Raw genomic sequence first — 57,671 nt, 5'->3', positions numbered from 1 at the left:
CGGAATCCTGGCGAATCGCAGATCACGCAGCGGACGTGATTTCCGTTCTTCAATCGGAAGGGTTTGGTGTCGCGATTGCTTCGAATTTCGATCGACGGCTGCACACGGCATTGGACGGGAATCCAATCTTATGCGACATTGATGTCCGTTTGATTTCGTCCGAAATCGGATGGCGAAAGCCAAGCTTGGAGTTCTACAACGCACTCGTCGAACGGTGTCAGTGTGCTCCCGAAGAGATCCTCATGGTCGGAGACGACTTCGCGAATGACTATACTGGCGCCCGAAATGCAGGGCTCCGGGCTGTTCATCTTGGAGCGGAGCGAAGTGACATCGATCCGGAGTTTCAAATCGCTTCCCTTGCGGACGTTCTTCCACTCAGTCGATGCGGTTTATGAATCAGCAGCGTGAAAAATCGATGGGCCGCAAGTGGAAGATGTGGGTTTCGCTTGGCTGGATCGGAATGGCAATATTTACGTTGCTGTCGATCGTTATTCGTCTCACTGTGCAAGATTCGTACTGGGGTGCTTCCGCGTATTTCTATGCGACGCCGCTACCTGTTGTCGCTGTCAGCAGCGGGCTCCTTTTCTACAATTCAGCATGGCAGCGGAGTTACCGGTCGGCGGTCTTTTGGGCTCTTTGTTGTGTGATGCTCTGCGGAAGTTGGGTGAATCGTGAATGGAGATTCGACACCCCCAGCGTCGTCAAAGACGATGCTGTGACGGTGATGTTCGCCAATCTTTCGCGAAAGCAGGAGTGTGACTCGTTTCTGGAGAAGGTGCGATTTCATCAACCGGATGTCATTGGGCTGGTCGAAATCGGTCAACATCCGGAAGAAGAAACTGCCCGTTGGAATCGGTTGCTGCCGGACTATCAGTTTTCGTTTCTCTACAAGGGGCTGGGGTTGTTGAGCCGGAAGCCAGAGGGACGTAGCTTCGTGCACTGGTTGGGGCATGGGTCGGTGGGATGCGAACAATCGATCGAAGTCGACGGACGTGAACTCACGTGCATCGTCGTTGACATGACTGCCAATCCTCTTGTGATGCGTCGTCCGATTCTCGATGAACTCGCGTATGTGGCGACCACTTTCAAAGATCGACATCTGTTGATTATGGGAGACTTCAATACACCGGCGGAATCGCATGCGTTTGATGCCCTTCGGGAGCGTCATCAGAATCTGTTTGACGCCGTTGGTCAGGGCTACCGCGGATCGTGGCCACTCCCGTTTCCGGTGCTGGCACTCGATCAAATCTGGATCAATCAGAACCTGATTCCAGTGGAGTGCGTTTATGACTCAAGCGACGAGTCAGATCACCGAGTTGTGATCGGTCGATTTCAATTTCGTGAAAGGGACGAGGAAACAGGGGAAAGAGTTTCCTCTGTACTGGACTCTCGCTAATATCGATCTGGATGAGATCCCGAAACTTATCTGGAATTGACGAATAGTGCTTCTGAAGTTTGCCAATCGAGTGGTCTCTAGAGCGCGTTGCTCTTTCTTGTGCATTCGCTTGGACTGTTTGCGATCGTTGTCGTTCTGTTTGCTCGCGCGAAATTGCAAAGACTCTTTCGCCAAGTGCTTTCAAACATTCACAATGTTACAGACAGCTTCTGGATGCGTTTTCGTCTCCTCGAGCGCCCGAACGATTTTCTGTTTTGGGGTTTCTTTGAGAATGACCTTCCTCAACCCTCCTCGCATCTTCCAAGAGAGATAGCAGCATGTCGAATTCGTCGAATGACACAACACGACGCTCCTTCCTGAAGTCAACCGCAGAAGCGGGTACTGCAATGGCTTTGATGAGCGGATTTTCCGGTAAGGCCGGGCTGTACGCAGCTGGTGATGAAAAGATCCGAGTCGGTCTCGTCGGATGTGGCGGACGCGGGTCCGGCGCAGCGAATCAAGCGTTGAACGCAGATCCCAATGCTGTGCTGGTCGCGATGGGCGATGCGTTTCCTGAAAAGATTGAAAGCTCAATCAAGTCATTGAAAGCCCAGAAAGCAATCGCTGACCGAGTTCAGGTGGACGAAGATCACCAGTTCTCCGGTTTGGATGCCTTCCGGTATGTGATTGATTCGTGTGACGTTGTCATTCTCGCAACGCCTCCGGGATTCCGTCCGGAACAGTTCGAATACGCTGTCGAAAAAGGGAAGCACATCTTCACCGAGAAGCCGATGGCGACCGATGCTCCGGGAGTTCGCCGCGTCATGGCAGCGGTCAAGCGAGCGCAAGAAAAGAATCTGGCTGTCGTCGCTGGCTTCTGTTGGCGTTATGACTCTGCGAAGCGAGCTTTCTTCGAGAAAGTTCTCGCTGGCGATATCGGCGACGTTCTCTGTTCATACGGGACATATCTCACGAATCCAGTCAAGACGATGCCCGATGAATCGACTCGTCCGGAAGGCATGAGCGATCTCGAGTGGATGGTCCGCAACTGGTACAACTTCACGTGGTTGTCCGGCGATGGGCTCGTTGAGCAGGCATGTCATACTGTCGACTGGATTGCCTGGTCCAAAGGAGACAAGCCGCCTGTCAGTTGTACCGCTGTGGGTGGGCGTCAGGTTCCGGCCAAGGGGGGGAACATCTTCGATCACATCGAAGTGAACTACCTTTGGGAGGACGACACTCGTGCGTTCATGGCTCAACGGCAGATTTCCGGATGTCACAACGAGAACAACTTCTATGTTCTCGGTTCGAAAGGAAAAGGAACGATCACTCGCCGGGGAGCTTCGATCTCTGGTGCGGAAGATTGGCGCTACAAGGGGCCAACTCCGAACATGTATCAAGTCGAACATAACGAGATGTTCAAATCGATCCGTGAAGGCAATCCGATTGACAATGGCGAGCGAATGGTCACGAGCACCATGATGGCCATCATGGGACGCATGGCTGGGTACACCGGGAAAGAGGTGACCTGGGACATGGCCTGGAACTCGGAAGAGAAGCTCGTCCCTGAAATCGGCAACTGGGACACACCCGTTGATTTACGGCCGATGGCGATTCCGGGAGCGACCTTGTTTGAGTAACATGTCTTGATGCATTCTCAGGACAGGCCGTCGACTGAGAAGTCGGCGGCTTCTTTTATATGAAAACTCAGCCATGTCGTACCCGCGTGTCTCCACTCTCAAAACAGCGAACGATTTCCGCGCCTATCTTGATTCGTTGAACGTTGATCTCCCGTTTGATGAAAACGTGGAATCGGGAAAGCAGTCCGCACTCGGCCAGTCGTTTCAATACTCCAGTCAAACGATCGGGAACCGGTTCTGTATTCTTCCGATGGAAGGCTGGGATGGAACCCGCGACGGAAAGCCGACCGATCTGACTCGTCGGAGGTGGCAAAATTTTGGCCTCAGCGGAGCCAAACTGATCTGGGGCGGCGAAGCGGTGGCGGTTCGACAGGATGGTCGGGCGAACCCCAATCAATTGATGTGTACCGAAGAGAATCTCGGCGAACTCGTCGCACTGCGTGAGCTTCTTGAGCAAACACATCTCGAGTATTTTGGAACGACGGACGACTTATTGGTCGGGCTTCAGCTGACTCATTCCGGTCGATTTGCACGACCCAATGAGAAGTCACGACTCGAACCTCGCATCGCGTATCGCCATCCGGTTCTGGATCAAAAGTTTGCGATCAGCAGCGACGAAGCGATTCTAAGCGATGATGACTTGTCGAAACTGATCGACGATTTTGTGATTGCATCCGTTCGGGCCCAGAAGGCTGGGTACAAGTTCGTCGACATCAAACATTGTCATGGTTATCTCGGCCATGAAATTCTCTCCGGCTATGATCGACCGGGCCGATTCGGTGGCAGCTTGGAGAATCGTACTCGTTTTCTCCGCGAGATCGTTTCAGGGATTCGAGCAGAAGCACCGGGACTTGAGATCGGAACGCGAGTCAGCATCTTCGACTTCTCCCCCTTCGAACCCGGAGAAGACCGGATCGGTGTTCCGTCGACCAATGGGGACTACAAGTTCGCCTTCGGTGGAGACGAGACCGGAACCGGAATTGATTTGACGGAACCTCAACAGTTCATGCAGATCTTGCGCGAGCTGGAAGTCAAACTGGTTTGTATCAGTTGTGGAAGTCCGTACTACAACCCCCACATGCAGCGTCCGGCAATCTTCCCGCCATCGGACGGATATCTTCCTCCTGAAGATCCACTGGTTGGTGTGGCTCGACAGATCAATGTCACGCGTCAGATCAAGGAAGCGAATCCTGACATGGTCCTGGTTGGATCTGGCTACTCGTATTTGCAGGAATGGCTTCCGAATGTCGGGCAGCATGCCGTCAAGAACGGACATGTCGACTTTGTGGGGCTCGGGCGAATGGTGTTGTCGTACCCTGAATTGCCCGCTGATGTCATTGCGGGAGAGGTCATGAAGCGAAAGAAAATCTGCCGGACTTTCAGCGACTGCACGACAGCTCCTCGAAACGGAATCGTTTCCGGATGCTATCCACTCGATCCGTTTTACAAGTCGATGCCAGAACGTCAGGAGCTTTTGGAGATCAAAAAAGAAATCTCCTGACGGAATAGACGGGGCGCTGCAGAAAGAAAGTTTCGCTCAGTCGACACGATGAAACGTGTGCCAGCGAACTCCTGCCGGGAGTTGCTCATGTGCTGCGAACTCCAAATGCAGAATGCGCCGGTGGTCTTGGCATTCCGGCTTCGATCGCCCACTGGCATGAACCAGAAGAGGGCGCATTAAGAGGACATCTCCTGGCCGAGAATGAATTGATTTCATCGGATAACCGTCGATGATCAACTCTTTTCCCGACTGATGTGATCCCGAGAGGACTCGCAGGCATCCGTTCGTTTCGGTCGTTGGATCGAGATGAATTCTGACAGTGAGCATAGACTGTAGTACTTCGATGGGTGGTTCAGTGTGCAGCACACCAGCACGAAGTCGAGGACGTGAGTAGTTTTCCGCTTTTGGACTTCCGGACTCGATGGCGATGAGGAGGTCTTTGTGCCATGGAAGTGCCCAAGTCTGCTGGGGTGGTTTGTCAAAGTAGAGTGCTCTGACCAATCCACAACGGGGGCCAAGCACGTCTTTCAGACGTTGCACAATCACTCGAGCGGGCCAAAGCTCGGGAAGGTTGGGGACAAGCTGTAAGACGTTGCGGGCGGCGTAGACTGCTCCGTCACTTTGACGAACAGCGGAGTCCTGAAGATTGACGATTCGCTCGAGGGATTCTGAAATTCGTGAAAGATGCTCCGGACCATACGCACCGGGAATCAATTCCCAGCCACTCTCATCGATAACATTCTGAGGGTTTCTCTGCACTCGAGTCGACCGTCAATAGGAAGAGTCTGGAGTCGTTGCGCGATGAGTTTTCATCTTTGAAATGGACGTGAGCGAGATTCGACGAGTTATTAGCTGACCGAATCGGTTTCGTCAGCGGGTTTCTCGTCGGTGGATTCTTCAGTGGTTTCATCGGCGTCTGCTTCGTCCGACGCTTCAGGTTGAGTCGGTGTGTCGGTCGCGGCCGGTTCAGCCGGTTCCGCTTCGTTTGTGGTCGCAGGTGGGTCGGCTGGCTCTGGTTCGTTCGGTTCATCGACCGGAACCGGATTGTAATCTTGATCAGCAACTGCCAGCTGCGTCATCATCACCAGCGGTTGTTCGAAGTTGAGTTGATACAGCCCGCCGTTTCTTCGCACTTTGATGTAGTCCGGGCCGATTTCAGCGACAGTCATATCGAAATCAGAGATTCGGAACTGATCCCCTTCGTGCAAAGTGGTCCGGGTGTTGGTTGCGCGGTCGAAAATCCAGGCTTCCTTCATCACCTGATCTTCCCCGTTTGAGCGAGTAAAACTTGCTGTGAGGTAGGCGAATCGTGCAGAGTCTTCTTCAACAGAAATCGGAATTGTGACGGTTGTCGATGCGCGGTGTTCTTCGTCCGGATCGGCATCTGTGGCGGTCACTTGAACAGACGAAGCTTCTGTTTCCATTGATTCCGGCGGCTTCCAGCGAATCGTGCCTGTTCTGGAATCGATGGTCATTCCCTGTGGACCGTTTGCGATGGAGTACGTGAGCAGGCTGCTGTCGGCGTCCGGATCGTGTGCGGAAACGGGCACAACAGATTCTCGGCCGAGGTAAAACGTGAGTGACTTCGGGCCATCAATCACGGGGGCCTCGTTCGGGTCCCGGACTTTCAGATTGAGTGTGTCGGTGAAGCCAGCTTCTTTGCTTGCAGAACCCCAAACGGCCGCTTCAATCATCAGGTCTCCAGTTTCGACGGAGGTGCTGACGGGCCAGCTGATCGTCCCGGAACGTTCATCGATGTCCAATCCTTCGGGACCATTGATGAGCGTGTAGCGTGGTTGTCCGAACGCTGGATTCCATCCGGTGACCTTCAGTTGATGTTCGAACTTGCGTCCTCGAATGGCTGTGGGAGTTTCTCGATCGGCGAGCTGCGGTTCGTATTCGACGGAAGGAGCCGGCTTCGTAAAGAAGGACTGACTCCACATGTTCTGAACAGCCCGCTGGTCGGATCCTTTCTTCGTCGAGATTGGAAAGAGCTCGATTGATGTTCCGGCAGGATGATCATTGGCAAATGTCTTTGCGACCCCTCGCTGCAGAGTCCATTCATTGTCGACCATTTCGGTGACGTTGCAGAATTCGTCGCCGATCCGAATTCGAAATGGAACCGTTGTGGGGAAGTCTTCGGGGGTGTTTAAGAGAGTGAGCCGTGTCTGTTCTTTTCCGAGCTCTTCTTCGAGGGGAACTTGCGGAAACAGTTCGTTGCGATCTTCGGCAGACTGAATGGACAGGCCTTCAGCTGTGAGAGTCACTTTCAGCTTGGGGTTTCCCTCAGAAACCGGGCTGGTCACATCGCACTTGGAAATCCTCTGCAGGAGATCCACTGACTCGAAGCGATCGAGAAACTGAGCGACCTCCTGAAGAGTCGCTTCGGCTTCAATTTTGACCGGAATGCGAACGTAGGTGTCATCTTTTTGTGACCGGTTCTCGAGTGTGAATCGAGGGTTTGTGAATCCCGACATCAGTGCGATATCTGTCAACCAATCCTGATAAAGACGGTGAGCATCCGTCGGTTTTGGCGGCAGACTGATCCGTTTCCAGTCTTCGAGAGCTTTGCCCTGTTTTGCAAGTTCGATCTGTTGAGCCATTTTCGTCCGAGACTCTTGCATCCGGGTGCTCTCTTGAGCTTCCAGTTGATTCAGAGGTTCGACGAAATAGCCCTTGAAGATCGGCATGCCGAACCAAAAGAGGACCACTCCACCCAAAAGAATTGCCAGTATTTTTTCACGCTGCTGCATGATATGAACTCAATTGAAAGACTGTGACGTCATGAAAGTTTTGCGTGTGATCAAGCTGTCGTTCTTCAGGACTTCGACGGGCTCGCTGCGTCTGCTTCTGACTGAGCCGTTTCGACGGCCTCTTCTTCCTTGGACGGAGGCAATGTGATCACACGGATCTGTTTCACATCCATATCGAATGTGAATGGATAGTCTGGGTCAATCCCGCTGTTTCGGGGTGTTGTCGGAATCACTTCGAAGCCATTTCGAACCAGCAAGTCTGCGAGTTGTTCGATGTCCGATCGCTGCTTGGCGAATCCAATTCCCTTGAACTGGGCGCTGAATGCAGGATCACTGAGTGGTGAGAACCGGAGTTCGCTCAGATAGACTCGATCGGTGCCGGGAAATGAATTTCGCAACGAGTTCCACGAGTCGATCGGAGGGGCATCTCCAAGTTGCCACTGATCGATATTGCTGAACGCATTCATCGTTGGTTTGCCCGCCTCCAGGACCTTGTTGATCTGGAAGATCTTTGAATCAATGTCTACGATACTCGCTTCGAGATTGAGTTTCTGCGAGCGAAAGACAAAGTATCCCAAGAGCAGGGCGGAAGCTGCGAGCACTCCGCCGACAGTCCAATAGAGCCGGCTTCGGTCTGGTTTCTCGATTCTCTTTCGAGGATGAATCAAGTCGACGGAGAGGTCTTGTTCCGGCGGAGGAATGGCCGCTCCGATGAGCGGTTCGAATCCGGCGATGTCGTGGCTGCGGCTATGAGCTTCGTCGATTGAGACATGCTGGACGTTTCCACGAAAGCGTTGTTCGAGGAACGTGCGAATCGAGTCGTCAGTGTGGCTGCCGACGAGAAAACATCGATCGATGGAGACGTTCGGATGAGTTTGATTGAGTGCGACAATCGAACGGGTGAGCGCGCTCTCAAGTGGTTTCAGGTGATCGGTGTCAGGCAGATTGATGCTGTGACTGAAGACGAGAGATCGGCGATCGAAAATCGAGATTTCGAGATCAAGGCCTCGCTGGTAGATGACCATTTCTGGTTCATCGCTGCCGAGGCTTGCATTCGAAAATTGATGGACCACATTCGCGATGGCGAGGGGAGAAACGGTGACCCGCTCAACTTCGATACCGATCGACCGGAGGACGTTCTGGATTCGCGTGAGCTGTCGTTTTTCGGTCGAGATCGTCAAGACAGCATGACTGTCGTGGCTGGAATCTCCATGCACAGGTAAGTAGTCGAAGGCGAGGTCGTCGATCGGCATGGCTGACTTGGCAGCTGCCTGAAAACGGACGAGATCGGGAATTTCTTCCGGAGGAGCTTGCGGGAGCTGTAACAAGCGAGCCACGACAGACTCTCGTGGCAGAAGCAGAGTCGCAGGTCCGGCGGTGACTCCCGAACTCTTCATCCAGGAGGAGAGCGAGTCGGCGATTTCGTCCGCCGGTGTCGTCATGTCGTTCAGCTGATCGTGCGAAAACTCTGCAACATGAGAGACACGGCCTGACGTGTCAGCCTGCAAAAATCTTGTTGCATAGCGGGACCATTCGACAATGAGTTTTGTGGACATGGAATTCGGTCTCAGGTTGACGTCTGGCAGTCAGATGGCAATGAAAATAGATGGCAGTGGAAATTGTTCGAACCCGATTCCGGGTCGTCAAATTTCGAAAGTGTTCATACGAAGGTCTTTGATATCGTTACGGATTGGCATCCTGCCCGAACGCCGGCAATTGGTCTCTTCGGTAACCTGGCCCCAGTTCGGTCAGGACACGTTGTGAGATCACTTGAGGGATTTCCTGGCTGGCATCGACGACCGCTTCAATCCGCGTGATTGGACCTCCGCGATCGGCGTAACCGATGACTTGCATACTCATGACATCACCGCGCGTGGTGATAAATCCGTCAAGAAGGCGCATTGTTTCCAGGTCAACAAGTCCCCGCGTCAGGAGCCAGCCGGACGTGGCCAGCTGACTGGAATCGTTGGCGAGTCGTTCTCTCGTCGCGACGATGAGTCCGGGAAGATCCTCCGGAATCCCGGGAATTCCCATGAGAACTTCGGGACGTGCCTGATTGATGTTCAGCCGTCCGATGATTTCACTTTGAGTCGTAACCGTCAGCGAGTCCATTAAATCAGGGAGTGATTCTTGTAACAGCCCGGGATCGCTTGTCCACGGGCTGGTGAGAGTGGTTTCCCGACCTTCGATTTCGACGACAACTTCTGCATCGATCAATTCAAAGAGTGAGTTGATTTCCGTGCTCGCTCCTTCGGTGAGATCCATGCCCCCGCGAGTTACAGCTCCGCCATCACCTGAGAAGAGAGCATCAGCGACGCCTTCCGCAGCATCGGCAAGTGCTTCATCAGTGGCGAGATCACCAGTCGACTCAGAGTCACCGAAACCAATGAGCGGGTTTTCATCCGGAACGAGCACTTCCATCGCGATGTCGTCGAGGTCGACTCCAAGTGTCTCATCCGTTGCCGGTCCTTTGAGACGATACGCAGTTATGAACGTTGCGATGTCGGTTCCGTATTCTTCTTCGAGCAAATCATAAAGATCGGTTAGAAGGGGCTCGTTGACGTTTAAGCGTTCCTCGCCAAACCGGTCGTAGGCGTGCCGGAAGTTCCCTTCTTTACTCGACACGGTGAGATGTGCGGACCAGCCCAGATCAAGAACTCCGTCTGCATTGTCGTAGGGGAGTGACTGATCGGCATCGTCCTCATTGGGATCAAGAACGCCGTTGCGGTTCCCGTCTTCTCCATACATTAAGAACGGATCGACACCCATCACCAGGAGCAATTCTTCGAGCGAACTGATGGGACCGTTCCGGGGAATGACCAGTGAATAGCTGTCCGCTTCTGCTCCGAACTCGCGAGGCTCATCGTCTTCGTCGATCCAGTCGAGAATGGCGTCGGCCACATCTTCTGTCATATTGGGAAGCCCAAGCAGCAAGTCTCGACCGAAGCCCGATTCCGGATCGAATTTGGCGAGAACGTTGACATTCAATTTTGCACATTCATCCACAAGACCAAAGCGAAGGCCCGAACTTGTTGTCTGACCGGTCGCGGCTGTGGAAGTATAGTTTTCCAACGGCGCGACGATCGCAAACCCGCCGTCTGAGTCCATCGCCATGTGGAACAGCGATGAGTTGTCGTACAGGTTGTTGTCGAATCCGCCCCCGTCGGGAGTGAGAAGAGTTGTGACGTATTCGACACCCGATTCGGCCCAGAGTTGCGCTCGAACCTGCCGCCCGTAAGTGTCGGCCGCTTGATACTCGGTGATCATTAACTCAGAGAATGTATATGCACCGAGGCTGAGCATCACGATGACCACCAGAACAACGATGAGCGCACTTCCCTCGCGGTTTGTGGTTCGCTGCTCAAATTGGTGAAGTGATTTCATCATGTTGTTTCTGAACGTGTTATTATTTTGACGAGTTAAAACTCGCAGGGTTCCATAAACGTTTTCTATTCAAAGATCGGAATTGACATGGGAAGATGGAACAGGTGTTCGACCGGAAAGACTGATCCTTCTGCTTGAGAAGTACCGCGAGAAGACGAACTGGTCGTTGGGGTCTGCCAGAGTCCGTATGTGACGAGGATTGCACGAGGGAGCGAACCAAGCGTGCGGCTGTCCCATGAGTCGACCCAGGCGACTCCGTCGAAGTAGCTGAATTGTACCTCAGTGATTTCCGGAGCGAGGATGTCGTACTCCGTGAGAGTATCTGTCGCGGAATCAAAGGCGTAAAAATCGATGACGCGGCGTCCGAGCCCGGTCAGTGGACGACGGTCGAGTGCGTCGTTTGCTTCGTTGCTGTGTCCGGGCTGAGTTGGGTCGATCAGGAATGCGGGATCGATCGGACCCGTTCCCCAGGTCACGGTCGCGAGATCCGTCGTTCTGCCGTTCTCGGTGACTCCGGTGGCAAGACTTTCGTAAGTCAATTCTCGAATCGGTTTGCTGACACACAGGTGAACGTATTCCGAGGTGCCAACCAGCCCGAATGGGAGCGGAATCGTTTCCGAGCTGAGAGAATCGAGAGTGGTGTCAGTGGTTGTTTCTTCCGAAGTCGAGTCGTCGGTTTCTGTGGTCGCGCTTTCTTCCTCTTCGATGGTAAAGGCCAGCGCAGCGATGTCGCTGTCGAATTTTCGGACCAGTGCCCGGATGAGTTGGGCTCGATGAATTTGATCTCGGCCTGCGACCTGAAACCGGAGATGGAGTCCCACTGCTGAGTAAACTGCGCTGAGCAGCAATACCGTCAGTGCAAGTGCGATGAGGACTTCGATCAGCGAAAAGCCAGCGCGGGGCGAGTTGTTTCGGATTGATGGTCGGAGGAGTTTCATAGTTCCTCCTCAGATGCAAGAGCTGCTTCTTCGAAAACGAGTGGATCGCGCAAGAGCCGGTTCAGGCGATAGGAAGCAGCGATTTCTCCCTGCGAATTCGTCTGCTCAACGATCATCTCCAGTTCGAGCAGATATGGAATCCCGGTTTCGGTGACGTTTAGGGTCCAGGACCAGTTCGGGTCATCGTCGAACGATGCCCCTTGAACGGACTGAGCGGGCAACACACCTGAAGAAACTTCGTTCAGCCGTCGTTCGCAGCGAAGAACAGCTTCGGAGACGAGTTGAGATCGAATCGCGGCGGTGCTTCCGTTCTTCAGAATTTGAGTGATAACCGCTGTGGCACCCAGAAAAATCGCGAGTGCGAGAACGACTTCGAAGAGCGAAATCCCGGATCTCAGCGCGTTGGTGTTCGAGACGCTGCGAGTGAGTGCAGAATCTTCACGTCGCTGTTCGCAGAATAGAATTCGATTCAGAGATGTCCGGTTAACGCATCGCACCATAGGTCTCCGGAAGGACAGCAAGGCGAGACGTCACAACAGTTCCGGTTAACCCTCTGACAGAGAGAGTGATGACGCGACGATCTTCATCGATGATCGTCACGCTGCCATCCGTTGCAGATCCATCTGGGGAATAAATGATGGGAGGTGCCCAGGAGACATCCCGCAGCATGACTCCATCGGCCAGCATTTCGAGCCAGGGATCGGGGAGTCGTTCCGTCAGCGTGATTTCACCGGTGCTCAGGGAATTCTCCATGTAAAACGAACAGTCTTCTGAGAGTTCGTGAACAGAGGGAAGACGTTTCCCGCTGCCTGATGAAGACGTCTGTGAAGCGGTGGCGGACGAAGTGCCCGACTGCTCTTCGCTGACTTGCAGGTCATACGGAAGCAAAACAAATTTTCGTCCGTTGGGTTCAAACCGGAACTGGTAAGTGATTCCGTCTTCAACAGCTTGAACCCGAGCATGATCGAGCATTTGTCGAACCTGCTCGACGTTTCCGAGCAAGCTCTCGCTTTGCAGAAAGCTTGTGATTCGCGGCCAGGCCATCCCCGCCAAAGCAACAATCACCACGAGCACCAGGGTCAGCTCCAGAAGTGTGAACGCTGACCGTGAGGAGTCGTGTTGGGATCCTGCTTGGGGCGAGGTGGATTTCCTGTGCGGACAAATCATTTCGCAATGTCATCCCAGTTATTGATGTCATCGCCTGAACCGTTTTCGTTCTGGCGGTTCTTGCCTGACGACCAGATTGCGGGGCGATCTGTATCTGCTTTGGTGTTGGGGTACTCGTAATTCAGCGGTTCTCCCCAGGCATCGACGGGAAGTTTATCGAGGACCGCAGACGCTCCCGACTCCTGATCTTTGGTCATCATCATCTGAATGGCATCCTGTCCACCGGCGGGTGGCTCGAAGCCATTGTTCACGGCATAGAGTTCAGCTGCCTGTTCCAGGTTGAGAATCGCCGAACGTGTTTGGCGTTCGTTCGCGACATTGGCCTGACCGAGCAATTGAGGAACAGCCATGGCTGCGATGACTCCGATGATTGCGAGCACAATCAGGACTTCGAGAAGCGTAAATCCTGAGCGGCGCTGACGAGTCTTCAGGAGCGGTTTTCGGTTGTAGGTACGCATAGGGGGAATCCTCCGGGTTGATCACAGTTCGTACTCAATCAGGGATCAAGCACAGTCGGCTTTATGTTGGCTTTATTATTAACGTTTAGGGTCAAGGGGACTTGAGCAGGATGCACTTCCCGGTCCGCTCACTCAAAAGGGACAGGGGTTTCGCTACAGGGACAAGGCTTTCGCGATGTTGTCGTATTCCGCCGCTCGAATCCACGATCGGGGCTTCCCAGAGCACCCGGTTGGAGTTTGAATGCGATCGGAACGGTGCATCGGCTCTTACTTGATTGTATGCGTTTTCACCATCGAATTGCTGGGTCGAATGGTCTCTGCGGATTGTTTTTTCGTTTTCCGAATTCTCTCACTTTCAGTGCTCACTTGATGGGAACGGTTCCGATTCGAAGAACGATGGGATGTGCCCTTCGTCTTAAATTCTGGGAACGATGTTCGAAATGTGAACAGCTCCTTCTTTAAACAATGCTGGAGCTCTGAAGGATCGGTAACAATAGGGCGACGACGACAAAAAGTACGATCACTGCCAGAAATAACAAAAGTACCGGTTCGAGGAGCCGAACCAGCATTTCGATCTGACGACCGGTTTGTCGTTCGAGGTTGTCGGAGATGTCGATGAGAACGTTCTCCAGATTGTTGGCTTCCTCGCCCACCGCGATCATCTCGACAATCTGTTCAGGAAAGTGACCACTCGCTCCCAGTGGTCGAGCGAGCGATTTTCCTTCGGAAATGTTGTCAGCTGCGGATTCAATCGCTTCGCTCAGAACGACATTTCCGGTGGCGTCTTTCGAGATGTTCATCGACGTCAACACGGGAACTCCGTTGTGAAGCAGTGTTCCGAGGACGCGACAAAACCGTGCAATTGCCAGGCTTCGCACAATCCCGCCCAGACCAATGGCCTTCAGCCGAAACTGGTCCACTTGCCGCCGACCGTTCTCGGATTTCAGCCACTGCCCGAGAAAAATCCCTCCGACAATTGTGCCGATTAATGCGATCGCCCAGTACCGTTGAGTCCATCCGCTGATTGCGAGAAGAGTGGTCGTCGCCCACGGAAGTTCTCCTCGCTGGGCCATGTTTTCGAAGATGGGTTCAAATTTTGGAACAAGCCAGACCATCATCACGGTGACAACCATGCCGCCCACACCCAGCAGGAAGATTGGATAGACCATCGCTCCGATGACGCGACCCTTGAGTTCTTCCTGGTGATCTGTAAACGCAGCGATTCTCTTTAGAACGTCTTCAAGAAAGCCTCCCTCTTCTCCGGCACGAACCATACTCACCATTAACGGGGAGAATGCCTTGGGATGGGCTTTCATCGAGTCGTACAGTCGATTTCCCTCTGCAACATTATCTCGCACCTCAGACAGAACGACTTTCAATGCGGGGTGCGTCGATTGTTTGGAAAGAAGTTCAAGCGATCGCAACAGGGGAACGCCCGACTTCAAAAGGTCCGCGAGCTGCGAGTAAAAGATCGACAGGTATTTTGGAGGGACGCGCCGTCCGACCTGTTTGGCTGCTTTCTTACTGGAATCCGCAAGTCCCACGCGAATCGGAAAGAGTTGCTGCGAGACCAGAGAGGCGAGCGCCTCTTTCTCGGTGGCAGCTGTCAGGACACCCTCGACCTGCTGGCCCGACATTTCTCTCGCAGTGTACTGAAATTCTGGCATGGCAGGAGACAAATCCGGAAACAGAGAGACAAAAATCGCCCGACCCATCCGGCCGAATTGGCGAAGACAGCCACGTCATTTCAGTGACGTGTGGGGGGATCTTCAGTCAAACGGCCAAGTGGATGGGCGAGCCCTTGAATTGGGATGTTAATAAGGTTCGCTTTGAGTTAAGTACGTTGTCGATATCTACAGACCTGCCGGGGCAGTGTCGAGAAGTTGTTCTGGAAAACTGCTTATGTCGCATTTACCTGAACGAAGTAAGCGATGAATGACTCTCGCTCCAGGGGTTGATTAATGTCAATACCTGCTTGGATGAACAGTGGTTTCAGCTTGCTCGATCGCGCCCATTCTTCCGCATCAATCATCCCGTTTCGATTCTGGTCTAACAACCGGAACGTATTCGCGCCCCGTCGAGCTTCCACGCTGTCCATGTCGACGTCGGGAACTGGCGTCGATACGGGTTGGGTGTTTGCCTGGGGTGTCGCTGCAACGGAATCAGACGTTGTTGTTGTCGTTGGGCGTTGTTGAGTCGCAGCGAGGGTCATCACCTGAATCTGCTGGAGATCGGCAGGGCCTCGTTGGAGTTCCTTGGGCGTCAAGAATCCGTCTCGATTGTGGTCATACGTGTCGAATTCCGCGAGGGCGTCTCGTTTCCACTGCTTCCACTCGTAGAGCCCAATCTGTCCGTCCTGATCGAGATCTCCGTCAACAAAACTCGATGGAAGATCGACTGTCACGCGTTCTTTGGGACGCATTGAGAAGCTTGTTCGACTCCGGGAATCCCGACGGTCGTCATCACGGCTTCGATCATCGTCTCTTCGTCGGTCGTCATCGCGACGTCTGTCATCGTCCCGGCGTCTGTCATCACCGTCGTCACCCTCTCGTCGGCGTCGTTCATATTCTTCCCGCCGACGTTGATATTCTTCGGCGCGAGATCGATCGGAATCGCTGCCGCCTCGGTCACTTCCCGGAGGACCACGAAATCCACCGCGATCTCCGCTTCCGCGTGATCCACGGTCGCCACCGAATCCTCGTTCACCTCCCGGTGAAGGGCCACGGAATCCGCCACGGTCTCCTCCCGAAGAGCGAGCTTGTTCGAAGCTTTTCATGAGGCTTTGCTGATCAACGCCCCGGCGAAAGTCGAGTCCGCTGCTTTCCAGGCGTTCGCGAAATGGGCCAGGGAGTCGGCCGATTTCCGATTGATCGATTCGGCCATCCCCGTTGCTGTCCAGACGACTGAACATCTGGTCGGGGGAACCACCGCGTTGCGCGAGCGCTTCCGACGACGTTAAAACAAGGCAGCCTAAGAACAGGAATATCCCGAACTTCTGTAATTTGTGAGTTTTCGGCATCGTTCACGGTCCGAAATGGAAACTACGGGGTTGAAAGACTCGGTGAATGGATTTCACCATAACTACTGAAACACCGCAAATGTTTAATCGGACCGCATGACTCCCAGAACTCTGGCGAAACTTTGCAGTCCGGTGAACAGGTAAAACTCCTATAGAAGGATTTTCAACCTGGTATTCTTTGCCTGGCATTCGTTATCAAAGTAACTCAACGCCAAAATGGTGGACGAATGTGAGTGGGTAGGGCGAGCCAGGTTTCAGACATTTGGGGTGTGAATCGACTGTTCTGAGAGCAGTTGTCAGTGTTTTGGTGGGGTAACTGCCAACGAATACTGAGTTTACGAAGATCCGGGTTGAAGGAGCGAAGGGTTTTCTCAAAGTTTCCAGATTTTATTTCTATAAATATTCGCGTTGTTGGTTCAGCGAGCCAATCTGCTTCGCTCAGTGACACGATTTGGAGCGTCTGATGAGTTCCGTCCCGAAAATCTTCGTCATGGTTGTCCTGGCGCTGTCGCTTGTGGCTGATGTCGACAAGTACGTTCAGGCTCAGGAAGGCCGCGATCGGCGAGATGATAATGGATCCCGCCGCGAGGATGGTGGCGGTCGTGGTGGATTTGGCGGTCCTGGGGGCGGCCGTGGCGGATTCGGTGGCCCCGAAGGTGGTCGCGGTGGTCCTGGCGGAGGACGAGCAGGCCGTGGCGGTCGCGGAGGTCGCGGCGGCGGTGGAGTTTTGGGAGAAGTCCAGAATGAAGCGACTCGCGTCGAGATTAACCTGACTGACGAGCAGCTTCAACAGCTTCAGGAAATTTCAGAGTCCGGTGGCGGCCGTGATCAACTTGGCGACCTCTTCGGGAGGATGCAAAACGCCGAGTCTGAAGATGAACGAAATAAAATTCGCGACGAAATGCGCCAGGCAATGGAAGCAGCCCGCGAAGAGCAACAGGAACAAATGAAAAAGGTTCTTTCGGAGGAACAGTACAGTCGATTGAATCAGATTGTTCTGCATCGCGAAGGAATTCAGGCCCTCGGTCGAGAGGATGTGCAGGGTGATCTCGAATTCAGCGATGCACAGAAAGAACAGATGGAGCAACTCAGCGACGAGTACCGTGACGCTCGCCGCGGACTTGGATTCAATGCGTCTCCTGAAGATCGTGAGCAGCTGCAGAAAGATTTCGAAGCGAAAGTTCAGAACCTTCTTACCGATCAACAGAAGAAGCAGTGGGAGCAAAAGCTCGGACCGCCTCCTTCAGATGCAAACAGCGATCGACCTTCCTTTTCTCGCGGATCGCCTCAAACTCCTCAATTTCGGCCACGGCCAGCAATCATTGAAGAAGCTCCGGAAGGTGCTTTGGCTGTCGCATCGTTCGGAGGAAGCACTTCTGAAGACGAATCGCCAGCAACGGAAGATTCCGCAGCAAATGCTGAGCAGAACGAAACTCTCCTCTCCTTCAACTTCCGGTACGCTCCGTGGGTTGATGTGCTGAAGCTGTTCGCTCAGGAGTCTGGATTGTCTCTCGATCTAATGGATGTTCCGCCGGGAACGTTCAATTACTTCGATCAGGGAAAATACACCCCTCGTGAAGCACTCGATGTTCTCAACGGTTACCTTCTTCCGAAAGGCTATGTCCTCGTCTATCGTGACGACTTCCTGGTCTGCCTGAACATCGATGGAACGATTCCTCCGAATCTGATTCCCAATGTGGCTCCAGAAGAACTCGACACCCGAGGACGGAATGAACTTCTGACAGTTCTCTTCCGGCTTGAAGGGGTTGACGTCAATCAGATCGCTGCTGAAGTGAACGAAATCAAAGGTCCTCAGGGATCCGTCGTCGGCTTGCCGAGTACGAATTCGGTTCTGGTTACGGACATTGGGAGCAACTTGATTCGGATCCGCAAAATGTTGGACGACGTCTCAGCAAGTGGAGGTCCGGATGCGATGTCGTTCAAGTCGTATCAGATCACCAACATTGCTGCGTCCGAGGCGGATCAGCTGTTGAGAGGTGTTCTGGGATTGTCGACGGGAGTAACGAACATCAGTGAGTCGCGCTCACGCAACAGTTCACAGCGACCTGCCACAGAAGGACCAATCACGATTGCTGTCGATAATCGTCAAAACCTGTTGATGATTACTGCCACTGTGCGTCAGCATCAAATGATCGACGAAGCGTTGAAGACCATCGACAATGCGACAGACCCGAGTAAGTTCTCTTTCGAAAGCAACAAACCCTTCCTGCGAGTTTACACAGTCGACAATGCCAATGCTCAAGAGGTTGTCAAAACCCTCGACGTGCTCGTGCCTGGAGTTGTCGTCAACGAAGATGGACGTAATGACAAAATTCATATCGTCGCCACACCGGAGCAACATCAGCAGGTCGAAAACCTGATCCGCCAGATGGACGGCACCGGAGTCGCTTCGCAACAGATGGTTGTCTATCCGCTCGTCAAAATGGACCCTCTGACCGCAGCGGCAACGTTGCGGGCCATGTTCCTGAAAGACGGAGAATTCGCTCCGACGATTGAGCCGGATGTTTATGGTCGCCAACTGATGATTCGTGGCGATCAGGATCAGATGATGCAGGTCAAGAATTTGCTCGTACAGCTTGGAGAAGACGGAATCGGCACGCGAGAACGTTCAAGCACCGACCGGGTTCGAACATATTCACTCAGCGGGCGGGATCCTCAAGAGATTCTCCCATTGATCGAACAAATGTGGAACCGGCGAACAGATTCGCGGATTCGTGTTGTTAATCCGCAGCAGCGATCGATTCGAGACATTCGAACTCCTTCGGAACCAGAACCTGTTCGTGAATCAAGGCAAGACGACACTCCGTCGGCTCGACAACCGTCACCACGCGAGCAAGAAGAATCACGGGACTCTGTTCGTCTCACAGAACCTCTCGATCCGCAGGACGTTCAACCGTCAACTTCAAGTTCATCGGACTTGATCGTCGCTCAGCTTCCCGAAGCTTCGTCGGAGCAGAATTCCTCAGAGGAGTATGACGAAGAACTGTTGGACCTGTTCGACAGCTATCTCGATGCTCTTGAGGAAGAGACACAGCTCATTGAAGAGCCTCAACCGAACGAAAACGCAGGGGAATCAAATCGGGAACCCTCGAGGAATGTTGGCGCCGATTCGAATGATCCTCCAGCACAACCAACCCAGTCACAACGACCTGCAGCGGCGAATACGCAGCCACCGGCGGATGTGAATGTGACGGTGAATGGCGATCAGTTGTTGCTCTATTCTTCAGATCCAGAAGCACTTGATGAACTCGAGGAGTTGCTGGAGTCGACAATCAATGCCATTCCGCCACGGACTACGTGGACGGTTTTCACCTTGCAGTCCGCCGATGCCACCGAAACAGCGATGATGCTCGAAGAGCTTCTTCCTTACAGCAGCGTGAGTGCTTCGTACTCCTCGTCCGGCATGATGGGCGGGATCACGGATAGTGTCTCCGCACTGGGTGGAGGTCTGGCCAACATGACCGGATTGAGTTCCATCGCCAGCGCGGGACAGACTCTCAGAATCATTCCCGATGTCCGATTGAATGCGTTGTTTGTTTCCGGGCCATCCGGACAGGTGCGAGAAGTTGAAGAGATGCTTCAGGTCCTCGATGCGACTGAATGGCCGGACAGTATGCGGGACAAGCTGACACGCCTGATTCCTGTCGAACATGCTAATGCTCAGGATGTCATGTCGATTGTGACAGACGTTTACAAAGTTTATATCGATCCGCCGAGACAACAGGGCGGGGGAAACAATCCCTTCGCTGCGATGATGGGTGGCGGCGGACGCGGTGGTGGAGGGCGAGGTGACTCTCGTGACGGCGAGGAAGTGGCTCCCGAATTGGCTGTGAGCGTCGACACGAATACGAACCAACTGGCCGTCTGGGCGGATGAAGCACTCTTTCAGGAAGTGAAAACTCTCGTTGAATCGATTGATGAATCGGCTCGCGTTGCGAACCGAACCGTCCGGGTTGTGCCGCTCCAGAACACAAGTTCCGCAGTCGTTCAGACAGCTCTTGGAACATTGATGCCTCGCGTGAATGTGAGCAGTACTGGATCGAGACGACCTTCGAGTTCATCCAACTCCGGTTCGAGTTCATCCAACTCCGGACCAACGCAGGAACAGCGAGATCGAATTCGAGCGTTCATGGAGTCTCGAGGCGGCGGGTCACCATTCGGTGGAGGACGTCCCTCATTCGGCGGTGGTGGTGGCGGTGGGCGACCGTCATTCGGCGGAGGTGGTGGTGATCGCGGTGGTGACTCAGGCGGCCGGGGAGGACGAACCGGCGGAGGTCGCGGGGGACGATAGTCTCGGGATTTCTCATTAGGATTCGGAAGAGAAGACGAATACTGGCGAGGTTCGACTTACGGAATCCGCGTACACCCGGCACCACTTCAGATGGTGCCTCTTGACCCTCGTCCTGGTTTGCCCGACGATAATCACTATGAATATTGGTTCTCTACTTGTCGATCACGGTCTCGTTACAGACCAGCAGCTTCAATTGGCTCATGACCATGACGCCAAACGGCGTGTCGATCGTGTTCTGATCGAAATGGGGATCATCCGCGAAGACGAAACGCTGCAGCTTCTTGCCGATCAGCTCGGAATGGAGTTTATGGACTTGAAAGAGTATTCCGTCGATCGGGATCTCTTGAACTCTTTCCCGACGACGGCCATCTTTCGTCATGAAGCGATGCCGTTGGCACGCGAGAATGGGCATGTTCAAGTCGCTGTCAGCGATCCATTCAATCTGGAATCGATTGACGAATTGAGTGCGCTGGGCCGCTGCCGGATTGAACCGGTGCTGGCGTGTCGAGATGAGATTCTTGAGTTGATCAAGAGAAATCTCGGGGTCGGTGGTGACACCATCAATCAGATGGTCGCGCAAAGAAACGAGTCGGAAGTGGATCTCCTCGATGAGATTCCCGAAGGAATGGGGGAGTTGGCGGAGTCCGCGCAAGCTCCTTCCGTGATCCGGCTCGTGAATGAACTGCTGATTGAAGCTCTGGAACAGAGGGCGAGTGATGTTCACCTCGAACCGCATGAAGGTGGGCTGACGATCCGCTTCCGTGTCGATGGAATGCTTCGGATTGAACCTGTTCCGCCGGAAATCAATCACTTTGCTTCTGCGATTGTGACTCGACTGAAAATTATGTCGCGGTTGAATATCGCGGAGAAGCGACTTCCTCAGGACGGTCGAATCAATGTCCGTATTCAAGGCAGAGAGGTCGACGTTCGTGTTTCGATCATTCCGATGCTCCACGGTGAAGGCGTGGTCTTGCGTTTGCTCGACAAGGAACGCATGGTCTTCAATCTGCGTGGCGTGGGGATGCCCGAAAACGTCTACGAGCAGTTTCACGAGTTGATTTCGCTGCCGCACGGAATCATTTTGGTGACCGGGCCGACGGGTAGCGGAAAAACGACGACGCTCTACAGTGCGCTGAATGAGATCAAAAGTCCCAGCACGAAAATCATCACTGTCGAAGACCCGGTGGAATATCAGCTTCCGGGGATCAGTCAGATTCAGGTTCACGGTAAGATTGGTTTAACGTTTGCCGCCGGACTGCGAAGTATTTTGCGACACGACCCCGATGTCGTGCTGATCGGGGAAATTCGAGACGGGGAAACAGCGACCAGTGCCATTCAGGCATCTCTGACTGGTCACCTCGTGTTCAGCACGCTGCACACGAATGACGCTCCAAGTTCGTTTACGCGACTTGTCGATATGGGTGTCGAACCGTATCTCGTCGCCAGTACAGTCGAAGGAATTCTCGCTCAGCGGCTTGTTCGTAAACTCTGTTCTCGTTGCAAACGGCCGTTCAAACCTGATCCCGGTATGCTGCCCGAGGACTTCCCGCAACCAGATATCGAAACGTTGTACGAACCTGTCGGCTGTCGAGACTGTCGAGACATTGGGTTCACTGGTCGAAGCGGCGTTTACGAGCTGTTGAAAAACGATTCGAAAATCAAGCAACTCTGCATCGACCAGGCAAGTTCGGGAGTTGTTCGGGAATACGGATTGAAACACGGGATGCTGACGCTTCGGCAGTCCGGTTATCAACGAATGATTGATGGAGTGACAACTCTCGAAGAAGTCGTTCGAATCACTCGAGGCGATCACTAACGCATCGTGCTTTCTCGTTTGCAGAGATGCCGACGAGCAAATTCACAATGCAGCTGCGCAAGAGAATCAGCCGGGTGCAGGGGTGTCGGGAAATCGGCCAGCGTCGATCAGTTCTCGACGGGGCCAAGTCCAACGGTTGTCACCTGCCCGATCGGATACTGATTCAGAAGCTTTCGAATGTCATCGAGAGTTAAGTCTTGAATGTCCTTCAGGTCATCTTTAACGCTTCGGTACTCTCCCCGGTAGAGCCAGTTTCCGCCGAGTGAAACGAGACGTCCCATCGGGCGTTCGCTGGACAGGACGATTCGGGAAGCGACTTTATTGCGTGCCTGTTCTAACTCATCCGGAGTGGGCCCATGCTCGTTGATGTCTGTGATCGTCTGAAGAATTCGATCGAGATTCGATCGTGTCTGATCCGGTTCACAGCAAAGGTAAATCGCCCAGGCTCCACTTCCGTCGTAGTCGTTGTACGAGAGTTCAGCTGTCTCTGCCAAACCGGTTTCGACAAGATCCCAGTACAACCGACCGGACGACTCATCACCGACAATTGTCGAGATAATTTCTGCGGCGAATCGCAGGCTGCTGTCCGCCGGTGGAGCCGGGGACATCTGCATGACATGCTCTTGATTCATTCCCGGTTTGGGAATCCATTGGACCTGTGTTTCCGGCTTGGCTTCAACGACGGTCCGTCCGGGCGTTCCCGGTTGCCAGTCACGGCAGTACTGATCGACGAGGCTTGTGAATTGTGTCCAGTCGAGATTCCCTGTCGCTGCCAGAATCAGATTGGCGGCTCCGTATCGCTGCTCATGATAGTTTCGCATCTGTTCCACAGTGAGATTGGTGATGCTCTCACTGGAACCGAGAATGCTTTGTCCGAGTGGGTGTCCCGAAAAATGAGATGACATCGACTGATCGTAGACAGCGAATCCGGGGAGATCTTCGTACATTCCGATCTCTTCCAGGATGACTTGCTTCTCCATATCGAAGTCGTCTTCTCGCAAACTGGGCCGCATCAGACGTGCGAGGAGGTCGAAAGTTCGATCCAGATATTCTGGTAAGATCGCTGCGTAGTAAAAGGTGAGTTCTTCACTGGTCGACGCGTTGTAACTTGCTCCCACTTCGTCAAAGATTCGATTCACATCTTCTGCGGAATACTGTGAATCGCCTTTGAAAGCCATGTGTTCCAGAAAATGGCTGACGCCGGAGTCTGCGATCTGTTCATCTCGTGCTCCAGTTTTGACGAGAAAGCCAACCGCTGCGCTTTGCGCATCAGGGTTGATTTCAGCGATGATCTGCAGGCCGTTGGGTAGCGTCTTACTGTGAAATTTCATCAGGTTCAGATTCAGTTCAATTCCGTGAGTGAAAACAAGGCTCTGACACGATATCAGAGCCTTGGAGAGTGATTCAGCGAGATTGGGGAACACTTCCGGGAGTGTTCCCCAGATTTCGATGAAGGCATGGTTTCTCGACACTTCATTCAGTCGAGAACATTTTGATGAGAAGTGTTAGAAATCGCCAACGACTTCGCCGCCTCGAATTGTCGAGATCGCTTCCATCACATCAGGATCAATCTCTTCGCTGATAAATCTTACGGCGCCGTCAGCAAAGAGGAATTGGGCTCCGCCGTTGAAGCGGCTTCCGAATCCGTTTCCTCCGTTGATGTATGGCTGACGAGTTAACGGACGAATCGTGGAGTAGCCACCCGCAGCCCAAGGTTCAGTGTCAGTTGTTTCTCCGACGGCGACGGTGTTGGACGTACCGTCAAGGATTTCTCGCATCCGTGTTTGTCGATTGTAGGCGAAGATGCCGGCTCGCGGGCTGGTTGCTGGGAGCGTTGGAGCGTCTTCTCCGACTCCCGCCATTCCGACGTAGGAGGTTGTTCCGTAGCCGTAAGCCCATCCCTCTGCGCCAGGCATGGTGTAGGCTTCAATCGGTAAGTCGACAAGAAACTCGTTTTCCTCGGAATCCCATTTCGCTTCGAGATCAAAGCCTTCGTAGAATTCTAATTCATCGATGAAAGGCAGGATCGAAACAAGCCAGCTCAGACGGTCTTCGACTTCAAGGTCGTCGTTTGGAATCGTGCCTTGTGGGAACCCGCCATGTGTGTCGTGGTAATTGTGCATCGCCAGTCCAATCTGTTTCAGATTGTTTGCCGACTGAGCTCGTCTGGCTGCTTCACGAGCCTGTTGGACAGCTGGAAGAAGAAGTGCAACGAGCACAGCTGAGGTCGCGACCGTTGTTCCCGTGTTTCCGCCGCCAAGGAATGGAATTCCGGGCATTGATTCGCGAACGTAGCCTTGCCAGCCGGTTGTGTTGACTGTGGTCACGCTCACATTGGGGAAGAGGCTGTCGAGCAACACTTCACTTGGAGGAATGTCTGCTGGTGAAATCGGAAGCTGGAATTCGGGATCAAAAGCTCCCGACTCTCGGATGCCGAATTCAGCAAGTCCCACGAGCATCGGAGCGAAGCCCATGATCAATCGATAAGTGTCGCGCGGGTCGATGATGCTGACTGATGTGAATTCGGAAGGAACTTCGGCCAGTGCGGAAGCTTGTTCGTCGGAGCGGGACCAGCTGGGAAGGTCCCCATCAATTCGCATTAAAAACGATTCCACCGCTTGGGGGACAAGACCGATCGCGACCCAGTCTTCGTCGATACAGAACGATGGGGTCACAAATGGGGCTTCGTTGAACCTGAGGATTGTGAGTGTTCGCCCGCGTTTCTCGACATCAATGGTCGTGAATTGTCCGCGAGACTCATCGATCGCTCTTTCGGTCAACGTTTCGAGACACTCTCGCAATTGCGGAGCATCGTTCACGCCCATCACAACAGCCCCGCCCAGCCCGAACAGACCTTGATTGGCATCTGAATAGAGACAGTGAAGGTGGCCGATGGAAGCCAGGAGATCTCGAATCTCAAAGCCCAGTTCTTGTTCAAGCTCTGCGTAGTCTTCGTAGAAGCGATCCATTTCCCCCGGAGGAGCGATCTCGGCAACTTTGTCGATCATTGTCCAGGCAGTGTCGTAAGCGTCAGCCAGATCGAAGCTCGCTGCGACCATGCTCGTTTGCCCGACTGGAATGGGAGGCAGATCTTCGAGAGTGAATGGCTTCTGCATCAGAAGCTTCAGCAGTCCAGACGGTTCTCCGGAGATCTCGACGTGTTGTTCACTCCACATCGCTTCACCCTTGTAACCGCTGTGAGCGACGGAGTGTTCGAAGTTGTGGAGTCCCAGGATTTCGAGCACAGCATTGACGGTCAATCGCTGGTCCGGAACAGGGACGGGCATCTGTCCGAACTGTTCACGAAGAGGTTCGAAATCGAACCATCCGACTGATGTCGTCGTGAAGTCTTGATCGGAACTGAGGTACTTTTCGTAAAGCGGATTCGTCACGATGTTCGGTTGTTCTCCGTCGGCGACCGCAATTGCAGATCGAATGGCGTCGAGACCGATGGCGAACATGAGATGCCCCTGTTCTTCCCACCATCCCAGTTCGACGGGGGTGTCGGGGATCATGGCCATCGTGATGGATCGACCGCCCTGTTCAACTTGTTGAAAGTCGAGTTCCGCATCGGGGATCAGTTCGATGAACTGCGAAAGGACCGACGCACCTTCTGCCCAGTCATGAACGACAACAACTCCCCAGGGCTGCATTGTCGGGCCGACAGTGATTCCCAATGAAAAGCCGTTTTCTTCAATGTGAGTGATGGCTTCGTCGAGTTGTTCTTCGTTGGGCATCGTCCCAGGCAGGGAGTCGAATGCTTCTTCGATCTTGTCCATCAGACCAGTTTCGAAGAACGCTTTGTAACAGGCGGTCTGTTTAAAGCCTTCGCTCGTAAGCGCTGATCCGTTCGCCCGGGCGAAGATGATTGATTGATAAGGAAGGAGGTTTTCTGGTGGAGTGCTTCCTCCTGCCCGCTGTGCATAGGTCCATCCGACTGCGATACCCATCGCACAGACGGCAAGAACCAGCCCGTTCAGCTTCTGTTGACGTGACAATGACATCCCGAAGTCCTTTCGTACATTGGAGTTTATTTCGTAGCGTTCCTTCACTCTTCCCGGAGCGTCTTCACCGCGAACGGCCCTCGCTCCGGGAATTATCTTCCAATTTCCGGTTCAGCCTTGCAAGAGTCCCGCTGAATGTCACGGCTTGAGCGATGGCCGGCGAACAGCTCATCCTACAATTTGTGACGGTGTGTCAGTGATTGCCACAAAAATTTGAAGCATGAAGTGAACCTGCTGTTCAATTCGACTCTCTCTCTGAGAGTGCCCGACCTGTTCGAGGATTTTGACGATCTGCTTCTCCGCTTCCGTTTCCGTTTCGATCAAAACCGTTGTCGGTGAGTCGATCCAGAAGTCGGTGCTCGCGAGAGTGATTACGGATGACGGATCGTTGGCAGGGACGAGTTCGATTTTCTTTTTGTCGGTCAACTGATCGAGCAATTCGATGACTGCAGAATCACACGATATTCCAATTTTGACGGGACGCGGCTTCAGTCGGTCTCGAAGTTCCCGGGCAGTCAGTCCAATCACGGGATGGCGCCAGTCGGGAGCAACATCGACGACGGGATCGAGAACGAATCTTCGGTAAAAACAGGCTGGATGAGGCACTGTGAGACGTTCTGTCGAGATGCATTGATCTCCATAAGCGATGACGTCGAGATCCAGAGTTCGTGGACCCCATCGGACTTCTCTCTTGCGGTGACAGCGAGTTTCGGTTTCTTGAAGAGCTGTGAGAAATTCTTCGGGGGCCAGCGACGTCTCGAGTGTGGCGGCCGCGTTGACGTATCCCGATCCTGCATTCGATCCGACGGGAGTCGTTGTATAGAGAGGGCTCACTTGAAGGAGCTTGATTTCACGATGCTCGTCGAGATGATTCATCGCGAATTCGAAGGTTTCCGCGACATTCCCCAGATTCCCTCCCAATCCGACGATTGTGGTGACACGTGGTTGTTGAGAAGATACGGATCGGGAAGACATCGGGATTTCTTGTCGAAGGTGAAGTTGAACGAGAGCGATCATACGAAACATGGAAGACCGCTTGAAACGAATTGGGCAGAGTCGCGCAGCTTCCCCGCCATTTCGCATAATATTTGCTTCAACCTAACGAATGATAAGTGAAGAACTGCCAGTATTGGCGTCCGTTCGTTTTCGATTTCTGTTTCATGAAACTGAAACATCATTTTTCTCCGGGAAGGGTATTGGAATGAGAGTTCAGATGTTGTTCGTGGCTGCGATGGCTTTGTGTGTCTTGGCATCGAGTGTGGTGTCCGCTCAGGATGAAGTTTTGCCTGCAGGTGCGGACACAACCCAAACCACTCCGGAAACCACACCGGATGAAAAATCGACACCGGAACCTGTTCCGGGAGATCAACCAGCAGATCAACCTGCGGAACCTGCGAAGGATGAGTTTGTCGATAAGACTCTCGATCGCGCAAAGGAAACGGTTTCGGAGTTGTCTGAGAAGATTGATGAAGACGAACGAGCGCAAGAGTTTTCGGCGGGAGTTCTCAAGCCGATTTACACAGTCGCGGAAGCACTGGCGTTTCCCGCATTTCACTGGTTGGCGTTCGCTTTGATGGCGACAGGAGTGGTTTCATTCGCTTTGCAGCTTGTCCTTGGGAAACTTGTCGTTCTGGCAAATATGGGGTTCAGCCTGAAAGAAATCCTGGCTGACGCGCTGGGGCTGGCGATTAGCGTGATCGGACTCGTGTTGACGACTCAAGCTGCGGCTGAAAACTCCACTTTCACAGCGAGTGCTGCAGCGGTTCTCTCAGCGACGATTACTGGAATTGTCCTCGGCTTCGTTTTCTATCTTTGGGGTCAAAGTCAGGAAGTCGAAGCGGCTCGTGGTCGCAGTGCACTTCAGCAAGCGGAATCGAAGAAGAAGTAATTCCGCTGTCTGAGATCGTCTGATCGGGCGAGTGGATCCCGCAAAGCTGTGAGTTACGAAGCAGTGAACATTCGATGAATGACGCACTCGCTCCTTGAATCGCAGTGATGGGTCCATTCGCCTGAGCAATTTCTGGATTTGTGGAAAAGCACTTCTCCGCAGAGCCCAGAGAATCCGTGAAATTGGCCGTTGGGCGTGGGTTGCGCGGAATCTGGGTGTCAGAGAATTGCTCCCGGTTGACGAGTTCGCAACACTTCCCTAGAACGCGCACATAGAATCAAGGTGATTTCCGCCACCCCTCGTATCGGTGGCCATTTTGATTTGAGAACGACGAAGTCGCCTCAAGCGGCTTCTCAACATAGAAATGATCCATGCCCAGAATTCAGCTTCCCGACGGGACGATTCAAGACATCGCAGACGGATCTTCAGCTCTGGATGTCGCTCGTGGGATTGGCGAGCGCCTCGCGAACGCAACCGTGGCTGCCGAAATTGACGGTGTCATTGTCGATGCAGCCCGACCGTTGAACGAGGTCAGCGACGCTGATCCGATCCCTTTGAAGCTCTTGACCACACGGGATGCGGAAGCGGTCGGCGTCCTGCGGCACTCCTGCGCTCACGTCATGGCGCGGGCTGTGATGAGATTGTTCGACGGCGTCGGTTTGGCATTCGGGCCGACCACGGGCAACGGCTTCTACTACGATTTCGACTTGGAGACTCCGATCAGCGAGGAAGATTTTCCGCGAATCGAAGCTGAGATGCAGTCGATCATCAAAGACTCCGAGCCATTTGAGCGATTTCATCTCGATCGCGATGAAGCGATTGAACTCGTTTCGGGGCTCAATCAGGAGTTGAAAGCTGAGCATATTCAGACCGGGTTGGCCGATCACGATTCACTGAGCTTCTATCGGCAGGGAGAGTTCGTCGATCTCTGCCGCGGTCCACATATTCCGGATGCTGGACGCATCAAGGCATTTAAGCTTGTCAGCATTGCGGGGTCGTACTGGAAAGGCGATTCGAAGAACAAACGGCTTCAACGTTTGTACGGGACAGCCTTTTTCGACAAGAAGGACATGAAGGCCTATCTCGAACAGGTCGACGAAGCGAAACGTCGCGACCATCGAGTGCTCGGCAAACAGCATGGTCTGTTCTCGATTTCTTCCGAAGTCGGCTCGGGCTTGTGTCTGTGGTTGCCGAAAGGGGCGACCGTCCGCGCGCTGCTTGAAGACTTCATTAAACAGGAACTTCTGAAGCGGGGGTATCAACCCGTTTACTCGCCGCACATCGGGCGAGCGGAGCTTTACGAAACAAGCGGGCACTTCCCGTATTATCGCGACTCGCAGTTTGCACCGATCTTCGGGCATCCCGCAGGTCAACTCGTCGACTACTGGAAGCAGTGTCTGACTGCGAACGAGATCGACGAGAAGGTCGAAAATGACTTTCTGGAAGCAGCCAAAGACATTGGATGTCCATTCGAAGACTTTCCGAAAGAGGCTGGGAACGAAGAGAAACTCGCTTATCTCAGCAAGTGGGAAAAGCAGCAGGAGAGATATCTTCTCAAGCCGATGAACTGCCCGCATCACGTGCAGATGTATCAGGCACAGCCTCGTTCCTACCGAGACTTGCCCGTTCGCCTCGCCGAGTTCGGAACAGTCTATCGCCACGAGCAATCGGGCGAACTGAACGGAATGCTTCGGGTGCGTGGATTGACTCAGGACGATGCGCATCTCTTCTGTACTCCCGAACAAGTCGAACAAGAATTCAAGGAAACTCTCGACCTCGTGAAGTTCGTTCTTGCGAGCGTTGGGTTGGAAAACTATCGCGTTCAACTGTCGCTGCGCGATCCGGATTCGGACAAGTATGTCGGGTCGGAAGATCTGTGGGACCGTGCTGAAGGAACGCTTCGGAAAGTGCTTCAGGAATCGGGATTGGAGTTCACGGAGTGTGCTGGCGAAGCGGCATTTTATGGACCGAAAGCAGACTTCATGGTCAGCGATGCAATCGGTCGAGAATGGCAGCTTGGCACCGTTCAGTTGGACTACAATCTCCCTGAACGGTTTAAGCTCGAATACGTTGGCTCCGACAATCAGACGCACCGTCCGGTCATGATTCATCGTGCACCGTTTGGGTCGATGGAACGATTTGTCGGCATGCTGATCGAACACTTTGCAGCAGCGTTTCCATTGTGGCTGGCACCGGAGCAGATTCGCATTCTCAATCTGAATGACGAAATGCTTCCGTTCTGCGAGGAGGTTCAACAGACATTCCGTCAGGCGGGATTCCGAACTTCGATCGATCGACAATCAGCGAATGTCAAGAAGAAGATTCGCGACGCCCAGTTGGATCTGGTCCCTTATATGTTGGTCGTCGGCCCGAAGGACAAAGAGAAGGGCGGAGTTTCCGTGCGGGACCGAATCGAAGGCGATCTCGGTTTCATGTCGCTGGATGACGCTGTGGCGAAACTGGTTCAGGAACGCGACGAAAGAACGATCCGGCAGGTCATTAAGTCCGAGGTGAAAGTCTTCTCTGGTGGAGGAAGTGAAGCTGAGAACGAATATTGATTCTTCAGTTCAAACTTCTCAGCGGGAAAGTAGATTTGTCGGCGAACGCATCTGAACAGCAGGTGCCTGGGACATCGAAATGCAATCGCTCAATTTGATGATTGAAACCGGTGCGCGATTGCATTTTGGTCCCCTTTCGTACCGTCCTGAAATCGGTCGGCACTTCGGCGGAATCGGACTCATGATCCGCGAACCGGGAGTGTCACTCAGGTTTTCTGCGGACGCTGACCGGAACGAATCCAACCGCTCCGAAGAGTCTTTCTCTATATCAGATAGGTCCAGCCGAGCGTATGCGATTGCGAACGCGATTCGGAAAGCTCGCCCGGACTGGGATCGGCCGATTGATCTCGACGTTGTCTCGGAAATTCCCTCGCATCAGGGACTCGGGTCCGGAACTCAACTGTCGATGGCCGTCGCCGAAGGATTGGCATCACTGCACGGTGTCAATGACTTGAGCCTTCGTGAATTGGCCTCGTTGGGCGGGCGCGGAGGGCGGTCTACGGTTGGACTTCATGGTTATCAGACAGGTGGCTTTCTCGTCGATGCTGGTCATGCTTCCGGTGCAACGATGGGGGATCTTGCATGCCGCATCGAGTTCCCCGATGACTGGCCCGTGATTCTCGTGACTCCCCCTCAGTCTTCAGGACTTTCTGGAGAAGGGGAAGCGGAGGCCTTCGCGGAGTTATCGCCAATGTCACAGGCGACGACAGGAGAATTGTGTCGGTTGGTGTTGACCGGGATTCTTCCGGGAATTCAATCGCGGGTTTTCTCTGAGTTTTGCATCGCACTGCAACGGTACGGAGATTTGGTGGGAGAGTTCTTTCAGGAAGTTCAGGGAGGACGTTATTCCCATCCGGAGATGGAAAATCTCGCCGAGCGGGTCGCGCAATTGACTGATCCGGTCTGTCTGGTTCAATCTTCATGGGGCCCGACTGTCGCTGTGTTTGTCGAGGACGACCAGTCGGCTCAGCGGCTGATTGAGTCACTCGATGCAGACTTCGTGAAGAAAGACTGGAAAGTCGTCCGAACCTCCGCGTTCAATGCAGGCCGGCGACTGTCGTTGGGGTAATCGCAATCTTCCCCCGAGGAAGTTGCGCAATCTTCGCGGGGCCTTCGCTCCATTAAGGCGATCTGAACGCCGTTCATGCTTTGAGAGAGTCTTCGGTGTGGGAGTATGCCGCACATTCGCCAATTCACATCATGTCATGAGTGGTTTCTGTGACCCTGACCGATGTGATCGTCAGAAATGGCCGACTTCCAGCCTCTTGGTCCAGAGATTTCTCCGCCTGGCGGATTGCCGGTCGCATAATTGGCTCAGGAACTCAGCTTCTCGCAGGTCGTGAATGCCTTTGGTGATTCTTCATCAGAAGTTCACTCGCGAGCGAATATTGCTGATTGGAACATGATCTTGTGCAGGATAGAGCACGATGATGAAGATGTCGCGAACAGAGAGATTGCGGCTTGAACGGTTGATCGAAGTGGATGCTTGTAGCAATGACAGCATCAAGCAAAATCGACGCTCGTCGAATCGGGTTCCAGTTCGTCTGATTGCGACGCTGCTGTTAAAGCACGAACACACGCGAGAGTGTCGATCGGTGACGCTGGGAGGTCGAGTTCTCAATCTCTCCAAAGGCGGGGCGATGATTGCGATGGATCGGGTCATTGCAACCGAGACGGTCTTCATCCGCTTTCTGTCGGAAGCAGCCGGTCCCAATGTGATTCAGTCTCGCCTCGTTCACTCATCGATGGATCGCAAGAGTGATCATCTGCATATCTACGGAGTGGAGTTTCAGAAGCTTCTGACTGATCATCAATTTGCTGAATTGCTCCGATCGCAGAGTGCCGTCGACGAAGACGATTCCATCTCTCCGGCCTCTTAGGTTTCTGTCACGCTTTCGCGTCATTTCTGCTCCAAGCTTGAAGATCGCAGCGACGAGCTTTACTCGCTGAAATTGTGCGACAGCGCAAACAAAAAAACTCCGCAGGGAACAAGTCGCCTGCGGAGTTTAGAATTTTGTCACTGGTGTGCGTGCTTGAAGATCATCGACCGAACAGGCTTCCAGGGTTTTTGCTTCCACCGCCACCGTTGCCGAAGCCTCCTTGGTTGCCTGGCTTCTGGTTGAAGTTGTTGAATGGGTTTCCGCCCGGTTTGCCTTTGGGAGGATTGCTGGATCCCTTCTTGAACATGTTTCGAGCACCCGGTTTTTCTGATTCCAGTTTGAATTGTGCTCCGTATTGCTTCACGCCAGAAGAGCTGACTGCTGCCGGGCCCATCAGAGGGGTGAATTCGACCCATGCATACTGGACACCGTATCCCGGTCGGAAGAACTCAATAGCTGCTTCACGATTCGGTCCGATTGCCGACTTGGCCATTTCGAGTTCGCGGAGTGAGCGAAGGTTGTAAATCACCTGACCGTCAGCTGTGGCACGCATGAGGATGTCACCAGGATGCAGTCGTCCGACTGCCGAGTAACCTGGGATCGTGCTTGTCACATACATTCCCTGATTGACCGCCTGAACGTACACACCGAGGAGCAAACCGGATTGTGTTTGAATTCCCTGAGCTTGTGCTTGAACATTCAGAGTTGAGACGAGCAGGAGTGTGGCAGCTGCGGTGGTGAAGAGTTTCATCGGTCAGTCTTTCGTCTTGAGAGAAGGTTGTGAGTCATTTGTTGGTGGTCGTTGTTGTGACCAGTGTTGATGACTCTTCTCTTTGCAGACCCCGGACCAAAAGTTGAATGATTCTCGTTGAGTTTTCTTAAGTGGCTTTCGGGAAAGGCTTTGCGATTTTGTGGAGAGAGGTGGCCAATTCCGAAGCGAGACGAGAGTGTCGTCAGGCGGATTTTTTTGGTGTCTCGCGTGAAGTCGTAATGACTACGGTTTTGCAAAGAGTTCAAGCGAAAGTTGGGAGGATAGGGCAGGCATCGGCATTGTCGGCCGGTTGCTCTGGCAGATTCTGCGTCATCGAGTGCGTGGACGGTTCGAGGCTCGCTCGTAGACAGCTCGGATCGCCAGTACGAAAAGAATTCCCAGCCCGACAGTGAAACCGCGTGAGATCGCGTGCTCTGTGGCTGTCACGGCGTAGAGCACACCAGCAATTAACGACAGGATTCCGACATTCATTAAGCCCAACCAGCCGGGGAAGAATTGCTTCGAGCGGCCTCCTTCAAAACGAAGGGTGTTGACCGCCACAGCCAGAACAACGAGGACACCGACGACCAGGCCTTCGATTCGGTCGGAATTCGTCACTGCCAGCTTTTGCACAGAGTCAATGACAAGGCGGAGGAACAAGGCACCGAGCATCACTCCCGGAATCGTTCCAATGCCCCCAGCGAGGCTGCATCCCCCGACAACAGCTGAGGCGATTGCGTTGAGTTCATAGCCGAGTCCCGCATTGGCAGCACTCACCGAACCGACGTAGGCCGCGTACAGGATTCCGGAAATCGCGGCTGTGACACTCCCGATGCAGTAGGCCAGCCACTTCAGGCGGTCTGTTTGAATTCCCGAGAGCTTCGCGGCAGTTTCGTTTCCGCCCATGGCGTATAGATGACGACCGATGATCGTTCGGTTCATCAAGATCCAGAAGGCGATCGCCAGAACAATCCACAATGCCACCGGAATCCACCAGGCTTCTGACCCGATTGACTGGAGCCGTTCGTCATTCACGGTGATTTGCTCGCTGCCGGTCATTCGCGCGGACAGGAGACGTGCGAGGCTTCGAAGCCCGACAAGTGAAGCGAGTGTTGCAACGAAGGGCGGAAGTTCAATGATATTGATCAACCAGGCGTGAAACGTACCGATCAGGACAGCGCAGAAGAGTGTCGCGAGTCCGGAAACGACAAGAATCCACGTAGCGACATCGCCCGTCATGGGCTGTCCGCGGTCGGTTTTGGGGACAAGCAGAACAATCAGGCCAAAGAAGAGAGTGCCACTGAACGCAATGACCGACCCACTGGAAAGATCGATTCCGCCAGCAATGATCACGATCGCTGCGCCGAATGCAAAGACGCCAAGCATGGCTGCATGACGCATGATCGACTGAGCGTTATCGACCGGTTGCTGCTGATAAGATGGACTGAGCCACGTCGTCACAAGCGTCACGACAGCGATGGCGAGAACGAGACCGAATTCGTTTCGGTGTTTCTTTAACAGTTCCATCAGTGTGGGTTGCTTTCCAGGAGTTTGATTCGATCAGCGCTCTGCAGGTGTTTTGGGCCAGGTGCGGGGTCAAACAGTTGTTTACGAACTGACAAGAGACCGCTCAGCCAGCCAGGCTTTGAACTCGTCATACGTCATGAAGACGGTTTCCGGTTCAAGCAGGTCTTTGGTGATCGGACTTCCGTCGGGAACAACAACTCGGAGATCGGTTCGATGAAGATCTCCTTCACCTTCCTGGCTGTAGTTGGGATAAAACTTGTCAACGGTTTCCTGATCGTCTTCTGTGAGAGCCAGCAGGAGTTCCACGCTTTCGGCACCAATTTGATATGGGTTTTGCACCACCATGACGTCAACGTTTCCGTCGCCCATTTCTTTGATGCTGGCTTCGGCAGCGTCGAAGCAGAGGACGCGGGTCGACTCCCGGATCTTTTTGTCTTTGACCACCTGAACGATGATCGGAGTGTTGTAGGCCCAGATTCCCACCAGCATGTTCAAGTCGGAGTTCCGATCGAGAGCTCCTTCGACGTTGTTCCGGTTTTTGATTTTGTCTGCGCCATCGGCCAGTCGTTCAATTTCTGTTCCGGTCCCTTCCATACCTTCCACGAAGCCATCCATGCGGGCGACGGCGTTCGCAGCGCTCGTGCTTCCGACGAAGAACGAATACTTGGCGTTTTCGGGAGCGATTGCTTTCGCAGCTCGTCCCAGTTCGCGTCCTCCGACAAGATTGTCTGTGCCCAGGTAAGCGAAGCGAGCGTCTCGGAACTGCTCCCGATCGATGTCTCCGTCAAAGGTGATGACTTTGACTCCTTTGTCCCGGAGCTTCTTCATTTCACGGGCGATTGCCGCGCTTTCCGGGTTGTAAACCGAAATTCCGACGGCAGCGATGTCCGATTGCAGGTTGTACTGTTTCAGTTTGTCGAGTTGCCCCTTGTCGGTGAAATCTCCACGTTCGTAGGAGAGCGTGTAGCCTTTGTCTGCGAGTCCAAGTTCTTCAGCCGCAGCGACGGCGCCCGCTTCGCAGGTGTCCCAGAAGGGATCGGGGCCGTTGGTCAGCAGGACGATTCGTTTGGTACCATTGGCAACGCCCGGGCCAGCTTGTGGCGTTTCGCTGGGGCATCCCGAAATGAAACCGCAGAGCAGAAAGAGGCTCAGGAGTTTTGCAAGTGGTTGAACGGGCTGGCGCATGAGTTGTTCCTAGAGCACGTTTCGAAAATGTCTTCGTGAATTTGCACAAGCAAACAGGACAAAAATCATGTCAAACAGTCCAAGCGAGTGAACAGGCAAGAGCAGCAAGCTCTCATCAAGCACAGGCTTCTGGATTGATCATATCAGTGATTTTGGTTGCGAAATGAAGATAGGTACTGCAGTTGCGCAAGTCAACGAGGAGTCCTCGGAGAGGATTGGCAAACGTTGATGTCGAAGCGATCGTGTGAGCGGCGCCGAAAATTAGCCTTGCGATGTTCATGGCGGCCAAACGATATTTCAGACGGAAGCAGAATGACGGACCTTCAAGAACGTGGGGAACGATTGTGATTCGAAAATTCGTCCGGAAAGTTCGACCGAAGAGACAGGTCTTTCGTCGTCGTACTCCGATTGCATCTCCGCCGGGAACAGTTCGGTCGGACACGAAGAATCTGGATGTGAAGTTGCGGCAAATTCGGTTTTCGAAAGAACATCTCGAAGATCAACGGATTGAAATGCATCCCAAGCTTCATACTCAGCTTCAAGATCACTCCGCTGAAGAGGCAGTGCTTTGGCTCGACGTGGTGGGGGTTGGCAATGGAGATGCTGTCGGTCAGATTGGTCAGAAGTTTGGCCTGCATTCGTTGGCGCTTGAAGATGTCGTTCATACCCATCAGCGTTCGAAGTATGACGATTACGAAGACCACATTTTCTTCGTGGCACGGATGCTGAAATCGACTGATACGATCGAAAGTGAACAGGTCAGCCTTTTTCTCGGTTCAGGGTTTGTGATCTCTTTTCAGGAACTCGACGGGGATTGTTTCGAGCCGATTCGGGAGCGAATTCGACAGCATACGCGCATTCGAGGTCAGCAGGCGGACTATCTGTTTTACACGATGATCGATGCCATCATCGATGGTTATTTTCCGAGGCTGGAGGCGATCGGGGCCAGGCTTGAGGACATCGAAGAAAAGATCCTCAATCTGCAGGACGAAATTGCAGAAGTCTACGATCTGCGTCGAGAGTTGATGTGGATTCGAAAGAACGTGTGGCAACTCCGTGAAGCTCTGCAATCAATGATGACTCATGAGCATCCATTGATTTCGAGTGGAACGCGAACGTACATGCGCGACTGTCATGACCACACGGTGCAGCTGATCGAAGTGGTCGAAGTGTTCCGCGATCAATGTGCGAATCTGCGTGACTTGTCTCTGGCGATGTCCGACGTCAAAGCGAATGAGGTGATGAAAACTTTGACCATCTTCGCGACGATCTTCATGCCGATGAGCTTCGTCGCTGGCGTTTATGGAATGAATTTTGACAACAAGGTGTCGGCTTGGAATATGCCGGAATTGGAGTGGACGTATGGGTATCCGTACGCACTCGGGCTGATGGCCGCAATTGGCATCGCCCTGTTGATCTACTTCTGGAAGAAGGGCTGGCTCAAGGATTGAATCTTCTGCGAAGATGCGCTTCTCGCTGAGCCGCGATTCAGATGCGCGTGAGAATTGGTTTAGTCCCACCTCATTCCGAGGCGAGCTTTCACGTTAATAATCTCTTCGTCTCTGAGCAGTTCCAGCGAGACAGATTTTCCCGGTGGTTCTTCTCCGATGAGATCTCTCAACTGCTCGAAAGATCGGATGCGTCGATTTTCGAAGGTGAGTAGAATATCGCCCTGTTCGACACCGGCCCGGTCGGCAGGTTCTCCAGCGAGGACATCAGTGATCATCAGCCCCGTTCCGGATGGGTTCACTTTTCCGACAATTCCAAGATATGCGCCGCTATGGGTTCGGAAGTCTTCGCCCGCGACGAAACGTTCCCAGCCGTCTGCGTAGGCGCTGGCGGGAACATGGAAGTTCAGGTCGGTGCTTTCGCCAATTCGAGTGTTGATGCCAATCAGTTTTCCGTCGATTCCGAAGAGTGGTCCGCCCGAGTCGCCGCCGACCAGTTCGCAGTCTGATTGGATCAACCAGCGGTTTTGAAGGATCACCCGCCCCAGTCGAAGGACCTGTCCGCGAGCCACTTGATAGCCGCCGGGATGAGCGAGGACGAGGCACCAGTCACCCGGGCTTGCAGCTTGTTCGGCAAGCTCGCAATAAGGCCAGTCATCTCGCGTTGAGGTGATTTGCACCATTGAAGCGTCGAGGATCACATTGCGCCCGAGCGTCTTTCCGCGATAAGTCTTTCCGTCGTTGGTGACGATCGAAACGGGCCGTCCGGGAGGACCGGTCACATGGGCTGCGGAGAGAATGAGTCCTTTGGGATCGACGATGACCCCGCTGCCCTGGGCTCCTCCCACGCTGAGATTGACCGTGCACTCCTTGAGCAATGGAACAAGTGTCGACAGGTGGTCCTGCATCTGACGCAGGTCCCCGACTGACGTTGGAGCAGGCTTCGTGAATGCGTCAGGGACGCGGTCAATCGCGACCGGCCATCGCTGCTCGTCCTGTCCAATGGCAGTATGAGCAATGAAGATGAGGAAGACGAAAGTCGATGGGATGAGTCGGCGATTCATATTCAAGAGTACAACAGACAGTGAGAGGATGCTGAATCGGAAGTCTCTTTATCATACGCAAAGCACAGACCATCGGACCAGTAAAACCACGGAAGCGGGGCTATTAGCGATCCAGCGCTGAGGCTTTAAGCCTCTTTCCATGCGAAGCTTTGCCCGGTCAATTGCTCGTAGGCGTCGATATATTTGCTTCGCGTTTGGGTGACGATCTCACGTGGGAGTTCAGGCGGAGGGCTGTTCTTGTCCCAGTCGGTCGATTCCAGCCATTCGCGGACGAACTGCTTGTCGAACGAAAGCTGCGCGTGTCCCGGTTCGTAGGTGTCTTTCGCCCAGAAGCGTGAACTGTCCGGTGTGAGAACTTCGTCAATGAGAATGACTTCGCTGCCGATGAGTCCGAATTCGAATTTGGTGTCAGCGATGATGAGTCCACATTGTTCGGCTCGATTCACAGCTGTGCGATAGATCTCGAGGCTTTTCTTTCTCAAGTCTTCGGCGAGGTTGGTGCCGAGCAGATTGCACATCTGTTGGAATGAAATGTTTTCGTCGTGCCCTTGTTCTGCCTTTGTGGCTGGCGTGAAAATTGGTTCCGGTAGCTGGCTTCCCTGAAGCAATCCCGGTGGGAGTGGCTCTCCGCAGACGGTTTGTGACTTCTGGTATTCCTTCCAGCCTGAGCCTTCCAGATATCCCCGGACGACACATTCGACCGGAATGACTTTGGTTTTTCGAACGACCATGGAGCGGCCTTCGAGTTCTTCAAGATTCACTCCGTCCGGAATCGGTAATTCGCCCGGGTCGAGAGAGAGGAGGTGGTGAGGGAGCGTGATCTGAGAGAACCAGAATGCGCTGATTTGCGTTAGAACCCGTCCTTTGTCGGCGATGGCTGTCGGAAGGATCCAGTCGAATGCGCTGATCCGGTCTGTGGCGATGAGGAGCAGGCGATCTCCGAAATCGTAGATGTCCCGGACTTTTCCGCGTTGAACCGGAACTTCAGGAATGGACGTCGAGACGACCGGAGGGTGGGGCATTGAAGAACGCTTTCAAGTCAAATTTCGAAAACTGAGAGAGGTTCCCGGTCTGTTGAACTGTGGTCAGGCAGGCGGTGAACTGAGGAGACCTCGGAATCAGGAGGGCATGACCTGTTGAGCGGCAGCCCAACGAGCGGATGCTGAAGCGGCCATGCAGGACTTCAGAATAGCGCAAACTTCCTCCATGTCGAGAGTAGAAGGCTTCGGCGAGGGAGGAAAGCGAGTCCCAAAGAATGGTGAGCCCACAAAAAAAGGTGTTCGCAACGGAGGGTTGCGAACACCTGATTGAGCTTGAATCTGAAGATCAGTTCCCGGAATGCACTCGATCATTTCGGGTGTGGGGAAGCTGTGAAAATGATCTAGTTCAAGATGGTCTCAGTCTTTGCGACAAGAGCTTTGATTTTGTCGTTGGAGAGATCAGAAGCTTTCAGTTCTTCGTTGACTTTCAGCTTTCCGTCGACCCACATCATCACTGTGATTTCTGCGTCTTTTGAGATTTTGTAAGCGGGAGGACCGGTTGGGCCGTCGAACACAGTCAGAGGTGTCTTTGAAATCGAATTTGATTTCGCAACATCTTTCAGCTGTGATTCCTGAGCTTCTGGCTGGTCGGTGAGAAGAACGACGAACGCTGCCATTTTCTTCGATTCGTTTTCGCCAACAGTTGCGTCAACGCTCTTCACGAGAGACGCGACATTGTCGTTCATTTCGCGTGCGAAGATGCTGACGACAGGTCGGTTGCGATACTGGCAGCGATAGCACAGTTTTTCGCCTGCTGATGGACCAGTGACGTCTTTCACGTAGAACGCACCGACGCCTTCACCGACTTCAAGTCCCCCAGCCATTGCGACTGAAGAAACAACGAGCAACGCTGCCACTGCACTTAGAATTTTCATTTCGTACACTCTCCTTTAGGGATAAACTCGCTTTGAGCGTTCCTGACTTCACGTGTTTCAAATCGCCTTGAATTCCCTCTGCGTTAATCATTGATTCCGGGCAGGGGAGTGACTCTCTTTCTGATCATTCAAACTCACTTGTCATGAAAAAGTTCCGTAACAAGTTAACTCTTGGCATCAGTTGCCGAATTTGGTGATCCTGTGTCAGAGCTTCAAGGTGGGATTTCGGAGGCACAGCGTCGTTCGAATTGAATCGCGAAGGTCTACTCGAAGTTGACCAAACTCAAATCATCGCTTCTCAGCGAGCTCTCTTCAGCGTAATGCCTGAGTTCGGCAATTGGGCTCCGCGATTCTTTCCTCACGACGAGGTGAGAAGTGTTGATTGAGGATGGACACACGGACCGATCAACAATCAACGCATCTGATCTGGATTGTATGTTCTCTCAATTCAGAATTTCAACGAGGAAACAGGAAATTAGGGAAACAACGTTGTTATTCCGGATTGGGAGGTGGAACCCAGTCTCCCCATCCTTCCAGGTAGTGAGCAATCGCCTGATCGTTGTCGCGCTGATCTTCAAGCCACGCTTTCGTCTCTGCGACAATGGTCCCTTCGTCTTCAAGCGAGAGGAGTCCGAGTAGAACTCGCGTTCGAAGAAAGACGAAGTACGTGTCGAGGACATCGCAACGACAGTAGTCGTTGATTTCCTTGAGGCGGCCAGCGTCGAACATGTCCTGAACTTGTGAACCATCGATTCCTGATTTTCCCGGCTTCCCAATCAGATTCGCGAGCAGGTTCAGGCCGCCGTTCATGCGTGTCGCCCCGAAGTTTGAGAACAGGTCCATCATGTCGATGTGCGAGCGGGAATTGTAGCGGTTGCGACATTGTTCGTAGGCAGGAGCGGAGACATTGAACCAGTCGGGAATCGCCAGCCCGTAGCGGTACGCAGCGTATTCGAGGACCGGCATGTCGTATCCTCGGCCATTAAAAGTCACGAAGGTGGGGCGTCCATAGTGCCTCCATCCGTTCCAGAACCCTTCGGTGATGATATGCGGGCGATAATCTGGTTCGTCGAGAACTGACAAGCCAATGAGCCGGAAATCTCGACCTACCTTGGCGACAGCGACAGACGCGGGCAATACAAATGTTGGCGGAAGGACATCTCGTCCGGTCTTCTCAAGCAGTTCGTCGCGGTATTTTCGCAGGCCCTCTGGTGCGGAGAGCTTTTCGGTGGGGTAGCGAACTTTCGCGATCAGGTCTCCGTCGCCGACAGCTTCAACGTCAAAGATTAGATAAGCAACCTCCGATGACGAAGCACGCATGGGCAATTCTTTCCGGATTGTGTGGCACTAATTGCTGAACAGCATTGAGCTTATCAGTATTATTGCAAGCCTGAGAAAATGATGCACTTGTTCGCTGTGTTTTTGGAAGAAGTCGAGTAATCTACACCAAAACTTCGTTTTCAGTGTTCCGTGGGTCGTGGTAACACTTTTCGTTATTGCTGGCGGAGTCAGCGAAATACTCGTGTCGCGTCGCAGTTGATTGGATAGCTGCGGTGATGATTTCGGGATATTGGATCGACGCAAATGCGAACATTTCTTGAGCTCCGAGAGTTCTGCTCAACTCGTCCAGACTGCAAAATGGTCTCTGCGCAGGAGTTCATCGACTTGATGATGTCCCACGCCGAATTTGAACGAGCCGATGAACCCGAGGCAAACCTGCTTGGTCTGATTGATCGAGTCACAGGTGGCCGTGTCTTCGTTCGAGCAGAAGAGATCGACGTACTCCGTGGTTCTTTCCTGCATCTCAACTAACGCTGCGTCTCAGTAAACCAGCGTCACGTGAAACTGCAGCGCTATAAACTTGCAGCATGTGAAAATTGATGCTGCGATTGGTTGGGTGCGCAAATCTCGCAATCGCAACCGTATATTTGCACGGCGACGGTCAGTGCGCATCGGCTTTCTGGAGACGTGCGGTTCTCACGTTGCTTCGCTCTTCGATGTGCATCCCGTTCAGTTCGAGTGCTCTTCGGAGGGGGGCCGCTTGAAAACGTGAACTTCGGGCAATTGTTTTCTTGGGAGTGAGTGCGATAATCAGGTGGGAACCCGGTGTGTTTATCGAGAGAGTTTTCTCGGATTCACACGAGTGATCAGGTCGAGCCCTGTCGCAGGTCTCCCAAACGGGTGCACAGTCTTCGGCAGCAAACTTAATTGAAGTCGCGGAGTCGCTACTTCGAAAACCGCAGAGTTTGCCAGATTGATACAGATGTTGTGGGGAGAATTCCACGTTCAAGGGAATGTGGGGGAATTGCGAAAATCGATCTACACATTTGCTCGAACAGGTGTTCTAATCCTTTGAACTCAATGAATTGACGTGCTTTCGGAGAAGCCTTTGTCAAGGGCACTCTCATTCAAGGCAATGTCGATCTTTTGATGAGTTTTCGGAAGGATTCGCCGGTCTGCTGACCGAAATTCCGTGAATTAGTCACGGATGCTGCGCTGGATTGCCCTCCGTGTGTACTCAACACCCTGAAACGTCGGTCTGCTCGTCCCGAGTAGTGACGGTTCGGGCAGTGATCGTTTTGGGCAGTGATAATTCTCACTCGTCCTGGTGACAATTTCCTGAAAGCGTTCCTGTTCCTGCAAGCGAATTTTGTCTTGAAAGATTCACGGCCTGTTGACCTCTCGTCGATCAGCCATGGTCTGCACTTGCCTGTCCGGCACACTTGATGGGTGGAACTGACAAACTTTCGTTCGGTTCTCGTTTCTCGAGAAAGTTGATATGACTTCGACGACTAAATTTATCCGACTCCTTCCTTCGACTGAACTCCCTCGCTATACGCATGTTCCAGGATCTGGAACCCCTCATCCCTACCGTGATCCTCGGGGGCACAGCTACAACCGTCGACCACAACCGCCGAAAGCCTTAAAGGAAGAACGGTGGTCGGAGAACAGGAATTATCTGATCGGTCTCGACTACTTCAATCTCGGTTTCTACTGGGAAGCAAACGATGAGTGGGAACGACTGATGCGGGCGACTGGTGCCGATTCTCTGACAGGATTGTTCCTCAAGGGGATGGTCAAAATGGCGGCTGCCGGAATTAAGGTTCGTGAAGAGAGCATTCACGGAGTTCGCCGTCATGCTGCTTCCGCTGGTGAAGTGTTTGCAGATGTGGCGGCCGAATCAGATCGTGACCGCTACTGCGGGCTCGATTTCACGTTGCTTCAGTTTGCCGCTGATCGTGCTGCTCAACTTGCTTATCCGACCGATCTCGAAGTGGGACGGCCTCTTCGCGTCTTTCCGTTTGTCTTGACTCCTGAACCTATCCCGCTTCAGTAGATCAACTGAAGTGGCGGGATTGGATTTCTCGGAGAAGGCGTTATGGCTCAGAATGTGTTGAGCAAAGAAGAGTACATCGAACAAGCCTACTTCTTCCGAGTCTATCGAGAACGGCTTGAGAACAACACGCCCTCTCAAGAGATCCTCGCCGGTCTCAAAGACGAAGTTCTGACGACGACCAAACTCCCGCTGGCGATTGACTTTCTGATCGGAGAGATTCAGCTGAACGGGCGGCTCAGCGATGGAATGGCTCGTCTGAAACACTACTTCCTGCCGTTTCAAACGTATATCATTCAGATGGCCGAAGATGACCATTCGAAGTTTGACTTCCGGGTCGCTTTGAAAATTCTGGAACGTGAGGCGGAGTTTCGAAGTTCTGAGGAGATGTGCGAGGCATCGCTGTTTGTTTATCAATTCGAGTGTCTTGCACGGAACAGACTCGGTTACGATCACGGCATCCTCGCGATTTCAGAAGATCCTGCGTATTCCGATGAGTGGCAACAATGGATTCGGAAGATCCGTTTCGAATTGGGGACGGTCGATTTCGCTGATCTTGTGTATCTCCGGTCTGATCAGCATGTCGAAGATGTGCGTCGGCGGACGAACAATCCGGAGTATCAGCACTCCTTTCCGACACTGTTCGACCGGGACACTGGTCGCATTGCGCGTGCAAATTTGAACAAAGATCCGCTGTACATGTTTGCGGCTCTTCAACGTCAGCTGGGCTACCCAGAGGTTCCGAAATTGAGGCCGGCGGAACAATCGCAGATGCTTCATCCGAAGCTCGAAGCCCGGCTTCAACGGTTAGAAGCCAGAGTGGCTCTTCTTGAACAGGAAGAGAAAGGCGGGATCGATCTGTCTGAGTTTTACGAAAAGGGCGGACAATTTACAGACGACCCCATGTAGCTGACAGGCAATCCGATATCGCTGGACGTATTTGAAACCGTTGAAATGTCGGTTTCAATCAGTGACTTTTCGAACGGGGCAAAGCGATCGCCCCTTGGACCGAAGTTCTCAGGGACTTAGAATCCTGAGGAATCAAAGATTACAAGAAGCTCCGAGCAAAGAGGTGAAGACGGTATGTCTTCTGCATCGTTGATGACGCTTAACGAACTCATTGAGGAATTTGAATTCCTCGGGGATTGGGAAGCGCGCTGTGACTTTCTGATTGATCTGGGGTTCGAATTGCCGAAGCTTCCCGAAGATCAGAAAATTGAAAAAAATCGCGTCCATGGGTGCCAGAGCAATGTCTGGTTAGTTGCGAGCATGGTCGATGCCTCTCAACCCGGATCAGAAGGATCCGAGCGAGTTGTCGAACTTCTTGCAAACAGTGACGCAATGATTGTGAATGGACTCATTGCGGTTTTGATGGCCATTTATAATCACAAAACCCCGAAAGCGATTCTGGCGACCGACGTCGAAGAGATCTTCAAGAAACTCGAACTGGACCGACATCTCAGTCCGGCGCGAAAGAACGGTCTGTTCGGGATGGTCAAAAAAGTCCGGCAGATCGTTGTCGAAGAAGCAGCTTAAGGAATACTCATGGCCACCCAGCAAGTCGCTCTTTGCGGAGTTCGAGATCAGTTTCCTGTCTTTGGACAAACTCTTCCCAACGGACAACCGGTCACCTTCCTCGACACAGCTGCCTCTGCCCAAAAACCGAACTGTGTTATTGAAGCTGAGGAGAGAGTTCAGAGAAGTCATTACGCAAACGCTTATCGCGGCGTGTATGAATTCGGTGCTCAGATCGACGAAGAACTGGAAGCGACACGCGAAGCGATCGAGAAACTGATCGGTGCGGAGGATGTGTCGGAAATCGCATTCACGGCAGGATCGACGATGTCGATCAACATGGTTGCCTTCGGGTGGGGAGGGCGGCACCTTCAAGAGGGCGATGAGATCGTTCTCAACGAAATGGAGCATCATGCCAATCTCGTTCCCTGGCAGCAGGTCGCTGAGAGAACCGGTGCGAAGATTGTTTACATCCCACTTACCGAAGATGGCCAACTCGACCTTTTGGCCTTCGATGAACTCGTTAATAGTCGAACTCGCGTTCTTTCTGTGACTGGGATGTCGAATATGCTCGGGACGATTAACCCGATTCGACGTCTTGCCGATCGAGTTCACGAGGCTGGCGGAATCGTTGTCGTCGACGGAGCGCAGAGCGTTCCCCATGCACCGGTCGATGTGCAGGCGGACGGAATCGATTTTCTCGTTTTCTCAGGGCACAAACTTTACGGACCAACCGGAGTCGGAGTGCTGTACGGTCGAAAAGATTTGCTTGAAGAAACGGACCCTCTCCTATTCGGCGGGCACATGATCGACCAGGTGACCAAATCGGGATCGACATGGGCCAGTGCTCCCGCAAAGTTCGAAGCGGGAACCTTACCGATCGTTCAAGCCATCGCATTGAAATCAGCGATCGATTTCGTCAACGAACTTGGATTCGAAGCGATTCACGAACAGGAATCACTCCTCACTCGTTATGCCATGGAAGCATTGAGTCAGGTTCCGGGTTTGAAGATCTACGGACCTCGATTGGAAGATCGAGGGGCGATTGTCAGCTTCACCATCGACGGAGCGCACCCGGAAGATCTGGCCCAGCTGTTGAATCGTAAAGGTGTCTTCGTTCGTCACGGTCATCATTGCACCATGCCGTTGCATGATTTGCTGAACGTCTCGTCGACAGTGCGAGCGAGTTTCGGGGTCTACAACACCACTGAAGATGTCGATCAACTCATTGCTGCCATTGAGTTCGCCCGACAACGGTTGCGGCTGGCGTAGATCATTTTCATTGATTCTCTGCACTCGGGTCGCCACGATTTAAGGAGTGGCTTTCGAGCGCAATTGAGGTGATTGGTCCTCTCACGAAAACATCCAGCTGAGCAAGCAACTCGATTTCCGTCGAGCAGAGGTCTATAATCCACGCTTCGCATAATTCTTGCTGTACAACTCTGGAATCAGATGTCGACAGAAACGGCCCAACCCGATGGTTCGGCGACTTCGTCTTCAAGCAATGTCGCCCGCCAGTTCGCCACAATCTTTTCACCGCCTCATCCACTTGTTCTGGAGAGCGGAGACCAGATTGGTCCCGTCACTGTGGCTTACCAAACATACGGAACCCTCTCGCCTGAAAAAGATAACGTCGTTTACATTTGCCATGCCCTCACCGGTGATGCACACGTCGCTGGCCGCCACTCTCCTGAAGAACGGAAGCCGGGCTGGTGGGACGGGTTTGTCGGACCGGGGAAGGCGATCGACACCGATCGATACTTCGTCATCTGTTCGAATATTCTCGGGGGATGTCAGGGAACAACCGGTCCCAGTTCGGAGTGTCCGGAGACCGGGAAACCATACGGGCCCGATTTTCCATTCATCACCATTCGAGACATGGTGAACGTCCACAACGGGCTCCTCGATCATCTTGGGATCGAGAAAGTGCTGGCGATTGTCGGGGGAAGCCTGGGCGGAATGCAGGTTCTCGAATGGGCGATCAATCATGCTGATCGCGTGGGAGCAGCTGTCATTCTCGCGTCGGGCGCGAAGTTGAATGCTCAGGGAATTGCGTTCAATGCAGTTGGACGCCGGGCGATTTACAGCGATCCGCTCTTTCATGATGGATGGTATTACGAGCAGTCAGAAAAGCCGCGTTTCGGGCTCGCACTGGCACGGATGATTGCACACATCACATATCTGTCGGAACAGTCCATCGAGCTGAAATTCGGTCGCAGGCTTCAAGACGGCGATGAGTTTCGATTCGATCTCCGTTCTGAAACTGAGTTTCAGATTGAGAGTTATCTTCACTATCAGGGAAAGCGGTTCGTCGAGCGATTTGATGCCAACAGCTATCTCGTTCTGACACGAGCGATGGACTACTTCGATCTGGCGGAGAAATACGGATCGATTTATCAGGCCTTCGAAAAGACCAAGTGCCGGTTCTTAGTCGTCTCTTATACGACTGACTGGTTGTTCCCGACATCGCAGAGCAAGGAACTTGTTCGCGCGCTTGTTCAGGCTCGACGTCATGTGACGTTTCGCGAGTTGGAAAGCCCCTACGGGCACGATGCATTTTTGATCGATCGTGAGCTTCCGAAACTTGGGTCGCTTGTGAGTCCGTTTCTGGCCCGTACACATCAGGACATTGCTGAGGGGACTTTCTAGCGATGTGTGCGAAAAGAATTTACATGCCCGATCCCCGAGCGGCAGTGACGAACGATCTCATCATTCGAAAGATTGTTGAGGGAAGTCGGGTCATCGACCTCGGATGTGGCGATGCCAGCTTGATCAAACGTTTGCGTGATGAGCACTCGTGCGATGTTCTGGGAGTGGAACGGGACGAGGAACTCTTTATTCGAGGCATCGAGTCGGGAGTTCCGATGCTTCAGGCGGATATGAATCAGGGGCTGGATGAACTCCCCGCCCAGAGTTTTGATTTCGCGATTCTCAGTCAGACACTTCAGCAGATTGACCGGCCGCTCGATCTGCTCAACGAGATCTTTCGAATTGCGCGGCGTGCTTTGGTGGTTGTGCCGAACTTTGCGCACTGGAAAGTTCGATTGCAAATTCTTCTGAGAGGTCGGGCTCCGGTGACGAGTCATTTGCCGTACGAGTGGTATGAGTCGCCGAATGTTCACTTTCTTTCGATGGTGGACTTTCGTGAGTTGGCCAACGAAGGCAACTTCAAGATTGTGCGGGAGTTGCCGATTATCGGAAGCCGGGCTGTCAAGCGGGCTTCGTTCGCAAACTGGCGCGCGCACAGTGCTCTCTATGTTCTGGAACGCAACTCGACAGACGATTCGCAGAAGGCAACTGAGAGTCAACAACTCGTCACCGCATAAGACCTTTTCACTCTTCGTGTGTGCGTCGGATGTTGTTTCTTTCGGTAATTGCCGCGATTTAAGTTCTGATCTCACGTCATTTCCGGGTTAGACTGAAGTGCCTCTTTTTGAGGTTGTCTGGTTTTTGGCGAGCACGAAATCGTTGCTGTCAAACCGGTTGTTGATCTCGATTCGTGAGAGAAGAAGGCAACTCATGCGAAGCTTTCAAGTTCTCAATCTTGTGGCCCTTGTCCCGTTGATGGGCGTTGTGTTGTTCGTCGGAGTCGTTTTCGCTGAGGACGAAACCGTTGAAGGATGGGTTCCTCCGGATGATCCGAAGCCGCAGCAGATCCTGCAGGAAGCTCGCGATGATTTTGGAGCGGGGCGCTACCCAGAGGCTCTCGCGAAACATGTCTGGTTTCATCGCCATGTTTTGGAATACGTCCCGTCGCTCCGTGGAGTTCGGTTGTCGTTTGCTTTGTCATACTGGGCGGAATTGGCCAAAGAATTTCCACCGGCACTCGAAGCGTTGAAGGCAGAACGTGATCAAGTTGCGGAACGGGTTGTTTCGGGGCAGAAATCGTTCAGTGCGTTTCAGGAACTTGCCGCACTGAACAACTCGCTCGTCTCTCCGGACGAAACGGTGAAGGTCTTTCAGCGGCTCCACTTTAAGAATCCGGAATTCGCGAGCGAGGTTTTTTCAGTCGCCAAACCCTATCTGATTGCCAACAAGCAATTTCCGCTTCTGGTGCATTATCTGCCGCCCGATGAGGAGTCGCTTCGGATTGAGAACACCTATCGAACCGGGATGGCTCGTGCGGAGAAGCGGGAGGAGACCCAAAGCAAAGCACTTCTCAAGCAGTTCTATCGGAAGGCAATGACGAGCGACGCAGCCTTGCTTGTGGCGGTCCTCAAACTGAGCAATCAGACTGAGCAAGCGGAATTGATCGCGGAACGATTTCTCTCACTCTCCGATGCACCGGAGCATCAGACAGCCATCACTTCTGCGTTGGATGGAGAATTTCCGGAACCGTTTCCTGCGGTCAACTCTGAGTAAGGCAGCTCCCGACCTTCTGCGCCCATCGTGGCTTTTTGACGAGTCTGTTCACTTGTGCTGGCTCAGCAGATTGCTGTGCTATTTAGAAGATAGACTCATGCCACCTGATCGATTTGGCTCACGTCGAGACGGTTGCTCAGCTTGACCTTCAGGTAGCGTTCGCCGACTGCGTTGTAGAAGTAGACGACGTTCTGATCGGCTGCCCAGATGGCGCTCAATCGCAAGCTGCGAGGCCCTCGCAGGATGTATTCGACTCCGCAGACCGAACCTTTGGAACGTAGCGGTTTGATTCGTGTTTGAAACTGATTGCTGAGAAGATTTTCTGATTCGCAAAGAGTTTCGTGAACAAATCCATGAAGCTCTGAGAAGTCGCTCAAGTTGCGATCAAGTTCCTGCATCGTCTCCGCCTGAGTCGAGAGTAATCGGACATCCTTGTCGGGAAGAATCATCGACTCAGGTGCTTGTCGAAGTTTGGTCAGAATGCTGGGGGTCGGACAATCCGACAACTCCTCGATAATCCGATTGATCGTTAAATCTTTACTTTTCGGAATTCTCTCTCGTCGGCAGACGGGGATTCTCCAGTTGCCTGTTTCCATTCCTTCCAACGCGAACAGGTTCGCTCAATTTTCGCGGCCCCGGCAACTGGCGGATGTGGGATTGTTCGGATGAGAGCGATTGGTGGAGTCGTTACGACAAGGGAAAGACGTGAAGTTTCGGCAACATCGGCGCCCCGTTGCGGAAACATGTCGTAGGGTTGCATCGTGGATGATTGTGAGAACGGATTCGTTCTCGATGAAAACCCGGATATGCAATATGCCCCTCATGATCTTGATTTTGATTCTCGCCGTCAGCCTGTTTACCGCAGCGACCATCGCATGGGATGTTCGGTTCAAGAAGATTCCGAATCAACTGACGATTCCGATGTTCTTCGCTGGCTGGGTTTATCAGTTGGTGATGTCAGCACTCTACGGCTGGCACCATCTCGGGTCCGCTGCGCTCGGCTTTCTGCTGGGATTCGGGATTCTCTTCGTCCTCTGGTTTGTCGGAGGCGGTGGAGGAGGTGACGTGAAACTCATCGGGGCGTTGAGTGTCTGGCTTGGGTTTCAGATGACGCTTTACGTCCTGATTCTCAGTACGTTGATTGTGTTGATCAGTACCGTCGGCGTTGTGCTCTGGAGTTTGATTGCTCGCGGAGTTCGTTCGACGAAAGGTCAATATCTGGGAACGGGAAAGAATCAGGCTGCGGACGCTCCAAAGTTGGAAACGGCATCGGACAAGGTGAGTCGTCGGGTGATGACATTTGCCGGTCCGGTGGGGATTGCAACGTGGGTGGTGCTGTTCTGGTTTTATCCGCAGCTGACCACACAACTTTCCGCCGAGGAAGCTCCTGATCCATCGACTGCGGTCTCGCCGGAGGTTTCCGAATGAGGTCGAGACGTTCTTGCAGATTTGGTGAACCGCGACGTGTTCAAAGATCCGGCAGCTTGAGCCTCGAACTCACGCTGGTTCTTCCAATTTTGCTCGTGATGCTCTTCGGTTTGTTTGAGTTTGCATTGTTGTTCAATGCGCGGATCGAACTGGACCGGGCTACACGCGCTGGGGCTCGGATTGCAATGATGCAGGGAGTTGATGCGTCCATTGTTGAACGAGAAGTGAAGGAGTCGCTGAGGCCAAAATTTGCTGAAGCGGTCTCGATTGGGGTGCGACTGGGAGAGTTTTCGGGGGACGAAGTGATCGTTGAAGCTGGGCTTCCGATGACGATGGCGAGCCCGAACCTGCTGTGGCCGATTGGTTACAACCTCGTCGGACAGGAGATCGTGACTGTGGTGCGAGTCCGCAAGGAATAGTGGTTGACGACTGTTATTGCGCCGGGGCGATTCGCCTGTGGTCGCTTGGGAGAGAGAATCGTGAAACGTATTTCACCAGCATTTTTAACGATGGCAATGCTAGGAGTCGTTGGTCTTCTGGTGAGCATGTACTTCGCCAAACACATGTTTGCGAAGGAAGAGTTCGTCATTGAAGATCCGATCATTGAGATTCCAATGGCGTTGACCGATCTGGCTCCTGGAACGCTGATCACAGAGATGCATCTCGGAATCGGTCGGGCGCGGGAGTCTTCGTTGACTCCGGAAACGGTGATCAAAGATCGCGTTCTGTTGGGACGCATCGTGAAGGAAACTATTCCGGCCGCTGAGCCGATTCAGACGAATGCTCTTTATCCGCCGAACGAAGGTCCGCCTCTCAACGTTGAAGAGGGAATGCGGGCAGTGACTGTTCGCGTCGAGGGTGCCGATCTGGGAACCGTTCGACTTCTGCAACCGGGCGAGTACGTTGACGTTCTCTTCACTCCCGAAGATGTGCCCGAACTGGAATCGACGGGTGGATTGATCATGACTCTCTTTCGCGGCGTGAAAGTCCTCGCTCTGGATGGACTGCAGCGAGGAGGCAATCATACTTCGAGTCGGGGAAGCGATGTCACGCTTGAGCTAACTCCATCACAAGCAAATGTCGTGTTGCTGACTCAGGACAAGGGTGTCTTGAACTTGACTTTCAATCCGGACGGAAAAGGGGATGGAGTCATTGCTGTCAGCGACGAAAATCGTGCAACGTTGAATCAGATTTTGGGGCTGCAGGAACCGGAACCACCAGAAGAAGCTGACAAGGAAACCGCGTTCGTGACCGAATCGTTCTCGGGGGCGAATCGACGGATGTCGTCATTCGTCGGAGGACGTCGAACGGATCAGTATGTCATTGAGCAGTACGACTACAACGACGTCAACGGTCAGGGCTCGGGTGGCCCGATAGCGGACCCTGCAGGCTCCGTCAATTCCATGGAGAACTAGAGCAAGTTGCTCTTACCTGTGCACTCGCTTGAACGTTTTCATTCGGTAAAAGGCTGAGTTTGCTCGTGCGAGAGAGTGCACACCCAAACAGAAAATGCACTCTCGTATGTTTCGAAAGAGCCTTCACGAATTGGAACGGGAGAAGATTCGAGAGAGTCATTCAAGATTAAATCATGCGACACGACCGAACTCAACAATTGACACATCCACGACGCGGAAGCTTGATTCCGGCCGTCGCTGTGGCAATCGTCGTGTTTGGAGGAGCGATGGCATTGGTGCTCAATCGCTTCTGGATCTCGATCGGTCAGGAAGAACTTGAAACAGTCGTTCAAACGGCAGCTCTGTCAGCTGCGGTTCAATTGGCGAGTGTTGATCTGCTGCGAGACAGATTCGATGATCGTGGGCACGTCGAGCGCTTGAACGAAATTCGTGAGAGTGTCGACGAGCTGGTTTCAGCCAATCGTGTTTTGGGAAAGAGACCGGTGATCCCGAGTGCCTCCGGGATTGAATTTGGTCGAATCGTTTCCAGCCCCTTAACCGGGCAGGTTCATTTCCTGCAGACGAATTCGTTTCCCACGACTGTTCTTGTGACAGGCGTGTGTCGAGAAGCGGACAGGAATTCGGTTCCGCTATTGATGCCGTTTCTGACAGGACGTGCGGCGGCGGACTTATCTGAACAAGCGGAAGCATCGATTCGGAACGACATCGTCGGATTGCGGCCGTTTGTCGATGTCGGAGTTCCAATGTGGCCGATCGGCGTGCTCAACACCGACGCTGTCGAGCAAGTCTTTTCACTGGACACATCGCTTTCGAATCGTCTCTTTCCGGACGATTACACATGGGATCCGGTTGCGAAACGTGTCTTGAATGGACCGGACGGGCTTCCTGAGATCGTTGTGGAATTTCATTCCGATCCGGCATTTGCCACGGGATGCGTGATCGATCTTGGCAATCGACTCGAATCAGCAACGGTTCAACTTCAGATCGAATACGGGATCACAGCGAGTCAACTCGAAGACTTCGGCGGATGGATCGACTTCAGTCAACTTCCGATGTCGAAGGGTTGTGGTTGGATCATCGATGAAGGTGTGTTCGATCAATTGGGAACACGAATCGGTCAAGCTCGTATCATCGGGCTTTGTTCGGTGATTGCGAAACAATCTGAGGGATCTTTGCAGTCAGAGTCATCCCTTCAATCTGAATCATCTTTTGTGAGCGATGAGGTTGGCACTGTTGAATTAGAGCGATTGATCGGTGCGCGGTTGATGTCCGTTGAGCAGACTTCAACGTCGACCATTGCTGTTTTTCAAGAGGCTGTTGTCTGCACGCGGACTGCTGTTCCTTCCGGATTGAGTCCCGGGATGGTGTCAGAGAACTTCGGGCTGCATCCGTACATTTATCGCGTTGAACTGACGCGGGCTGCCGATGATGTCGGTTTGTCGTATTGAAAATTGTGTTGTCCTGGGAAACGTCCATGATTGCTGTCCACGAACAATTGAACAGGCCTGAAGTTGAATTTCAGGAACGCAAGCGAGCACTTCACCGGCAGGTTGTTGACGCCATTGATCTGTCCAAAGCGGGGGAACTCGGGGAAGCGGAGTTTCGTTCTCAACTGAGCGCGCTTGCAAGTTATCTGTGTCGTCGGAACGAGGCTGGGCTTTCTGAAGATGAACAAGCGGTCATGGTGCGTGAGATCCTCGATGAGATCTACGGCTTCGGACCACTACAGAGTTTGATGGATGATCCCAGCGTGAGCGACGTGCTTGTGAATGGCGCGAATTCGGTGTTCGTCGAACGGAATGGAGTTCTCAAACGAACGTCTGTGGAGTTCGCCAACGACGAGCATTTGCTTTCGTTCATCCAGCGATTAGTGGGGCAGGCAGGACGCCGGATTGATGAAGTCTCACCGATGGTCGATGCGAAGCTGGCTGATGGATCGCGGCTGCATGCTGTTATGCCGCCGCTTGCGCTACGAGGTCCAACGCTGTCGATTCGTCGCTTTAAGAAGGACATCGTTCAGATTGAAGACATGGTCGATATGGGAACACTGGCTCCCGAGATGGCCGAATTTTTCATTGCGGCGGTGAAAGCACGGGCGAACATTCTTCTTTCCGGTGGAACAGGGGCCGGAAAGACCACGATGCTCAACAACCTGAGTCGGTTCATTCCGCCGACTGAGCGAGTGATTACCATCGAAGAAACGGCCGAACTGCAATTGCAGCAGGATGACGTGGTCGGGCTGGAAACGCGGATGGCGAACATCGAAGGTCGCGGAATTGTGACTCCCCGGGAACTGTTGCGGAATTCTCTTCGGATGCGTCCGGATCGCATCATCGTGGGGGAAGCCCGAGGTGGTGAAGTCCTCGACATGCTGCAAGCGATGAACACCGGGCACGATGGTTCGATGAGCACGATTCACGCCAACGATACCAACGACGCGCTCGCAAGACTGGAATTGATGATTGCATTGTCGGGCGTCGAACTCCCGAACTCCGTCAGTCGACAATACATCGCTTCTGCGATTCAATTGTTTGTGCACATTACTCGACTCAGTTCCGGTGAGAGAAAAGTTGTGCAGGTGTCGGAACTCGTGGGAGTGAAAGATGGCGAGTTTGTTCTCGAAGACATCTTCGTCTATCGCTCGACCGGAAAATCCGAGAATGGCAAATCGAGTGGAGAGTTCTTCGCGACAGGGTACCGGCCGAAGCTTATCGGGCGAATGACGGCAGCTGGCGTTGAAACGGAACGTGCGTGGTTCACCGCACGACAACTGCGAATGCCTGGAACCGCGGATTGAACTGGCGATCGGACAATTGAGGAGTTAATCCCCAAGAGCACGACTGAGAGAACCTGTGATGACGACGACAACACTCACATCAACGAGCGATTTTTCCGCGATCCTGAAATCACATGATGAGTTCGGTGTCGAAGATGATTCGTCGTTGAGCAACGGAATGAATCGGCACTTTGACGATCTGGTGATTCAATCCGGGATCGGGCTTTCTCCGCCCATGGTGCTCGCTCTGGTGTTCTGTTCGGCGGTGACACTCTCCGGAATTATGTTCGTCGTCCATGAGAATCTGTTGACGACGACAGTGGCTGCTGTGATCGGTTGCGTTTTGTCGGTCATGGTTTTGTTCTTCATGAGATCACGACGTCAGAAGACTCTGTCTGAACAGCTACCGGAAATGATTGAAGAACTCGCCCGGGCTGCGAAAGCCGGGAGGAGCCTGGAGCAGGCGTTGATCTGGGTCTCGCAGCAAGTTCCTGCTCCACTCGGGAGTGAATTAAAGCTTTGCACTCGCAAGCTTGTACTGGGGCTGGATCTGCAAATCGCGTTCGACGAACTTCCGCATCGGACAGGTCTGGTTGCTACGAGGATTCTGACGACCGTGCTCACCGTGCATCAGCAGACTGGCGGAGACCTTGTCAGTGTTCTCGACCGGTTGGCACATTCACTTCGCGATCGTGCTCAATTTCTCGGACGCTTGAAGGCGGCCACTTCGGCCAGTCGGGCAACGGCCATTCTCATGCTGATTTTGCCCCCGGCGATCGTTCTATTCTTCCTGTTTCGGGACAACGAATACCTGGCCAATCTCTTCGCTTCCGAGTGGGGGCGGCGAATTACAATTGCTGCGGTTGTGCTGGATCTGATCGGAGCTTTGTGGGTGTTCCGAATTCTGAAGACCAGTCAACGAGTTTAGCGCAGAAGAGAAAGTTCGATGAAGCGGGCTGCTCCGAGTGTTTCGGTCATGCTTCGTGAAGTCGTTTCCGCGAGCAATTGGACAAGAGCAACAGGCTCTCAAACACGTTTCGTGACATCGAGTGAAATCATGGAAAACTTCGATCAACAGATCTTCTATCTCGTGAGTGTCGCGGTCATCTTCGTCGTGTATGGGACAGTCAAACTGGTTCAATGGAGGCGAAGACGGACGTCAGAGAAATCGGCGGAACGGGATGCTGCGAAACTGAATGTGACGCAACAGAAAGATGAACCGGCCGGGCAGGACGATGAACCTGAATGGATGGAAACAGGGCCGCATGACGAAAGCGATTTTCTTTTCGGACGATTGACTCCGCTTCTCGCGGCGATGATGCCGGTTTCAATAGAGAAGCGAGAACGACTCACGCGTTCGCTTCGGAATGCGGGTTACTATTCTCCTCATGCCTGGCAGAATTTTGGGGCTGTCTGGTATCTCATCCTGTTGCTGCCGATCTTCGGTTGCGGAGCTTTACTGGCCATCGTTCCGGAAGAACTTGAGGCAACCGTTCTTGTGGTCATGATCATTGGAACCGCGTTGGCGTGGGCATTGCCGAGCCTCTGGATTCAGAACCGCGCGCGCGATCGTTTGCGACAGATTTCGACCGGAATGCCCGACATGCTCGATCTGTTGAACATGTGCGTTTCGCAAGGAATGACGGTGACCGGTTCTTTTCACCGAGTCGGTCGAGACTTGAAGTCGGTCTATCCTGCTTTGGCCAAGGAGATGGAAATCGTTTCCGAACAGGCGCGGATCGGGATGCTGTCTCAAGCTCTGACGAACTTTGCACATCGCGTCGATTTACCGGAAGTGCTTTCGTTCTCGAATCTTCTCACTCAAACGGAAAAACTGGGGACGAGCGTTTCTCAGGCACTGGCTGACTATTCAGAGGGAATGCGTCAAACCCTGCGTCAGCGAGCAGATGAAAAGGCCAACTCCGCAGCCTTCAAGTTGTTGTTCCCGACAGTGTTGTGTTTGATGCCGGCGGTCTATCTCTTTCTGTTGGGGCCTTCTGTCGTCGAACTGGGGCAGTTCTTCGACCGGGGAGCGACGGATGCCCTGAGGACAGAAATTCCAAGCCGATTCATTGAACAATAGTGCGTATCCCGCGCGATCTCATGCGGACGGCTCGTTCGGTCGCTTTAACAGCCCGTTGAACATTGCGGACTTCTGAGTAGCAGTCTGAGTTTTGGTTGGTTGCCATTGAGTGAGGTCGTGCTTGTTTTGAAGTGCCGGAAGTTGCTTTCGATGGCTCGGGAGAGACTTTGAACAG

The 57,671-nt window shown here is 53.2% G+C and carries 47 protein-coding genes (1 of these 47 running past the window's edge); 26 read left to right on the top strand and 21 right to left on the bottom strand.

The window, feature by feature from the left end; translation table 11 throughout:
* From KOR42_RS18190 to KOR42_RS18175, 4 genes are all read left to right on the top strand, one after another.
* Positions 1-395: the 3' portion of an HAD-IA family hydrolase gene (locus KOR42_RS18190; protein WP_146511270.1), read on the top strand. Its footprint begins 304 nt before the window's first position; 395 of the gene's 699 nt are visible here — the last part of the coding sequence; its start codon lies beyond the left edge, outside the window; the stop codon is at positions 393-395.
* Positions 392-1,396 carry an endonuclease/exonuclease/phosphatase family protein gene (locus KOR42_RS18185; RefSeq protein WP_197441324.1) on the top strand — a complete coding sequence of 335 codons (1,005 nt, stop codon included), beginning with the start codon at positions 392-394 and terminating at the stop codon, positions 1,394-1,396. The genes KOR42_RS18190 and KOR42_RS18185 overlap by 4 nt, the downstream gene beginning before the upstream one ends.
* A gap of 317 nt (positions 1,397-1,713) precedes the next feature.
* Positions 1,714-3,015 carry a Gfo/Idh/MocA family protein gene (locus KOR42_RS18180; RefSeq protein WP_146511268.1) on the top strand — a complete coding sequence of 434 codons (1,302 nt, stop codon included), beginning with the start codon at positions 1,714-1,716 and terminating at the stop codon, positions 3,013-3,015.
* 73 nt (positions 3,016-3,088) lie between these two features.
* Entirely contained in the window at positions 3,089-4,516 is a 1,428-nt protein-coding gene (locus KOR42_RS18175) for an oxidoreductase (protein WP_146511267.1), read from the top strand.
* A 36-nt stretch (positions 4,517-4,552) separates the two neighbouring features.
* Here KOR42_RS18175 and KOR42_RS18170 read toward each other — a convergent pair whose 3' ends face one another.
* The 10 genes from KOR42_RS18170 to KOR42_RS18125 form a co-directional block, all read right to left on the bottom strand.
* Positions 4,553-5,275 (bottom strand): phytanoyl-CoA dioxygenase family protein, encoded by a 723-nt coding sequence (locus KOR42_RS18170; RefSeq protein WP_146511266.1) that lies wholly within the window; start codon positions 5,273-5,275, stop codon positions 4,553-4,555.
* Between the two features lie 89 nt (positions 5,276-5,364).
* Positions 5,365-7,269: a putative Ig domain-containing protein gene (locus KOR42_RS18165; RefSeq protein WP_146511265.1), complete on the bottom strand. Its 1,905-nt coding sequence runs from the start codon at positions 7,267-7,269 to the stop codon at positions 5,365-5,367.
* A 65-nt stretch (positions 7,270-7,334) separates the two neighbouring features.
* Positions 7,335-8,825 carry a type IV pilus biogenesis protein PilM gene (pilM, locus tag KOR42_RS18160; protein WP_146511264.1) on the bottom strand — a complete coding sequence of 497 codons (1,491 nt, stop codon included), beginning with the start codon at positions 8,823-8,825 and terminating at the stop codon, positions 7,335-7,337.
* 127 nt (positions 8,826-8,952) lie between these two features.
* Positions 8,953-10,656, bottom strand: coding sequence for a type II secretion system protein GspK (locus KOR42_RS18155; RefSeq protein ID WP_146511263.1), 1,704 nt, complete (start codon positions 10,654-10,656; stop codon positions 8,953-8,955).
* A 62-nt stretch (positions 10,657-10,718) separates the two neighbouring features.
* Positions 10,719-11,591, bottom strand: a complete 873-nt coding sequence (locus tag KOR42_RS18150) for a prepilin-type N-terminal cleavage/methylation domain-containing protein (RefSeq protein WP_146511262.1) — start codon at positions 11,589-11,591, stop codon at positions 10,719-10,721.
* Complete coding sequence (locus KOR42_RS18145) at positions 11,588-12,091, bottom strand: hypothetical protein (RefSeq protein ID WP_146511261.1); 504 nt, start codon at positions 12,089-12,091, stop codon at positions 11,588-11,590. The genes KOR42_RS18150 and KOR42_RS18145 overlap by 4 nt, the downstream gene beginning before the upstream one ends.
* Positions 12,075-12,665, bottom strand: a complete 591-nt coding sequence (locus KOR42_RS18140; protein ID WP_146511260.1) for a pilus assembly FimT family protein — start codon at positions 12,663-12,665, stop codon at positions 12,075-12,077. Before KOR42_RS18140 ends, KOR42_RS18145 begins: the two co-directional genes overlap by 17 nt.
* Positions 12,666-12,754: 89 nt before the next feature.
* The gene (locus tag KOR42_RS18135) at positions 12,755-13,216 is read right to left on the bottom strand and encodes a type II secretion system protein GspG (RefSeq protein ID WP_146511259.1); all 462 of its coding nucleotides are present in this window, start codon (positions 13,214-13,216) and stop codon (positions 12,755-12,757) included.
* Between the two features lie 458 nt (positions 13,217-13,674).
* Positions 13,675-14,883, bottom strand: coding sequence for a type II secretion system F family protein (locus KOR42_RS18130; protein WP_146511258.1), 1,209 nt, complete (start codon positions 14,881-14,883; stop codon positions 13,675-13,677).
* A 233-nt stretch (positions 14,884-15,116) separates the two neighbouring features.
* Positions 15,117-16,235: an EF-hand domain-containing protein gene (locus tag KOR42_RS18125; protein ID WP_146511257.1), complete on the bottom strand. Its 1,119-nt coding sequence runs from the start codon at positions 16,233-16,235 to the stop codon at positions 15,117-15,119.
* Between the two features lie 463 nt (positions 16,236-16,698).
* Here KOR42_RS18125 and KOR42_RS26810 point away from each other — a divergent pair, with 463 nt between their 5' ends.
* Complete coding sequence (locus tag KOR42_RS26810; RefSeq protein ID WP_197441322.1) at positions 16,699-20,547, top strand: secretin N-terminal domain-containing protein; 3,849 nt, start codon at positions 16,699-16,701, stop codon at positions 20,545-20,547.
* 136 nt (positions 20,548-20,683) lie between these two features.
* Complete coding sequence (locus KOR42_RS18100) at positions 20,684-22,363, top strand: GspE/PulE family protein (RefSeq protein ID WP_146511256.1); 1,680 nt, start codon at positions 20,684-20,686, stop codon at positions 22,361-22,363.
* Positions 22,364-22,470: 107 nt separating this feature from the next.
* Here KOR42_RS18100 and KOR42_RS18095 read toward each other — a convergent pair whose 3' ends face one another.
* From KOR42_RS18095 to folK, 3 genes are all read right to left on the bottom strand, one after another.
* Positions 22,471-23,835 carry a M16 family metallopeptidase gene (locus KOR42_RS18095; protein WP_231740994.1) on the bottom strand — a complete coding sequence of 455 codons (1,365 nt, stop codon included), beginning with the start codon at positions 23,833-23,835 and terminating at the stop codon, positions 22,471-22,473.
* A 33-nt stretch (positions 23,836-23,868) separates the two neighbouring features.
* Positions 23,869-26,367 (bottom strand): DUF1559 domain-containing protein, encoded by a 2,499-nt coding sequence (locus tag KOR42_RS18090; protein ID WP_146511255.1) that lies wholly within the window; start codon positions 26,365-26,367, stop codon positions 23,869-23,871.
* A 168-nt stretch (positions 26,368-26,535) separates the two neighbouring features.
* On the bottom strand, positions 26,536-27,342 hold the full coding sequence (gene folK / locus KOR42_RS18085; protein WP_197441321.1) for a 2-amino-4-hydroxy-6-hydroxymethyldihydropteridine diphosphokinase: 807 nt from the start codon (positions 27,340-27,342) through the stop codon (positions 26,536-26,538).
* Between the two features lie 226 nt (positions 27,343-27,568).
* On the opposite strand from folK, the gene KOR42_RS18080 reads away from it, so the two are divergent.
* The 4 genes from KOR42_RS18080 (at position 27,569) to KOR42_RS18065 (ending at position 32,693) form a co-directional block, all read left to right on the top strand.
* On the top strand, positions 27,569-28,255 hold the full coding sequence (locus KOR42_RS18080) for a hypothetical protein (RefSeq protein ID WP_146511253.1): 687 nt from the start codon (positions 27,569-27,571) through the stop codon (positions 28,253-28,255).
* A 371-nt stretch (positions 28,256-28,626) separates the two neighbouring features.
* Complete coding sequence (gene thrS / locus KOR42_RS18075) at positions 28,627-30,813, top strand: threonine--tRNA ligase (protein WP_146511252.1); 2,187 nt, start codon at positions 28,627-28,629, stop codon at positions 30,811-30,813.
* Positions 30,814-30,892: 79 nt separating this feature from the next.
* Positions 30,893-31,882, top strand: a complete 990-nt coding sequence (locus KOR42_RS18070; protein ID WP_146511251.1) for a beta-ribofuranosylaminobenzene 5'-phosphate synthase family protein — start codon at positions 30,893-30,895, stop codon at positions 31,880-31,882.
* A 358-nt stretch (positions 31,883-32,240) separates the two neighbouring features.
* Positions 32,241-32,693, top strand: a complete 453-nt coding sequence (locus KOR42_RS18065; protein ID WP_146511250.1) for a PilZ domain-containing protein — start codon at positions 32,241-32,243, stop codon at positions 32,691-32,693.
* A 160-nt stretch (positions 32,694-32,853) separates the two neighbouring features.
* Here the strand turns inward: KOR42_RS18065 and KOR42_RS18060 are convergent, their stop codons facing one another.
* The 3 genes from KOR42_RS18060 to KOR42_RS18050 all read right to left on the bottom strand — a co-directional run bounded on the left by KOR42_RS18060 (position 32,854) and on the right by KOR42_RS18050 (position 36,156).
* Positions 32,854-33,444: a hypothetical protein gene (locus tag KOR42_RS18060; protein WP_146511249.1), complete on the bottom strand. Its 591-nt coding sequence runs from the start codon at positions 33,442-33,444 to the stop codon at positions 32,854-32,856.
* 330 nt (positions 33,445-33,774) lie between these two features.
* Positions 33,775-34,971: an ABC transporter permease gene (locus KOR42_RS18055; RefSeq protein ID WP_146511248.1), complete on the bottom strand. Its 1,197-nt coding sequence runs from the start codon at positions 34,969-34,971 to the stop codon at positions 33,775-33,777.
* Between the two features lie 81 nt (positions 34,972-35,052).
* A complete protein-coding gene (locus tag KOR42_RS18050) occupies positions 35,053-36,156 on the bottom strand; it encodes a substrate-binding domain-containing protein (protein ID WP_146511247.1) in 1,104 nt (367 codons plus the stop codon).
* Positions 36,157-36,500: 344 nt separating this feature from the next.
* On the opposite strand from KOR42_RS18050, the gene corA reads away from it, so the two are divergent.
* Entirely contained in the window at positions 36,501-37,607 is a 1,107-nt protein-coding gene (gene corA / locus KOR42_RS18045; protein ID WP_231740993.1) for a magnesium/cobalt transporter CorA, read from the top strand.
* A 59-nt stretch (positions 37,608-37,666) separates the two neighbouring features.
* On the opposite strand, the gene KOR42_RS18040 is transcribed toward corA, so the two are convergent.
* From KOR42_RS18040 to KOR42_RS18025, 4 genes are all read right to left on the bottom strand, one after another.
* Positions 37,667-38,668 carry a S1C family serine protease gene (locus tag KOR42_RS18040; protein WP_146511245.1) on the bottom strand — a complete coding sequence of 334 codons (1,002 nt, stop codon included), beginning with the start codon at positions 38,666-38,668 and terminating at the stop codon, positions 37,667-37,669.
* Positions 38,669-38,793: 125 nt separating this feature from the next.
* Positions 38,794-39,690, bottom strand: a complete 897-nt coding sequence (locus tag KOR42_RS18035; RefSeq protein WP_146511244.1) for a phosphoribosylaminoimidazolesuccinocarboxamide synthase — start codon at positions 39,688-39,690, stop codon at positions 38,794-38,796.
* 359 nt (positions 39,691-40,049) lie between these two features.
* Positions 40,050-40,583, bottom strand: a complete 534-nt coding sequence (locus tag KOR42_RS18030) for a hypothetical protein (RefSeq protein ID WP_231740992.1) — start codon at positions 40,581-40,583, stop codon at positions 40,050-40,052.
* 492 nt (positions 40,584-41,075) lie between these two features.
* Complete coding sequence (locus KOR42_RS18025) at positions 41,076-41,903, bottom strand: 3'-5' exonuclease (RefSeq protein ID WP_146511243.1); 828 nt, start codon at positions 41,901-41,903, stop codon at positions 41,076-41,078.
* Positions 41,904-42,251: 348 nt separating this feature from the next.
* Here KOR42_RS18025 and KOR42_RS26805 point away from each other — a divergent pair, with 348 nt between their 5' ends.
* The 8 genes from KOR42_RS26805 to KOR42_RS17990 all read left to right on the top strand — a co-directional run bounded on the left by KOR42_RS26805 (position 42,252) and on the right by KOR42_RS17990 (position 49,794).
* On the top strand, positions 42,252-42,395 hold the full coding sequence (locus KOR42_RS26805) for a hypothetical protein (protein ID WP_231740991.1): 144 nt from the start codon (positions 42,252-42,254) through the stop codon (positions 42,393-42,395).
* Between the two features lie 967 nt (positions 42,396-43,362).
* Entirely contained in the window at positions 43,363-43,920 is a 558-nt protein-coding gene (locus KOR42_RS18020) for a DUF309 domain-containing protein (protein ID WP_146511242.1), read from the top strand.
* A gap of 42 nt (positions 43,921-43,962) precedes the next feature.
* The gene (locus KOR42_RS18015) at positions 43,963-44,826 is read left to right on the top strand and encodes a hypothetical protein (protein ID WP_146511241.1); all 864 of its coding nucleotides are present in this window, start codon (positions 43,963-43,965) and stop codon (positions 44,824-44,826) included.
* Between the two features lie 174 nt (positions 44,827-45,000).
* Positions 45,001-45,453, top strand: a complete 453-nt coding sequence (locus tag KOR42_RS18010; RefSeq protein ID WP_197441318.1) for a SufE family protein — start codon at positions 45,001-45,003, stop codon at positions 45,451-45,453.
* 9 nt (positions 45,454-45,462) lie between these two features.
* Positions 45,463-46,704: an aminotransferase class V-fold PLP-dependent enzyme gene (locus tag KOR42_RS18005; protein ID WP_146511240.1), complete on the top strand. Its 1,242-nt coding sequence runs from the start codon at positions 45,463-45,465 to the stop codon at positions 46,702-46,704.
* A 180-nt stretch (positions 46,705-46,884) separates the two neighbouring features.
* Positions 46,885-48,081 (top strand): homoserine O-acetyltransferase MetX, encoded by a 1,197-nt coding sequence (gene metX / locus KOR42_RS18000; RefSeq protein WP_146511239.1) that lies wholly within the window; start codon positions 46,885-46,887, stop codon positions 48,079-48,081.
* Between the two features lie 23 nt (positions 48,082-48,104).
* Positions 48,105-48,758, top strand: coding sequence for a methionine biosynthesis protein MetW (gene metW / locus KOR42_RS17995; RefSeq protein ID WP_146511238.1), 654 nt, complete (start codon positions 48,105-48,107; stop codon positions 48,756-48,758).
* Between the two features lie 193 nt (positions 48,759-48,951).
* Positions 48,952-49,794: a hypothetical protein gene (locus tag KOR42_RS17990; RefSeq protein ID WP_146511237.1), complete on the top strand. Its 843-nt coding sequence runs from the start codon at positions 48,952-48,954 to the stop codon at positions 49,792-49,794.
* 95 nt (positions 49,795-49,889) lie between these two features.
* On the opposite strand, the gene KOR42_RS27435 is transcribed toward KOR42_RS17990, so the two are convergent.
* On the bottom strand, positions 49,890-50,390 hold the full coding sequence (locus KOR42_RS27435) for a hypothetical protein (protein WP_231740990.1): 501 nt from the start codon (positions 50,388-50,390) through the stop codon (positions 49,890-49,892).
* Between the two features lie 217 nt (positions 50,391-50,607).
* Here KOR42_RS27435 and KOR42_RS17980 point away from each other — a divergent pair, with 217 nt between their 5' ends.
* The 7 genes from KOR42_RS17980 (at position 50,608) to KOR42_RS17950 (ending at position 57,496) form a co-directional block, all read left to right on the top strand.
* Complete coding sequence (locus KOR42_RS17980; protein WP_197441317.1) at positions 50,608-51,222, top strand: A24 family peptidase; 615 nt, start codon at positions 50,608-50,610, stop codon at positions 51,220-51,222.
* A gap of 56 nt (positions 51,223-51,278) precedes the next feature.
* Positions 51,279-51,641, top strand: coding sequence for a TadE family protein (locus tag KOR42_RS17975; RefSeq protein ID WP_231740989.1), 363 nt, complete (start codon positions 51,279-51,281; stop codon positions 51,639-51,641).
* Between the two features lie 3 nt (positions 51,642-51,644).
* A complete protein-coding gene (gene cpaB / locus KOR42_RS17970) occupies positions 51,645-52,637 on the top strand; it encodes a Flp pilus assembly protein CpaB (RefSeq protein WP_231740988.1) in 993 nt (330 codons plus the stop codon).
* Positions 52,638-52,810: 173 nt separating this feature from the next.
* Positions 52,811-54,085, top strand: coding sequence for a hypothetical protein (locus KOR42_RS17965; RefSeq protein ID WP_146511233.1), 1,275 nt, complete (start codon positions 52,811-52,813; stop codon positions 54,083-54,085).
* Positions 54,086-54,111: 26 nt separating this feature from the next.
* Positions 54,112-55,434, top strand: a complete 1,323-nt coding sequence (locus KOR42_RS17960) for a CpaF family protein (RefSeq protein ID WP_146511232.1) — start codon at positions 54,112-54,114, stop codon at positions 55,432-55,434.
* A 58-nt stretch (positions 55,435-55,492) separates the two neighbouring features.
* Positions 55,493-56,341 carry a type II secretion system F family protein gene (locus tag KOR42_RS17955; RefSeq protein ID WP_146511231.1) on the top strand — a complete coding sequence of 283 codons (849 nt, stop codon included), beginning with the start codon at positions 55,493-55,495 and terminating at the stop codon, positions 56,339-56,341.
* Between the two features lie 18 nt (positions 56,342-56,359).
* Positions 56,360-57,496 (top strand): type II secretion system F family protein, encoded by a 1,137-nt coding sequence (locus tag KOR42_RS17950; protein ID WP_146511230.1) that lies wholly within the window; start codon positions 56,360-56,362, stop codon positions 57,494-57,496.
* Positions 57,497-57,671 lie beyond the last annotated feature (175 nt).

The sequence above is a fragment of the Thalassoglobus neptunius genome, assembly GCF_007859735.1.
Classification (GTDB): Bacteria; Planctomycetota; Planctomycetia; order Planctomycetales; family Planctomycetaceae; genus Thalassoglobus; species Thalassoglobus neptunius.
The sequence above is the reverse complement of the archived record's forward strand: the minus strand, read 5'-3'. Positions and strand labels throughout refer to the sequence as shown.

Coding starts and splice junctions, on each gene's coding strand:
- KOR42_RS18030 (WP_231740992.1), bottom strand. CDS start 40,583: ATGAAAATTCTAAGTGCAGTGGCAGCGTTGCTCGTTGTTTCTTCAGTC.
- KOR42_RS18125 (WP_146511257.1), bottom strand. CDS start 16,235: ATGCCGAAAACTCACAAATTACAGAAGTTCGGGATATTCCTGTTCTTA.
- KOR42_RS18155 (WP_146511263.1), bottom strand. CDS start 10,656: ATGATGAAATCACTTCACCAATTTGAGCAGCGAACCACAAACCGCGAG.
- KOR42_RS18180 (WP_146511268.1), top strand. CDS start 1,714: ATGTCGAATTCGTCGAATGACACAACACGACGCTCCTTCCTGAAGTCA.
- KOR42_RS18010 (WP_197441318.1), top strand. CDS start 45,001: ATGTCTTCTGCATCGTTGATGACGCTTAACGAACTCATTGAGGAATTT.
- KOR42_RS18090 (WP_146511255.1), bottom strand. CDS start 26,367: ATGTCATTGTCACGTCAACAGAAGCTGAACGGGCTGGTTCTTGCCGTC.
- KOR42_RS18040 (WP_146511245.1), bottom strand. CDS start 38,668: ATGAATCGCCGACTCATCCCATCGACTTTCGTCTTCCTCATCTTCATT.
- KOR42_RS17960 (WP_146511232.1), top strand. CDS start 54,112: ATGATTGCTGTCCACGAACAATTGAACAGGCCTGAAGTTGAATTTCAG.
- KOR42_RS18100 (WP_146511256.1), top strand. CDS start 20,684: ATGAATATTGGTTCTCTACTTGTCGATCACGGTCTCGTTACAGACCAG.
- KOR42_RS18050 (WP_146511247.1), bottom strand. CDS start 36,156: ATGCGCCAGCCCGTTCAACCACTTGCAAAACTCCTGAGCCTCTTTCTG.
- KOR42_RS17955 (WP_146511231.1), top strand. CDS start 55,493: ATGACGACGACAACACTCACATCAACGAGCGATTTTTCCGCGATCCTG.
- KOR42_RS17980 (WP_197441317.1), top strand. CDS start 50,608: ATGCCCCTCATGATCTTGATTTTGATTCTCGCCGTCAGCCTGTTTACC.
- KOR42_RS18015 (WP_146511241.1), top strand. CDS start 43,963: ATGGCTCAGAATGTGTTGAGCAAAGAAGAGTACATCGAACAAGCCTAC.
- pilM (WP_146511264.1), bottom strand. CDS start 8,825: ATGTCCACAAAACTCATTGTCGAATGGTCCCGCTATGCAACAAGATTT.
- KOR42_RS27435 (WP_231740990.1), bottom strand. CDS start 50,390: ATGGAAACAGGCAACTGGAGAATCCCCGTCTGCCGACGAGAGAGAATT.
- folK (WP_197441321.1), bottom strand. CDS start 27,342: ATGTCTTCCCGATCCGTATCTTCTCAACAACCACGTGTCACCACAATC.
- KOR42_RS18025 (WP_146511243.1), bottom strand. CDS start 41,903: ATGCGTGCTTCGTCATCGGAGGTTGCTTATCTAATCTTTGACGTTGAA.
- thrS (WP_146511252.1), top strand. CDS start 28,627: ATGCCCAGAATTCAGCTTCCCGACGGGACGATTCAAGACATCGCAGAC.
- KOR42_RS18020 (WP_146511242.1), top strand. CDS start 43,363: ATGACTTCGACGACTAAATTTATCCGACTCCTTCCTTCGACTGAACTC.
- KOR42_RS18065 (WP_146511250.1), top strand. CDS start 32,241: ATGATGAAGATGTCGCGAACAGAGAGATTGCGGCTTGAACGGTTGATC.
- metW (WP_146511238.1), top strand. CDS start 48,105: ATGCCCGATCCCCGAGCGGCAGTGACGAACGATCTCATCATTCGAAAG.
- KOR42_RS18060 (WP_146511249.1), bottom strand. CDS start 33,444: ATGAAACTCTTCACCACCGCAGCTGCCACACTCCTGCTCGTCTCAACT.
- KOR42_RS18130 (WP_146511258.1), bottom strand. CDS start 14,883: ATGCCAGAATTTCAGTACACTGCGAGAGAAATGTCGGGCCAGCAGGTC.
- KOR42_RS26810 (WP_197441322.1), top strand. CDS start 16,699: ATGAGTTCCGTCCCGAAAATCTTCGTCATGGTTGTCCTGGCGCTGTCG.
- KOR42_RS17965 (WP_146511233.1), top strand. CDS start 52,811: ATGCGACACGACCGAACTCAACAATTGACACATCCACGACGCGGAAGC.
- KOR42_RS18185 (WP_197441324.1), top strand. CDS start 392: ATGAATCAGCAGCGTGAAAAATCGATGGGCCGCAAGTGGAAGATGTGG.
- metX (WP_146511239.1), top strand. CDS start 46,885: ATGTCGACAGAAACGGCCCAACCCGATGGTTCGGCGACTTCGTCTTCA.
- KOR42_RS18005 (WP_146511240.1), top strand. CDS start 45,463: ATGGCCACCCAGCAAGTCGCTCTTTGCGGAGTTCGAGATCAGTTTCCT.
- KOR42_RS18165 (WP_146511265.1), bottom strand. CDS start 7,269: ATGCAGCAGCGTGAAAAAATACTGGCAATTCTTTTGGGTGGAGTGGTC.
- KOR42_RS17950 (WP_146511230.1), top strand. CDS start 56,360: ATGAAGCGGGCTGCTCCGAGTGTTTCGGTCATGCTTCGTGAAGTCGTT.
- KOR42_RS17990 (WP_146511237.1), top strand. CDS start 48,952: ATGCGAAGCTTTCAAGTTCTCAATCTTGTGGCCCTTGTCCCGTTGATG.
- KOR42_RS18080 (WP_146511253.1), top strand. CDS start 27,569: ATGAGAGTTCAGATGTTGTTCGTGGCTGCGATGGCTTTGTGTGTCTTG.
- KOR42_RS26805 (WP_231740991.1), top strand. CDS start 42,252: ATGATGTCCCACGCCGAATTTGAACGAGCCGATGAACCCGAGGCAAAC.
- KOR42_RS18055 (WP_146511248.1), bottom strand. CDS start 34,971: ATGGAACTGTTAAAGAAACACCGAAACGAATTCGGTCTCGTTCTCGCC.
- KOR42_RS18145 (WP_146511261.1), bottom strand. CDS start 12,091: ATGGTGCGATGCGTTAACCGGACATCTCTGAATCGAATTCTATTCTGC.
- KOR42_RS18150 (WP_146511262.1), bottom strand. CDS start 11,591: ATGAAACTCCTCCGACCATCAATCCGAAACAACTCGCCCCGCGCTGGC.
- KOR42_RS18070 (WP_146511251.1), top strand. CDS start 30,893: ATGCAATCGCTCAATTTGATGATTGAAACCGGTGCGCGATTGCATTTT.
- KOR42_RS18175 (WP_146511267.1), top strand. CDS start 3,089: ATGTCGTACCCGCGTGTCTCCACTCTCAAAACAGCGAACGATTTCCGC.
- KOR42_RS18035 (WP_146511244.1), bottom strand. CDS start 39,690: ATGCCCCACCCTCCGGTCGTCTCGACGTCCATTCCTGAAGTTCCGGTT.
- KOR42_RS18135 (WP_146511259.1), bottom strand. CDS start 13,216: ATGCGTACCTACAACCGAAAACCGCTCCTGAAGACTCGTCAGCGCCGC.